General features: G+C 64.9%; 54 protein-coding genes (2 of these 54 cut by a window edge). 20 read left to right on the top strand and 34 right to left on the bottom strand.

Features of this window, described 5'->3' with window-relative positions:
- The 3 genes from ACN0SE_RS01600 to ACN0SE_RS01590 all read right to left on the bottom strand — a co-directional run.
- A protein-coding gene (locus tag ACN0SE_RS01600) for a tripartite tricarboxylate transporter permease (protein WP_417522719.1) crosses the window boundary here: on the bottom strand, positions 1-67 show its 5' portion. It extends 1,532 nt beyond the left edge of the window; the window shows 67 of its 1,599 coding nt (coding positions 1-67); the start codon lies at positions 65-67; its stop codon lies beyond the left edge, outside the window.
- Positions 67-609: a hypothetical protein gene (locus tag ACN0SE_RS01595; protein WP_417522718.1), complete on the bottom strand. Its 543-nt coding sequence runs from the start codon at positions 607-609 to the stop codon at positions 67-69. Before ACN0SE_RS01595 ends, ACN0SE_RS01600 begins: the two co-directional genes overlap by 1 nt.
- A 64-nt stretch (positions 610-673) precedes the next feature.
- Positions 674-1,522, bottom strand: a complete 849-nt coding sequence (locus ACN0SE_RS01590) for a tripartite tricarboxylate transporter substrate-binding protein (protein WP_417522717.1) — start codon at positions 1,520-1,522, stop codon at positions 674-676.
- A gap of 227 nt (positions 1,523-1,749) precedes the next feature.
- On the opposite strand from ACN0SE_RS01590, the gene ACN0SE_RS01585 reads away from it, so the two are divergent.
- From ACN0SE_RS01585 to ACN0SE_RS01575, 3 genes are read left to right on the top strand one after another with little or no spacing between them, the layout of a single operon-like run.
- A complete protein-coding gene (locus ACN0SE_RS01585; protein WP_417522716.1) occupies positions 1,750-2,250 on the top strand; it encodes a MarR family winged helix-turn-helix transcriptional regulator in 501 nt (166 codons plus the stop codon).
- A 2-nt stretch (positions 2,251-2,252) separates the two neighbouring features.
- Positions 2,253-3,698 carry a sulfatase-like hydrolase/transferase gene (locus ACN0SE_RS01580; protein ID WP_417522715.1) on the top strand — a complete coding sequence of 482 codons (1,446 nt, stop codon included), beginning with the start codon at positions 2,253-2,255 and terminating at the stop codon, positions 3,696-3,698.
- A 37-nt stretch (positions 3,699-3,735) separates the two neighbouring features.
- Positions 3,736-5,121, top strand: a complete 1,386-nt coding sequence (locus ACN0SE_RS01575) for an FAD-binding oxidoreductase (RefSeq protein ID WP_417522714.1) — start codon at positions 3,736-3,738, stop codon at positions 5,119-5,121.
- A gap of 153 nt (positions 5,122-5,274) precedes the next feature.
- Here the strand turns inward: ACN0SE_RS01575 and ACN0SE_RS01570 are convergent, their stop codons facing one another.
- The 7 genes from ACN0SE_RS01570 to ACN0SE_RS01540 all read right to left on the bottom strand — a co-directional run bounded on the left by ACN0SE_RS01570 (position 5,275) and on the right by ACN0SE_RS01540 (position 12,026).
- Positions 5,275-5,982, bottom strand: coding sequence for an alpha/beta fold hydrolase (locus ACN0SE_RS01570; protein WP_417522713.1), 708 nt, complete (start codon positions 5,980-5,982; stop codon positions 5,275-5,277).
- Positions 5,972-6,769, bottom strand: a complete 798-nt coding sequence (locus ACN0SE_RS01565) for an HpcH/HpaI aldolase family protein (protein WP_417522712.1) — start codon at positions 6,767-6,769, stop codon at positions 5,972-5,974. The genes ACN0SE_RS01570 and ACN0SE_RS01565 overlap by 11 nt, the downstream gene beginning before the upstream one ends.
- On the bottom strand, positions 6,769-7,896 hold the full coding sequence (locus ACN0SE_RS01560) for a hypothetical protein (RefSeq protein ID WP_417522711.1): 1,128 nt from the start codon (positions 7,894-7,896) through the stop codon (positions 6,769-6,771). The genes ACN0SE_RS01565 and ACN0SE_RS01560 overlap by 1 nt, the downstream gene beginning before the upstream one ends.
- Before the next feature lie 23 nt (positions 7,897-7,919).
- Positions 7,920-8,975, bottom strand: coding sequence for an ABC transporter ATP-binding protein (locus ACN0SE_RS01555; RefSeq protein WP_417522710.1), 1,056 nt, complete (start codon positions 8,973-8,975; stop codon positions 7,920-7,922).
- A gap of 13 nt (positions 8,976-8,988) precedes the next feature.
- Entirely contained in the window at positions 8,989-9,804 is an 816-nt protein-coding gene (locus ACN0SE_RS01550; RefSeq protein ID WP_417522709.1) for a carbohydrate ABC transporter permease, read from the bottom strand.
- On the bottom strand, positions 9,801-10,685 hold the full coding sequence (locus ACN0SE_RS01545; protein WP_417522708.1) for a carbohydrate ABC transporter permease: 885 nt from the start codon (positions 10,683-10,685) through the stop codon (positions 9,801-9,803). Before ACN0SE_RS01545 ends, ACN0SE_RS01550 begins: the two co-directional genes overlap by 4 nt.
- Before the next feature lie 66 nt (positions 10,686-10,751).
- Positions 10,752-12,026, bottom strand: a complete 1,275-nt coding sequence (locus ACN0SE_RS01540) for an ABC transporter substrate-binding protein (RefSeq protein ID WP_417522707.1) — start codon at positions 12,024-12,026, stop codon at positions 10,752-10,754.
- A 139-nt stretch (positions 12,027-12,165) separates the two neighbouring features.
- Between ACN0SE_RS01540 and ACN0SE_RS01535 the strand changes: the two genes are divergently transcribed.
- Positions 12,166-12,822: a GntR family transcriptional regulator gene (locus ACN0SE_RS01535; RefSeq protein WP_417522706.1), complete on the top strand. Its 657-nt coding sequence runs from the start codon at positions 12,166-12,168 to the stop codon at positions 12,820-12,822.
- Positions 12,823-12,894: 72 nt separating this feature from the next.
- On the opposite strand, the gene ACN0SE_RS01530 is transcribed toward ACN0SE_RS01535, so the two are convergent.
- A complete protein-coding gene (locus ACN0SE_RS01530) occupies positions 12,895-13,935 on the bottom strand; it encodes a LacI family DNA-binding transcriptional regulator (protein WP_417522705.1) in 1,041 nt (346 codons plus the stop codon).
- Positions 13,936-14,083: 148 nt separating this feature from the next.
- On the opposite strand from ACN0SE_RS01530, the gene dctP reads away from it, so the two are divergent.
- The 5 genes from dctP (at position 14,084) to ACN0SE_RS01505 (ending at position 18,467) form a co-directional block, all read left to right on the top strand.
- Positions 14,084-15,085: a TRAP transporter substrate-binding protein DctP gene (gene dctP, locus ACN0SE_RS01525; protein WP_417522704.1), complete on the top strand. Its 1,002-nt coding sequence runs from the start codon at positions 14,084-14,086 to the stop codon at positions 15,083-15,085.
- Positions 15,086-15,171: 86 nt separating this feature from the next.
- Positions 15,172-15,720: a TRAP transporter small permease gene (locus ACN0SE_RS01520; protein WP_417522703.1), complete on the top strand. Its 549-nt coding sequence runs from the start codon at positions 15,172-15,174 to the stop codon at positions 15,718-15,720.
- A gap of 9 nt (positions 15,721-15,729) precedes the next feature.
- Positions 15,730-17,040, top strand: a complete 1,311-nt coding sequence (locus tag ACN0SE_RS01515; protein ID WP_417522702.1) for a TRAP transporter large permease — start codon at positions 15,730-15,732, stop codon at positions 17,038-17,040.
- A gap of 15 nt (positions 17,041-17,055) precedes the next feature.
- Positions 17,056-17,946, top strand: coding sequence for an SMP-30/gluconolactonase/LRE family protein (locus ACN0SE_RS01510; RefSeq protein ID WP_417522701.1), 891 nt, complete (start codon positions 17,056-17,058; stop codon positions 17,944-17,946).
- Positions 17,947-17,957: 11 nt separating this feature from the next.
- The gene (locus ACN0SE_RS01505) at positions 17,958-18,467 is read left to right on the top strand and encodes an OsmC family protein (protein ID WP_417522700.1); all 510 of its coding nucleotides are present in this window, start codon (positions 17,958-17,960) and stop codon (positions 18,465-18,467) included.
- A gap of 224 nt (positions 18,468-18,691) precedes the next feature.
- Here ACN0SE_RS01505 and ACN0SE_RS01500 read toward each other — a convergent pair whose 3' ends face one another.
- From ACN0SE_RS01500 to ACN0SE_RS01485, 4 genes are all read right to left on the bottom strand, one after another.
- Positions 18,692-20,224 (bottom strand): sulfatase, encoded by a 1,533-nt coding sequence (locus ACN0SE_RS01500; RefSeq protein WP_417522699.1) that lies wholly within the window; start codon positions 20,222-20,224, stop codon positions 18,692-18,694.
- A gap of 3 nt (positions 20,225-20,227) precedes the next feature.
- Positions 20,228-21,076: a carbohydrate ABC transporter permease gene (locus ACN0SE_RS01495; RefSeq protein ID WP_417522698.1), complete on the bottom strand. Its 849-nt coding sequence runs from the start codon at positions 21,074-21,076 to the stop codon at positions 20,228-20,230.
- Positions 21,073-21,993, bottom strand: coding sequence for a carbohydrate ABC transporter permease (locus ACN0SE_RS01490; RefSeq protein WP_417522697.1), 921 nt, complete (start codon positions 21,991-21,993; stop codon positions 21,073-21,075). The genes ACN0SE_RS01495 and ACN0SE_RS01490 overlap by 4 nt, the downstream gene beginning before the upstream one ends.
- A gap of 74 nt (positions 21,994-22,067) precedes the next feature.
- The gene (locus ACN0SE_RS01485; RefSeq protein WP_417522696.1) at positions 22,068-23,567 is read right to left on the bottom strand and encodes an ABC transporter substrate-binding protein; all 1,500 of its coding nucleotides are present in this window, start codon (positions 23,565-23,567) and stop codon (positions 22,068-22,070) included.
- 120 nt (positions 23,568-23,687) lie between these two features.
- Between ACN0SE_RS01485 and ACN0SE_RS01480 the strand changes: the two genes are divergently transcribed.
- Complete coding sequence (locus tag ACN0SE_RS01480; protein WP_417522695.1) at positions 23,688-24,620, top strand: LysR family transcriptional regulator; 933 nt, start codon at positions 23,688-23,690, stop codon at positions 24,618-24,620.
- 143 nt (positions 24,621-24,763) lie between these two features.
- Here ACN0SE_RS01480 and ACN0SE_RS01475 read toward each other — a convergent pair whose 3' ends face one another.
- The 14 genes from ACN0SE_RS01475 to ACN0SE_RS01410 form a co-directional block, all read right to left on the bottom strand.
- The gene (locus ACN0SE_RS01475) at positions 24,764-26,200 is read right to left on the bottom strand and encodes an aldehyde dehydrogenase family protein (RefSeq protein WP_417522694.1); all 1,437 of its coding nucleotides are present in this window, start codon (positions 26,198-26,200) and stop codon (positions 24,764-24,766) included.
- Positions 26,201-26,242: 42 nt separating this feature from the next.
- Positions 26,243-27,325, bottom strand: a complete 1,083-nt coding sequence (locus ACN0SE_RS01470) for an ABC transporter ATP-binding protein (RefSeq protein ID WP_417522693.1) — start codon at positions 27,323-27,325, stop codon at positions 26,243-26,245.
- Positions 27,326-27,336: 11 nt separating this feature from the next.
- The gene (locus tag ACN0SE_RS01465; protein WP_417522692.1) at positions 27,337-28,098 is read right to left on the bottom strand and encodes an SDR family NAD(P)-dependent oxidoreductase; all 762 of its coding nucleotides are present in this window, start codon (positions 28,096-28,098) and stop codon (positions 27,337-27,339) included.
- Positions 28,095-28,910 carry a carbohydrate ABC transporter permease gene (locus tag ACN0SE_RS01460; RefSeq protein WP_417522691.1) on the bottom strand — a complete coding sequence of 272 codons (816 nt, stop codon included), beginning with the start codon at positions 28,908-28,910 and terminating at the stop codon, positions 28,095-28,097. The genes ACN0SE_RS01465 and ACN0SE_RS01460 overlap by 4 nt, the downstream gene beginning before the upstream one ends.
- Complete coding sequence (locus ACN0SE_RS01455; protein WP_417522690.1) at positions 28,910-29,752, bottom strand: carbohydrate ABC transporter permease; 843 nt, start codon at positions 29,750-29,752, stop codon at positions 28,910-28,912. The genes ACN0SE_RS01460 and ACN0SE_RS01455 overlap by 1 nt, the downstream gene beginning before the upstream one ends.
- Before the next feature lie 83 nt (positions 29,753-29,835).
- A complete protein-coding gene (locus ACN0SE_RS01450; protein ID WP_417522689.1) occupies positions 29,836-31,068 on the bottom strand; it encodes an ABC transporter substrate-binding protein in 1,233 nt (410 codons plus the stop codon).
- A 254-nt stretch (positions 31,069-31,322) separates the two neighbouring features.
- A complete protein-coding gene (locus tag ACN0SE_RS01445; protein WP_417522688.1) occupies positions 31,323-32,825 on the bottom strand; it encodes a sugar ABC transporter ATP-binding protein in 1,503 nt (500 codons plus the stop codon).
- Entirely contained in the window at positions 32,822-33,802 is a 981-nt protein-coding gene (locus tag ACN0SE_RS01440; protein WP_417522687.1) for an ABC transporter permease, read from the bottom strand. The genes ACN0SE_RS01445 and ACN0SE_RS01440 overlap by 4 nt, the downstream gene beginning before the upstream one ends.
- Positions 33,803-33,859: 57 nt before the next feature.
- On the bottom strand, positions 33,860-34,894 hold the full coding sequence (locus tag ACN0SE_RS01435; RefSeq protein WP_417522686.1) for a sugar ABC transporter substrate-binding protein: 1,035 nt from the start codon (positions 34,892-34,894) through the stop codon (positions 33,860-33,862).
- 52 nt (positions 34,895-34,946) lie between these two features.
- Entirely contained in the window at positions 34,947-35,903 is a 957-nt protein-coding gene (locus tag ACN0SE_RS01430; RefSeq protein ID WP_417522685.1) for an ABC transporter permease, read from the bottom strand.
- A gap of 14 nt (positions 35,904-35,917) precedes the next feature.
- Positions 35,918-37,531, bottom strand: coding sequence for a GMC family oxidoreductase (locus ACN0SE_RS01425; RefSeq protein WP_417522684.1), 1,614 nt, complete (start codon positions 37,529-37,531; stop codon positions 35,918-35,920).
- Positions 37,532-37,665: 134 nt separating this feature from the next.
- Positions 37,666-38,700 (bottom strand): zinc-binding dehydrogenase, encoded by a 1,035-nt coding sequence (locus ACN0SE_RS01420; RefSeq protein ID WP_417522683.1) that lies wholly within the window; start codon positions 38,698-38,700, stop codon positions 37,666-37,668.
- Between the two features lie 10 nt (positions 38,701-38,710).
- A complete protein-coding gene (locus tag ACN0SE_RS01415; protein ID WP_417522682.1) occupies positions 38,711-39,427 on the bottom strand; it encodes an SDR family NAD(P)-dependent oxidoreductase in 717 nt (238 codons plus the stop codon).
- Positions 39,428-39,430: 3 nt separating this feature from the next.
- Complete coding sequence (locus ACN0SE_RS01410) at positions 39,431-40,543, bottom strand: extracellular solute-binding protein (RefSeq protein ID WP_417522681.1); 1,113 nt, start codon at positions 40,541-40,543, stop codon at positions 39,431-39,433.
- A gap of 164 nt (positions 40,544-40,707) precedes the next feature.
- Here ACN0SE_RS01410 and ACN0SE_RS01405 point away from each other — a divergent pair, with 164 nt between their 5' ends.
- The 8 genes from ACN0SE_RS01405 to ACN0SE_RS01370 all read left to right on the top strand — a co-directional run bounded on the left by ACN0SE_RS01405 (position 40,708) and on the right by ACN0SE_RS01370 (position 49,421).
- A complete protein-coding gene (locus ACN0SE_RS01405; RefSeq protein ID WP_417522680.1) occupies positions 40,708-41,703 on the top strand; it encodes a C4-dicarboxylate TRAP transporter substrate-binding protein in 996 nt (331 codons plus the stop codon).
- A gap of 55 nt (positions 41,704-41,758) precedes the next feature.
- Positions 41,759-42,250, top strand: coding sequence for a TRAP transporter small permease (locus ACN0SE_RS01400; protein WP_417522679.1), 492 nt, complete (start codon positions 41,759-41,761; stop codon positions 42,248-42,250).
- On the top strand, positions 42,247-43,527 hold the full coding sequence (locus ACN0SE_RS01395; RefSeq protein ID WP_417522678.1) for a TRAP transporter large permease: 1,281 nt from the start codon (positions 42,247-42,249) through the stop codon (positions 43,525-43,527). Before ACN0SE_RS01400 ends, ACN0SE_RS01395 begins: the two co-directional genes overlap by 4 nt.
- A gap of 10 nt (positions 43,528-43,537) precedes the next feature.
- Positions 43,538-44,296 carry an enoyl-CoA hydratase/isomerase family protein gene (locus ACN0SE_RS01390; RefSeq protein WP_417522677.1) on the top strand — a complete coding sequence of 253 codons (759 nt, stop codon included), beginning with the start codon at positions 43,538-43,540 and terminating at the stop codon, positions 44,294-44,296.
- A 2-nt stretch (positions 44,297-44,298) separates the two neighbouring features.
- Complete coding sequence (locus tag ACN0SE_RS01385) at positions 44,299-45,099, top strand: IclR family transcriptional regulator (RefSeq protein WP_417522676.1); 801 nt, start codon at positions 44,299-44,301, stop codon at positions 45,097-45,099.
- An 18-nt stretch (positions 45,100-45,117) separates the two neighbouring features.
- Complete coding sequence (locus ACN0SE_RS01380) at positions 45,118-46,275, top strand: CaiB/BaiF CoA transferase family protein (RefSeq protein WP_417522675.1); 1,158 nt, start codon at positions 45,118-45,120, stop codon at positions 46,273-46,275.
- A complete protein-coding gene (locus ACN0SE_RS01375; RefSeq protein WP_417522674.1) occupies positions 46,272-47,399 on the top strand; it encodes a CaiB/BaiF CoA transferase family protein in 1,128 nt (375 codons plus the stop codon). The genes ACN0SE_RS01380 and ACN0SE_RS01375 overlap by 4 nt, the downstream gene beginning before the upstream one ends.
- A gap of 90 nt (positions 47,400-47,489) precedes the next feature.
- On the top strand, positions 47,490-49,421 hold the full coding sequence (locus tag ACN0SE_RS01370) for an FAD-binding monooxygenase (protein WP_417522673.1): 1,932 nt from the start codon (positions 47,490-47,492) through the stop codon (positions 49,419-49,421).
- Positions 49,422-49,607: 186 nt separating this feature from the next.
- Here the strand turns inward: ACN0SE_RS01370 and ACN0SE_RS01365 are convergent, their stop codons facing one another.
- The 3 genes from ACN0SE_RS01365 to ACN0SE_RS01355 form a co-directional block, all read right to left on the bottom strand.
- Positions 49,608-50,468 (bottom strand): 3-keto-5-aminohexanoate cleavage protein, encoded by an 861-nt coding sequence (locus ACN0SE_RS01365; protein WP_417522672.1) that lies wholly within the window; start codon positions 50,466-50,468, stop codon positions 49,608-49,610.
- 238 nt (positions 50,469-50,706) lie between these two features.
- Positions 50,707-51,564, bottom strand: coding sequence for an alpha/beta fold hydrolase (locus ACN0SE_RS01360; RefSeq protein WP_417522671.1), 858 nt, complete (start codon positions 51,562-51,564; stop codon positions 50,707-50,709).
- The gene (locus ACN0SE_RS01355) at positions 51,561-51,962 is read right to left on the bottom strand and encodes a hypothetical protein (protein ID WP_417522670.1); all 402 of its coding nucleotides are present in this window, start codon (positions 51,960-51,962) and stop codon (positions 51,561-51,563) included. The genes ACN0SE_RS01360 and ACN0SE_RS01355 overlap by 4 nt, the downstream gene beginning before the upstream one ends.
- A 264-nt stretch (positions 51,963-52,226) precedes the next feature.
- On the opposite strand from ACN0SE_RS01355, the gene ACN0SE_RS01350 reads away from it, so the two are divergent.
- Positions 52,227-53,102, top strand: a complete 876-nt coding sequence (locus ACN0SE_RS01350; RefSeq protein WP_417522669.1) for a dioxygenase — start codon at positions 52,227-52,229, stop codon at positions 53,100-53,102.
- 104 nt (positions 53,103-53,206) lie between these two features.
- A complete protein-coding gene (locus ACN0SE_RS01345; protein ID WP_417522668.1) occupies positions 53,207-54,097 on the top strand; it encodes a LysR family transcriptional regulator in 891 nt (296 codons plus the stop codon).
- Between the two features lie 33 nt (positions 54,098-54,130).
- Here the strand turns inward: ACN0SE_RS01345 and ACN0SE_RS01340 are convergent, their stop codons facing one another.
- Together ACN0SE_RS01340 and ACN0SE_RS01335 are read right to left on the bottom strand one after the other, a co-directional pair.
- On the bottom strand, positions 54,131-54,829 hold the full coding sequence (locus ACN0SE_RS01340; protein ID WP_417522667.1) for an ABC transporter ATP-binding protein: 699 nt from the start codon (positions 54,827-54,829) through the stop codon (positions 54,131-54,133).
- On the bottom strand, positions 54,822-55,505 hold the 3' portion of the coding sequence (locus ACN0SE_RS01335; RefSeq protein WP_417522666.1) for an ABC transporter ATP-binding protein. It continues 60 nt past the right edge of the window; 684 of the gene's 744 nt are visible here — the last part of the coding sequence; its start codon lies off the right edge, out of view; its stop codon occupies positions 54,822-54,824. Before ACN0SE_RS01335 ends, ACN0SE_RS01340 begins: the two co-directional genes overlap by 8 nt.

Raw genomic sequence — 55,505 nt, 5'->3', positions numbered from 1 at the left:
CCTCCGGCCCCTGAAAGACCGCCAGCACCCCGAGCCAGATGTAGTCCATCACGCCGATATCGGTCATCACACGTCTCCGTTGGGCGGCAGCAGGATGTCGTCGAAAGGCAGATCGTAGAGCAGGATGATCCCCGCCACCGCCGCCACCGCGATCCAGAGCGCGCGCCAGCTTGGCCGCTCTTCCACGAAGGCGATCATCGAAAAGATCAGCGCCCCGCCGCCCAGCACGAAGCCGATGTATTTCCACGGTGTGGTATCGCGCAGCAGCCGGTAGTCGCCCCCTTCAGCCAGAAGCGCTGCGAGCGCCGGCCCGGCCCAGCGCATGACCGTCAGGCTGATAACGCCAATCCCGATCATGGCTCCGATGAAGCGCAGGTTGTCACGGCTGGGCCTTTCGCCCTCTCGGCCATCAAACAGCAGCAGCACACCGGCCAGCAGCACGAAGACCGCGGCCAGCATCGGGGCCAGGCTGTCGCCGACGGTGTAGCTTCCGCGCTTGCGCTCGACCAGCCAGGTCTCGGTATCGAGCGGGATCCAGACGAAGATCACCAGGATCGCAAGGGCAATGCTGCCCAGACCCAGTGCCTTGGTGGCAGTGAGGTTCCGCATGTCGGTCTCGCAGATGTTCGGGAAAAACGCGGGCGACAGGGAGCCGCCCGCCAGTCAGGGAGAGTTATTCCGAGGCCGCGGCGATCAGCGCACCGGAGGCATCGAAGTCCTCCTGCAGCGCCGTCTCGAGCGCTTCGCCCTGGATCACCACCGGACCGCCGAAGCCGCGGGTGATGAATTCATTGGCCTTGCCGCCTTCGTCGGTGACGATCTCGGCAATCGCCGCGGCGATGGCCTCGCGCGCGGCCGGGTCCATCTCGGGGGGACCGGCGAACAGGAAGGAGATCTCGTTGACGAATTCGACGCCGTAATCGGACAGCAGCGGCGCCTCGGGCGAGTTGGCAAGCGGCTCGCTGCGCGCCGAGGCCAGTTCGACCATGTCACCGGCGGCGACCGCCTTGGCCTGGATGCCGGCGCCAAAGCCCACGTCCATGTCGCCCGCGTTCAGCCCGTCCATCACGGCCTTGCCGCCGCGCACCGAGATGATGTTGAAATCGACCTCGTTGCGCAGCCCGATGACATAGGCCAGGTCGCCGAGGGCGCCGGTCATCACGCCAAAGCGGATGTCTTCGCCCGCCCTGGCAGCCTCGATCACGTCGCCCAGCGTCTTCCAGCCTTTGGAGGCCAGCGCCATGACGGCGATCTGGGTTCCGGCGGTGGTGGTGATCGGTGTCACGTCCGACGGCTGACCGGCCCTGGCCGCGGCCATGTTGTAGCCCAGCGTCTCGGAGACGATCATCGCGATGGCGGTGCCGTCGCCCGGCTGCTCCTTGAGCGCGTTCACCGCGTTGAGCCCGCCCTTGCCGGTCACCTGCTCGGGGATCACCTTCCAGCCGTGGCGCTGCTCGAGCTCTTCGGCGATCAGCCGGGCCTGGGTGTCGGCCCCGCCGCCTGCGGCGAAGGCAATCATCATCTTGATCGGCCCCGGCGGGGTCCAATCCTGCGCGTAAGTGGCCGTAGATACACAGAAACCTGTCAGTGCGGCCGCGGCGAGTGCGAGTGTTCTCTTCATGCCATCCTCCCTGAAGCATTCGGATCGTCCAGGGCACTTGTCGGTCAATAAGGTGGAAAAGTCAACAATCAAGTTGACATTTCCACCAAACTCGCAGAAGTTCGACCCCACAAGGAGGACGCAACACCATGACAAAGCGGGCAGACAACGCGATCGATCTGGGCCTTCACCTGCCCTTTCAGATCGCGCAGCTGCATTCGGCCCTCAGCGCGCAGGCAAAGGTGATCATTGGGCCCTATGGCGATCTGAACCTTGCGCAGTGGCGGATTGTCCGGGTGGTGGCGCTTGGCATCGCCAATACCTCGACCGCGGTGCGCAAGGCCGCAGGCATCGACAAAGGCCAGTTCTCCAAGATGCTCACCGTGCTCGAGAAGAAGGGCTACCTGATCCTCCACCCCTGGGAGGAGGACAAGCGCCAGAACGTCATCGAACTGACCAAGAAGGCGATCAAGGCACACGACCGTCTTGGCCCCCTGCTCGACGCCCGGCAAAAGCACCTGCTGGCCACCCTCACCGAAGAGGAGCAGGCCACCGTGCGCAAGGCGATCAAGGCGATCGCCGCCGCCGCCACCAAGACCGATTTCGATATTCCCGATCCCGTAGCAGACTCAGACCCGGAAGACCTCTGACCATGACAAAGACCCCGAACCTGCTGGTCATCCTGTCCGACCAGCACCAGGCCCGTGCCCTGTCCTGTGCCGGTCACCCGGTTGCGCAGACCCCGAACCTCGATGCGCTGGCCGCCCGTGGGACGCGCTTCACCAACGCCTACACCCCCTCGCCGATCTGCGTGCCGGCGCGCGCGGCCTTTGCCACCGGGCGCCATTGCCACGACATCCGCCTGTGGGACAATGCCATGCCCTATACCGGCACGCCGCGCGGCTGGGGCCATGCCCTGCAGGACAAGGGCGTACGCGTGGAATCCATCGGCAAGCTGCACTACCGCGATGCGGAGGATGACACCGGCTTCGATGTCCAGCATATTCCCATGCACGTGCATGACGGCGTCGGCATGGTCTGGGGCTCGATCCGCAAGGAAGACGAGCGCGTCTATCACAAGGAGGTACGCATGATGGGCGATTACGTCGGCCCCGGCGAAAGCCCCTACACCCGCTATGACCGCGCCGTCACCGACCGCACCTGCGACTGGCTGGCGGCAGCGTCGGAGGACGCGGAGCCGTGGTGCCTTTATGTCGGACTTGTGGCCCCGCATCATCCGCTGGTGGCGCCGCAGGAATTCTACGATCTCTACCCGCTGGAGCACTTGCCGGCAGACAAGCTGCACCCGCGCGACGGCTACCGGCAACACCCCTGGATCGAGAAGACCGCCTTTGCCATGGTTGGCGAAGACGGCTGGACCGACGATCACGAACGCCGGCAGGCCATCGCCGCCTACTACGGGCTGACCAGCTACATGGACCACAACGTCGGCCGCATCGTCGAGGCCCTGCGCGGCAGCGGCCAGTATGACGACACCACGATCATCTATTCCAGCGACCACGGCGAAAACCTCGGCGTGCGCGGGCTCTGGGGCAAGATGAACATGTACGAGGAGAGCGCCGCGATCCCGCTGATCGTGGCGCCCGCGCCAAGCTCTCGCGTAACGTCCCGGGCCACCTGTGCCACCACGGCCAGCCTGCTGGACATCTCCGAGACCATCCTCGCCCACTTCGATGCCGAGCTTCCCGGCACGCGCCCCGGGCGGTCGCTCTATGATATGGCCAAGGCGGCGGACGATCCCGAGCGCGCGGTGTTCAGCGAGTATCACGCCATCGGGTCCGTTTCGGGCGCCTTCATGCTGCGCAAGGGGCGCTGGAAACTGATCGAATACATGGGCTTTGACCCGGAACTCTTCGATCTGGAAAGTGATCCCGAGGAGGGGACGAACCTCGCGCAGGACCGCGATCATGCACAGACCCTGGCGATGATGCAGGCCGAGATGCGCCAGATATGCGATCCAGAGGCGGTCGACGCCCAGGCCTTTGCCGACCAGGCCGCGATGATCGCGCGCTACGGCGGTCCGCAGATCGCGGCGACGCTGGGCGCGCCCTCGGCCACGCCACCGCCGAAACACTGACCAGGCTACACTCACGACATCAACAGGGAGACACGACGTGGCTCAACCCGCGACCACCACAGCGATCACGGAACTGAAGGACCTGCTGGGCGACCGGCTTTCGACCGGGGCGTCGATCCGCGAGCTGCACGGCCGCGACGAGGCCTATTCCACCCCGGCCCTGCCCGATGCCGTGGCCTTTCCCGAAAGCACCGAAGAGGTTTCGGCGATCATGAAGATCTGCGCGGCGCACCGCGTGCCGGTGGTGCCCTTCGGCATCGGATCGTCGCTGGAGGGTCATGTCATCCCGATCCATGGCGGCATCAGCGTCGACACCAGCCGGATGAACAAGGTGCTGGAAATCCATGAAAGCGACCTCGACGCCGTGGTTCAGCCCGGCGTCACCCGCACCCGGCTGAACGACGAGCTGCGCGCTACGGGCCTGATGTTCACCGTCGATCCCGGCGCCGACGCCACGCTGGGCGGCATGGCCGCGACCCGCGCCTCCGGCACCAATACCGTGCGCTATGGCACCATGCGCGAGAACGTGCTGGCGCTGGAGGTGGTGCTGCCTGACGGCACGGTGATCGAGACCGGCTCTCGCGCGCGCAAATCCTCGACCGGCTATGACCTGACGCATCTCTTCGTGGGCTCGGAAGGCACGCTTGGCATCATCACCCGGCTGACCGTGCGCCTCTTCGGCCAGCCCGACACCATCCTCGCAGCCACCTGCGCCTTCGACACCGTCGACGACGCCGTGAACACGGTGATCATGGCGATCCAGATGGGCATTCCGATGGCGCGGATCGAGCTGCTCGACGAGGTACAGATGCAGGGCATGAACATCTACAACCCCGACATGGGCCTGCCGGAAAAACCGCATCTGTTCCTCGAGTTCCACGGCACCGAGGCGGGCGTCAAGGAACAGGTCGAGCTGTTCGAAGGCGTGGCGGGCGAATTCGGCGTCTCGGGCTTCGAATGGGCTACACGGGCCGAGGACCGCAACCGGCTCTGGACCGCGCGGCACAATGCCTATTACGCCGGGAAATCCCTGCGCAAGGGCTTCGAAGGCGTGGTCACCGACTGCTGCGTGCCGATCTCGGCGCTGGCCGATTGCATCGCGCAGACCAAGGCGCTGATCGCCGAGGCCGGGCTGGTGGCGCCGGTTGTGGGCCACGTGGGCGACGGAAATTTCCACCTGCTGATCCTGTTCGACCCGCAGGAGCCTGGCGAGCTTGCCAAGGCCCAGGCGCTGGCGGCGCAGGTCAACCACGTGGCGCTGTCCTTTGGCGGCACGGTGTCTGGCGAACATGGCGTCGGCACCGGCAAGAAGCCCTACATGCGCGACGAACACGGCGCGGCCTATGCGCTGATGGCGACGCTGAAACGCGCGATCGACCCGGACAACATCATGAACCCCGGCAAGCTGGTCGACAGCAACTGACCGCGCACCGGCGAAGCCCGGTCACACATCACGGTCCGGACGAATTCCCGCGAGATTAAACGCGATTTCCGGGCCGATGGTGCCGCTTTCAATGGTGAGGATCACGCATACCTTGACGTCGCCGCCAAGCCGGCGGAGCCCGTCGATGCCGCCTCAGGTCCGGTCACACCCTTTCACCAAATGGCGTGTCACCGCCGCGGCACAGGCGGCCGGATCCTCGATCAGCGCATAATGGCCAAGGCCGGCCAGAGGAAGAACCCGGCCCTGAGGCGCGACCGCGGCCGCCTCCTGCGCGAGGGCCAATGGCGTGACCGTATCCCTTGCGCCGGTGAAAAGATCGACCGGCGCACGCGCGCCCGCCAACGCCGGCAAAGCACCAGGGCGGGTCAGGGACAGCTCCGTCTGCGCAGGCATTGCTTCGGCAGTATCGTCCGCCATGGCCAGGATCATGCGCCTGGCCTTGTCTGGATCGGGCTCGCAGAGATCCGGCAACCGCGTCGCCAAGGCAGCAGCGCCGCCGTTCCGTCCAACCTCGCGGGCCAACTGCAGCCGGCCGTCCCGCCTGGCAGGATCGTCGGCGTGAGGGTTCAGCCCGAACAGGATGAAACGTCCCGCGGGCAGCCTGTCGGCCAGATGCGCCGCCACCAAAGCCCCGAGCGAAAAGCCGCAGACAATTGCGCCGGGCCGGCAGGCCACCTGCAACTCCGGCAGGTACGCCTCGACGGTGGGGCGGTCCATGGCGACGGGGTGGCGCAGGGCGGCGGCGACGCCGAGCGCGTCCAGAAATCCGCCAAACATCGCCCCTGTGCAGAGCGTCCCCGGCAAAAGCAGCCAGGGACGCTCCGTGAGTTCAATAGCCATGCGCCGCCTTGGCCGCAGGCACGGCCGACGCGCCCTTGCCCAGCACCACACCGACCGCGCCGGCCATGCTGCGGGTCAGATGGCCGAAGTCGTTGCCCGGCGTGACCAGCGCGCAGCCCTGCTCGTGGCGCGCCCTGGCATCCTCGGCATCAGAACAGAAGATGCCGACCGGCACATTCCTGCGCCCCGCGGCCTCCAGCACCCTGGTGATCGCCGCCTCGGATTTCGGCCGCGGAAAGCCCACGTGACCGTCGATCGAGAAGGCCAGATCGTTGGGCCCGACATAAAGCATGTCGATGCCGTCGACGGCGAGGATCTCGTCGATCCGCTTGACGGCCTCGGCGGTCTCGATCATCGGGATTGCCATCACCGTCTCGTTGGCCATGGCGACATACTCCTTGCCGCCATAGAGCAATCCGCGCGACGGGCCGAAACTGCGGTTGCCATGCGGCGGGTAGCGGCAGGCGGCCACGAATGTGGCGGCCTCCTCGGGGGTCGAGATCATCGGGCAGATGATCCCGTAGGCCCCGGCGTCGAGCAGATGCATGATCTTGGCCGGATCGAGGTCGGGCACCCGCACCAGCGGAACTGCCGGGGTCGCCGAGAGCGCCTGCAGCATGTGCAGCGCCTCCTGAAAGCCCATCATCCCGTGTTGCAGATCGACCGTGACCGAATGCGCACCGGAATGCCCGATGCCCTCGGCGGAATAGCTCGACCCGATGGAGAGCCAGCCGTTGACCACGACCTCTCCTGCCGCGAGGCGGCGTCTGACAAGGTTCTCGCGCATCAGCCGGCCCGCTTGTAATCGGGCAGCAGCGCCGCATTGGCCACGTAGCCGCCGGCATCGAGCGCCTGGCCGGCCTCGCGCGCGGCTGCGATCACCTCGTCGCTGAACTGCGGCCGCTTGCGATGATCGCCGGAGACCACGACAAGCGCCTCGGCCGGGCTGTCACCCAGCGCCGCGATGCTGCGGACCACGCCGGCGGGGATGGAATAGGTGTCGCGCTCGTTCAGGTCGACGGTGACATCGGCGCCTTCGTTGAGGCTCAGCCGCAGCTTGCCGGAACGCAGGATTAGCACCATCTTGTCGTCGAGCGTGAAGGGGCTGACCTTCTGTCCCGCGCTCATGCGCAGCCATTCCACCGAAAAGCCGTGCGGATTGGTGATCGGCGCGGCGTGATCGCGGTTCTGGGTCAGGCCGAAGCCGATCACCGGGGCGATCTCGGTGCCGCAGCCGGGCAGGCGCGCATCGACAAAGGCGGGCCGGAAATCGCGGGCATCGGCGGTGACCACCCGCTTCATCATCTCCTCGCGCGACACCTTGCGCAACTCGGCAAAGGCGTCGTCGGGCATCGGTGGAATGCGCCCGCTTTCGTCCGGCACCGCGTCGCCGCGACTGGCGTCGATCAGCGTGTTGTCATTGGATATATAAAGGCCGTAATCGGCCGCCTCGCGGATGATCTCGGGGTGGAAGATCACGCCGCCGGTATTGTCACCGCCCAGCACGGTGAAGAGCCAGCCGTCATCCGGCCCGGCGTTGGTGAAGCCGCGGAAGATCCACGTCGGAACCGAGACGATGTCGCCTTCGCGGCCCAGAACCTCATTCTCGCCGTTCGGACCCCAGCGGAAGGTCCATTCGCCCTTCTGAACGATAAAGACCTCGGCGGTGAAATGGATATGCAGGTTGTTGGTGATGCCGTTTGGCATGGCGGCGGCACCGATGTTGAAGCCATGCGGTTCGGGCAGGTTGATGACCTGCTCGTCGGAGGAGGTCACGCCGGGGCCGATGATCGAATAGTTTTCCTTCAGGTGCGATCCCGGCTTTTTGCAGTCGATGAAGGCCACGGTGCAGGAGACATAGTCATCCCGGGTGATGTGACGCGCGTCGGCGTCGGATTGTGAGATCTGGGTCATTGGGCTTTCCTTCTTTCCGGGGCTCAAGCGGCGATGCGCTGGCCGGATTGCTTGTCAAACAGGTGAATGCGTGCGCCGGGTTTCGGCGTCAGCGCACAGGGCGCGTTGATTGGGGCCTCAAAATCGGCAGGGCCCCGGGCGCAGACCGACGTGGTCTTTTCGCGCAGGGTCACCAGCGTGGATTCGCCGGTCAGCTCCAGCGCATAGAGCGCGCCCCTGACCGGGGCGGCCCCTGCGTCGGTCAGCTCCAGGTCCTCGGGGCGGATGCCCAGAACCACGCCGTCGCGGTCGCCTGCGGCAACAGGCAGCGACACGCCCGGCGCCTCGAAGCGTCCGCCCGTCACCCGGCCCTCGATCAGGTTCATCGAGGGCGAACCGATGAAGCCCGCGACAAAGAGATCGACCGGCTCGGAATAGATCTTCTTGGGCGTGTCGAGTTGCACGATCCGGCCTTCGCGCATCACCGCGACGCGGCTGGCCAGCGTCATCGCCTCCATCTGGTCGTGGGTGACATAGACGGTGGTCACGCCCAGTTCGTGATGCAGGTGCTTGAGCTCGGCGCGCATGGTCACCCGCAGCTTGGCGTCGAGGTTCGACAGCGGCTCGTCCATCAGGAAGATCTTGGGCGTGCGCACGATGGCCCGCGCCAGGGCGACCCGCTGGCGCTGGCCGCCGGACAGTTCCGACGGACGGCGTTTCAGCAGGGCCTGCAGCTCGACCTTTTCGGCGGTTTCCTGGACCCGGGCCTCACGCGCCTTGCGGTCCATGCGGCGCAGCTTGAGCGGATAGCCGATGTTCTCGGCCACGGTCATATGCGGATAAAGCCCGTAGTTCTGGAACACCATGGCAATGTCGCGGTCCTTGGGCGGTTTGTCGTTCGCCCGCTCGCCGGCAATCAACAGGTCACCCGAAGAAATATCCTCGAGCCCGGCAATCATCCGCATCGTGGTGGTCTTGCCGCAGCCCGACGGCCCGAGCAGGACAAGGAACTCGCCCTCCTCGATGGTCAGGCTCTGTTTCGGCACGGCGAGGAACTCGCCATAGCGTTTTTCGACATCGACAAGCTGTACTTCGGCCATATCGCGGGCCCCCTTATTTGACCGCGCCGGCCGTCATGCCGCGCGTGAAATGTTTCTGGATGAGCAGCGCCATGATGAAGATGGGCACGGTGATCATGACCCCGGCCGCGCTCATCAATTCCCACAGGTCGCCCCGCTCGGTGCGGAAGCTGACGAGGCCCACCGGCAGGGTGACGGCATCACGGCGCGTCAGGATCAGCGCAAAGAGGAACTCGTTCCACGTCAGGATGAAGCAGAAGATCGACGAGGTGAGGATGCCGGGTGCGGCCATCGGCAGCACGATGTCCTTGATGACCCTGAGCCGCGAGGCGCCGTCGATCATCGCCGCTTCCTCGCTGTCGGTGGGGATCGCGTCGATGAAGCCCTTGATCATCCAGATCACGAAGGGCGTGACGATGGCGAGGTTGACCACGATCAGCGCGATCCGGGTGTCCAGAAGGCCCAGCGACCGGAACATCAGGAAGAACGGCAGCACGATGACAACGGCGGGAATGAACTGGGTCGAGAGGATCAGGAAGAACAGGAACTTCCGCCCCCTCACCCGGAACCGCGAGAAGGAGTAGGCCGCGAGCGAGGCACAGGGCACCGCGATCAGCACCGTGACCGTGGCCACGATGACCGAGTTCAGAACCATGTCTCCGAGGTTCCAGGGGTCCGAAAAGACGGTGACGAAGTTCGACAGCGTCGGGCTGAAATCCAGCGACAGGGAATAGGCGTCCCGCGGGCGTTTGAACGCGGTCAGGAACATCCAGGCGATCGGGAAAAGGACTATGGTGGAAATCAGGAGCAGCAGCGCGCGCTCGACCCACCAGAGGACGGATTTAGTCATGCCGTGGCCATCTTTCTTTCGCTGAGCAGCATCCGGACGTACCAGATCGAGATCAGCATCATGATTGCGGTGAGGATCCAGGCCAGTGCCGAGGCATAGCCCATGTCGTACCATTTGAAGCCGACGTTGAAGATGAAGAAGGCTAGCGTCTCGGTCGAGGTGCCGGGGCCGCCGCCGGTCAGGGTGACCACCTGATCGAACATCTTCAGGGCAAAGATCGTCTTGAGCACGGCGATCACCAAGAGCACGCCCTTCATCTGCGGCAGCACGATGCCGAAGATGATCCGCAGACTCGACGCGCCATCGATGCGCGCGGCTTCCTCGGTCTCACGCGGGACCGAAGCCAGCCCACCGAGACACATGAAGGTCATGTAGGGCGCCCAGTGCCAGACATCGGTCAGCACCAGAATGGCCATCGCAAGGTCGGGACTGGCCAGCCAGGGCACACCTTCCAGCGCCGGAAAGACCGCGCCGAGGCCCTTGGCGATGACACCGAATTCGGGGTTGAACATGAAGCGATAGCTGACCCCGATCAGCGCCGGGCTCATCGCAAAGGGCAGGATCAGAATGACACGGGTAAAGGTGTGCATCCGCCCCTTGCGCCGTAGCAGCAGCGCCAGCGCCATGGCCAGTACAAGCGTCAGGGCCACGCTGGTCACCACAAAGATCGTGGTGACCCAGAGCGAGTTCTGAAAGCCCGGCTCGGTGAAGGCGTGGCCGAAATTGTCGAGCCCGACGAAGTCTCCGGGGCGGCGTTGCTTGGTCAGGTCCCATTCGCGGAACGACGTGACCAGCGAATAGGCAAGCGGATAGAGCGTGGTGGCCAGCACAATCAGGAATGCCGGGACCAGCAGCAGGTAAGACAGGGACCGATCCTGCATGACGCACCTCTGTGAAATAGGAAAAGGTGGCGCGCGCGGGGAGCTGCGCGCGCCGGTCGCCCTGGATCAGCGGATACGCTTGATCTCTTCGGCGGCGTGGTTCAGCGCGGTCGCGGTGTCGGCTTCCTCGCCGCTGGCGAGACTGGAGATCGCGGTCTCGAGGATCTCGGAAACGCGCGGCCAGTTGTCACCGAACTCCATGCCTTCCGCGGTGGCCAGCGCCTCGGCGGCGGCCGAATGCATTCCGCCCCAACGGGCGTTGACCTCGTCGTCGCGCAGGTTGGAGAAGTGCACCGCCACGACCTCGCTCAGGCCTTCGTCGAGCAGAACCTCACGCTCGAGCGCGGGATCGGTCAGCCAGCTGAGGTATTCCACCGCGGCGCCCTTGTTCTCGGCGCCCTCGGTGACCGCAAAGATCCAGGTGTTGGTAAAGGTGGTCTTGGGCGCATCCCCCACCGACGGCAGCGAGGTAAAACCGATCTGCTCGGCGGTCAGCTTGGACTGCTCGGGATCGGCAAGCTGCGAGCGCACCCACCACCAGACCGGCAGCATGGCCGAATTGCCCTGCTTGAAGCTGTTGACCGCGTCCTGCTCGACAAACGTCGCCGACCCGGCGGGCGCGATCTTTTCCTCGGTCAGCAGGCTGACATATTGTTCGGTCGCGGCGATCCCGGCTTCGGAATTGAAGGCGGGCTCTCCGGCCTCGTCGAACAGCTTGCCACCGTGGCCCCAGAGCAGGTTGATCCAGACCATCAGGTTCTGACCGCTCAGCTTGCCATAGGGCAGCGCGATCCCGGATGCGTCGGTTGCCTCCTGGACCGCCTTGGCAGCGCTCACCACCTCGTCCCAGGTGTTCGGCACGGCGGCGCCAGCCTGTTCGAGCAGGTCCTTGCGATAGAACAGAAGCTGCACGTGGCCGCGCACCGGCAGGCCGACAAGTTCGCCGTTCACCCGGCCATGACGCAGGTGCGCCGGCGGGAAATCTTCGAGATCGACTGCCTTGGACGCCACTTCCTCGTCAATCGGCTGCACCAGCATCTGCAGCGACGGCACCCATTGATCCATGATCGAGACAACGTCGTAATCGCCGCCGGCGACCATCTCGGTGGTCAGCGCTTCCTTCATGTTCGGGAAGGGCACGTAGTCATAGACAACATCGATGCCGGTGGCCTCTTCAAAGGCGGCGAGCCGGGCTTCATGCGCCTCGAACTGGCTGGATTTGACCGCCAGCACATGCACGGTTTCGCCGTCATACGGCTTGCCTTCGGTGGCTTCCCAGGCAAATGCGCCCGAACCGACAAGCGCCGCAGCCATGGCGAGCGCGCTGGTGAGATGTTTCATGTGATCCTCCCGTTGAAACTGCGGCGACGTTAAGACGGGCGCCGATTCTGGTCAATGGGATTATCAATAATTTTATCGTTGAGATTATTTGCGCTGGCCGCTAAGCTCCGGAACAACCCATTCAGCAAGGCCGCCTTTCATGACGACGACACTGCAGACCGAACTGGAAAACGACATTATCTTCGGGGTCTACGCACCGGGTACGCGCATCACGGAAGACAGCGTCATGGAAAGCTATGGCGCCAAGCGTCATGCGGTCCGCCACGCCTTTGCCGAGCTTGAAAACCAGGGACTGCTGGTCCATCGCCCGCGCCGCGGCGTCGAAGTTGCGGATTACACCCCGGACGAGGTGGACACGCTTTACGACCTGCGGATCGTTCTCGAATCCGCCGCCGCGCGGAAGACCCCGCTGCCGGCGCCGGCCGAGGTGACCGCCTCGCTCGAAAGACTGGCCCGGGCCCATGCCGAGGCCGCCGAGAAGGGCGACTTCCGCGATGTCTACGAGCTGAACCAGCAGTTCCACGAACTTCAGTACAGCTGCTGCACCAATCCCCGGCTGGCCGAGCTCATTGCCCGCCACGCCCGGATGGCCCAGCCGATCCGGGTGGTGAAATATGATGACAAGGATCACATGAAGACGATCGTCGCGCAGCACCTGGCGATCATCGCGGCGATGCGCGGGACGGATACCGACGCCTATGAAACCAGCGTGCGCAATCACCTGCCCGCCTCGGCCGAGGCTTACCGCGCGCTCTACGAACGCCGATTTGCCGGTCGCAAGGCGGCGCGCCGGTGATCCTGCGACGGGCAGACGCGCCGCCTGACCGCATGGCAGCGCAGGGCTGTCCCCGCACCGAGCCGGCCCGGATCAGGCAGAGCCGCGCTCGATCAACCGGCAAGGTATCCAGATCTTTTCCTCGACGGTCTCTTCATCGACAAGAATGCGCGAGATCACGTCGGTTGCCCGTTTGGCCATGGAATGCACCGGCAGCCTGATCGTTGTCAGCTGGTTGCTTTCCCATTCCGCCATTGGAATGTCGTCAAAACCGACAACCCGCATATCCTCGGGAAATCGCAGACCCGCCCCGGCCCGCAACCTGTCCATCAGACCGATCGCAAACAGGTCGTTGGGGCACAGGACACCCTCGGGCAGCCCACCCCCTCCGGCCAGAAGCGCATTTGCGACGCGCGCGCCGTCGGCATAGGTATAGCCCCCCTCGAGGATCTTCGCAGGTTGAAGGCCCATGCGCTCCAACCCGGCAAGATGCCCGGCAAAGCGCGCCGCGCTGGTCCAGTGACCGGCCGGGCCCTTGGCCACTGCAACCGAGGTGCACCCGCGTTCAGCAAGATGCCTGGCGGCCAGCGCTCCCCCCTGGGTCAGATCGGCGCAGACAGAGGCAGTGATCTCGTCGTCGTCGATCCTGTTGAGCAGCAGAACCTGCAGCCCGGCCTTGTGCAGATCTCCGATCAATCCCGGCGGAATGTTCATCGACGTCAGGATGACGACACCGACCTGGTATTGCCGGAAAGTGGCGATCAGCTTGTCCGCATCCGAGTCGACACCGATCTGCCCCGAAATCGGAATAAAGTTTTTCTCCTGCAATGCCATGGAGATGGACTGATGAAGCACGGCATGTATCGGGTTTTTCAGCTCGCCCATCAGGATGCTGACGATCTGCGACCGGCGCGAGGTCAGCGCCTGCGCCAGGGCGTTGGGCTGATAGCCGAGATCGGCGGCGGCCTTGAGGATTCGCTGTCGCGTCTGTTCCTGCACGGAATGCCCGCGCGAGAAGGTCCGCGACACGGTTGCCCGCGATACGCCGGCCTTTCGTGCAACATCATCTGCGGTAACTCGTCCATCTGACATCGGCAGTTCTTTTCCCTTGTTTGCAAGGACAATGGCGCACATCAGCCTGCTTGTCCAGCGTTATGAATGAACGCGCGTTCATGCCAAATTTCATCTTTTTAATAAGCAATACTTGACTCCATACTCCCTTTTGCCGCAATCATCATGAACGCGCGATCATTTGCGACACCGTTTTCTGGGAGGAGACCACATGAAACATCACACGCTCCAGGCGCTTGGCGCCGCCGCCCTTGCCGTCATGGCGACAGGCAGCCAGGCGCAGGAAATATCCTGGGACCTTGCGCTCTTTGGCAGCCCGGCGTTCCGCGTCGCCGGCGAAAGCTTTGCCGACTACGTCAACGAGAACAGCGGTGGCAAGATGGAGATCACCGTCCACAACGGCACCCTCTCGCCAACCCGCGAGGTTCTCGACAACGTGTCGATCGGGGCCTTCGAACTGGGCTACGTGATCTCCAGCTACCACCCCGGCAAGAACCCGCTGCTCTCGGTGCTCGACCTGCCCTTCCTGCCGATTGCCACGATGGAAGATCGCCTCGACGTGGCAGAGATGATCTACGACAACCCCCACGTGCAGAAGGAATTCGCCCGGTGGGGCGTGATGCCGATGATGACCGTGGTGCAGCCGAACTACGAGATCATGGGCAAGGGCACGCCGCCCGACACGCTCGAGGCCTTTGACGGCATGCGCCTCAAGGCGACCAGCGGCATTGGCAATGCCCTGGCGGTCTATGGCGCCAGCCTCGTCAACGTCAGTGGGCCCGAGCAGTACAACGCCCTGCAGACCGGCGTGATCGACGCGGTCGCGGCAACGCCCTCGGGGCACGGCGGCTACAAGCTCTACGAACTGTCGGACTGGTACACCACCGGCATGGCGGCCGGCTCGGCCCATGTGACCCTGGTCGGCAATGCCGCTGCCTATGACGCCCTGCCCGACGACATGAAGGCGCTGCTCGAGGACGCCAAGGCCCATGCCAGCGCGGCCACGATCGCCGCACAGAACGACGCCGCCTCGTATTACACCCCCGAGCTCGAAAAGCGCGGCCTGAAACATGTGAAGGTCACCGACGAGATGATCGAGGCGTTGCGCAAGGACGCGGCCCAGCCGGTCTGGGATGCCTATGTCGCCGATCTCGAAGGCAAGGGTCTTCCGGGGCGCGAGATGCTCGATCTCGTGCTGAACGCCGGAAACTGACCCGCCCCCGGGCGGGGGCGTCCTCCCGTCGCTTCCGCCCACCTTTTCCCTGACAGTCGCACCCGGCCGGGTGCGCCGGAGGTTTCATGCTCGACAAGCTGGACAAGGCCCTGATGCGGATCGAATACGCGACCGCCTGGATCGCGGGCCTGACGATATTCGTGATCATGCTGCTGGTGACCGCCGAGGTGCTGATGCGGCGGCTGTTCAATGCGCCGATTGCGGGGCAGATCGACTTCATCTCGATGTCGATGGTGACCTTCAGCCTGCTGTGCATCTCGCATTGCTACCGGCAGGCCGGGCACATCCGCATGGACATGTTGCAAAAGGCCTTTCACGGCCGCGCGCAATGGCTGACCCATCTGTTCGCCACCTTGATCGGCCTGTTCGTCGTGCTGGCCATCCTGCCGGGCACCTGGACGCATTTCGCCCGCGCCTGGACTTTTGGTGACACCACCATCGGAGTCGGCCTGCCCACCTGGCCGTCGAAACTGGCCGCACCGGTGGGCCTCGGCATCCTCGCCCTGCGGCTGACGCTCGAGCTCTGGGTCTTCGGCCGTCTCCTGCGAGACCCCGATCTCGCGCCGATCGGCGTGCCGCAGCCGCCCAATCCTCTCGAAGACATGGACGCGTAAGGACACATGATGGATCCCTCGACAATCGGCGCCCTGGGCTTTCTGGCACTCGTCGTCATGGTGATGACCGGTGTGCACATCGTCTTTGCCACCGCGATTACCGGCTTTCTGGGCATCGTCGTGCTCAAGGGCTGGCCGGTGGCGGTTAACATCGCCGGCATCATCCCGCATTCGGCCGGCTCGAACTACCTGTTCAGCGTCTTGCCGATGTTCATCCTGATCGGCTTCTTTGCCTCGTCCTCGGGCATGGTGCAGGGCGCCTATCGCGCCGCCAAGGCGTGGATCGGCTGGATGCCCGGCGGGCTTGCCGTCTCGACCGTGCTGGCCGCCGGGGCGTTCGGCGCGGTCTCGGGCGCCAGCCAGGCCACGGCGGCGGTCTTTGCCCGGGTCGCCATCCCGGAGCTCCTGAAGCTGAAGTATTCTCCCTCGGTCTCGGCGGCGGCCGTGGCCGCGGCGGGCACCCTGGCCTCGCTGATCCCGCCCTCGGCCGCGCTGGTGGTCTATGGTGCCATCGTCGACGAAAGCATCGGCCGGCTGCTGCTGGCAGGCTTTATCCCGGGGGTATTCTCGGCCCTGCTCTATGCCGGCTTCATCCTGCTGCGGTTTGCCGCCAATCCCGACCTCGGCCGCCCGATCACCGGCATCAGCTGGTCCGAGCGCGGCGCGTCGCTGATCGACGTGATGCCGATCATCCTTGTCATGCTGATGATCCTGGGCGGCATGTCCACCGGCTGGACCACACCGACCGAGGCCGGTGCCACCGGGGCGGCCATCGTGTTTGTCTACGCCCTGCTGCGCCGCAAGCTGAACTTCGGCGCACTGCAGTCGTCGCTGGTCGAGACCGCCAAGCTGACGGTTATGATCTTTTCGACCTTCTGGGGCGTGTTCATCTTTGCCCGCTTCCTCGCCTTTACCCGGCTGCCGACCGAAATCGCGGAATGGCTGGTCGCCCTGCCCTATCCGCCGACGGTGATCCTGATCGCGGTGCTCGCCGGCTATGCCTTTCTGGGCATGTTCCTCAGCGCCTCGGGGATGATGCTGTTGACGCTGCCGGTGATCTTTCCGGCCATCGTCGAGTTGGGGATCGACCCGATCCTGTTCGGCATCCTGGTCATCAAGATGGTCGAGATCGGATTTATCACGCCGCCCGTCGGTCTCAACGTATATGTCGTGGCCGGCGTCCGGCCCGACATCCCGATCAACGGCATCTTTCGCGCGATCTGGCCCTTTGTGCTGATCGACATCCTGACCGTGGCGCTGCTGATCCTCTTTCCGTCCATCACCCTGTTCCTGCCCAACCTCGTTCTCGGGGCGGGCTGACCCATGGAGACCCCGATGCCCTTCGACATCCGTTCCGACGCCTTTACCACTGCCATCCCGGCCGACAGCCGGCTCGAAGAGATCGCCGGCGACTTCGGTTTTACCGAAGGCCCGATCTGGCACCCGACGGAAAACTGGCTGATCTTCTCCGACATCCAGAAAAGCCGCCAGTACAAGTGGCGCCCCTCCGCCGATCTCGAGGTGTTTCGCACGCCGTCCAATCAGGCCAATGGCAACTTCTTCGATCGTCAGGGCCGGGTGATCTCCTGCGAACATGCCTCGTCGCAGCTGGTCCGGCATGAGCATGACGGCAAGCACGTGGTGCCGATCGCCACCCACTACGACGGCAAGGAGCTCAACAGCCCGAATGATGTGGTCTGCGACAGCCAGGGCCGGATCTGGTTCACCGATCCCAGCTTCGGCCGCATTCGCGAAGAGCTCGGGGTCCTGCGCGAGCAGGAGCTGCCCTACCAGGGCGTCTATCGGCTCGACCCGGACGGCACCCTCGCTTTGGTGGCCGATGATTTCCAGCAGCCCAACGGGCTTTGCCTATCGACCGACGAAAGCCGGCTCTTCGTCAATGACAGCTGGGGCGGGCATATCCGGGTGCTGGATGTGACCGACGACGGCGCGCTGAGCAATTCGCGCGTCTGGGCCGAGGTCACCGGCGACGGCGAGGGCGTGCCCGACGGCATGAAGACCACCACCGAGGGCCACATCCTCTGCAACGGGCCCGGCGGCGTCCATCTGTTCGATGCCGAGGCAGAGTGCCTCGGCGTGATCCTGACACCGCAGAAATCCACAAATTTCTGCTTCGGCGGGCCGGAGCTGCGCACGCTCTTCATCACCGCCTCCACCTCTGTCTACCGCATAGAGACCGGGCTGACCGGTCTGGCCATGTTCTGAAAGGACCGCACATGAGCAACGAATTCGACATCCCGCCCAGCATCGAAAACACCAAGACTGCAACGCTGATCCATCCCAAGGTCTCGGCCCGGATGAAGGGCGAGCTGCTGGTCGCCGTCAGCAGCCGGGGCCACCGCTGGATCATCGACGAGCCCGAGCACAAGGGTGCCACCGACCTCGGGCCGACGCCGCTGGAATCGCTGCTCGGTGCGCTGGTGGGATGCGAGAGCGTCGTGCTGAAACTGGTGTCCAAGGCCATCGGCTTCAGCTTCACCGACCTCACCATCGAGTGCACCGGCACCGCCGACATGCGCGGCGCGCGCGGGGTAAAGGGGGTACGGCCCTATTTCACCTCGGTCGACATGGTGATCGAGCTCGAGACCGACGAAAGCGAGAAGCGGCTCGAGCTTCTGCGGCGCAACGTCGAACAGCGCTGCCCGGTGATGAACCTGTTCGAAGGTGCCGATGTCGAGATGAACGTGGTCTGGAAGACCCGGACCGCCCGGCAAGGGGCAGCCTGACGGGTCACGGTTCGGTCACAAGTGTCCGCGTCGACCCGGCCCGAAAGGCCCGTCGACGCGGAAGGAGGCGCATCGCGGCTTCAAGGATGGGGGCCTTTGCCGTGACGGGCGGCCCTTGTCCGAGGCCCGAGGTGGCCCCGCCTTTGCGGATGGAATATCGGCGCTGTCATGTCTTCTGGTCACGCTGCCGCACGGACTCACCATTACGCTCGGCCAAGCAAGGGTCAGGCCTGCGCCACCCGCGGCGATTTCAGCGGCTCGGCCGCCTGGATCGCCTGTACCATCTTCTGCAACAGCGTCGCCCGCAGCCGCGTGGAGCCGGGATCGGTCCAGAGGTTGTTGATCTCGCCCGGATCCCTCTCGAGATCGAAGATCTCGCCATGGTCCTCGGTGCGATAGACCGAGATCTTGAACCGTTCGCCGATATAGCTGGTCACATGCGGTGCCAGCGGGTTGTGGCGGTTCTCGCAGAGCGCGTGATCGCGGGGCGGCGGGGCCTGGTCCTGCCAATGGGCCAGCTGCGACAGGCCCTGCATCGGCGGCGCAGCGACGCCGGCGGCCTCGAGCATCGTCGGGGCGAGATCGAGCAGCGTCTGGATCGAGCGGCTCTCGGCCCCCGCCCGCACCTTGCCGGGCCAGCGCACCACGAAGGGGATGCGCAGCATGTCCTCGTAGTGGAACGGCCCCTTGGCCACCAGGCCGTGCTGGCCCAGGAAATGGCCGTGATCGGTGGTAAAGACGATCAGCGTGGTCTCGGTCATCCCGAGCGCATCGAGCCGGTCGAGGATGCGGCCGATCTCGCGGTCCATGAAGCTCATCATGCCGTAGTAGACCGCCATGTCCTTCTTCAGCGCCGCGCGCGGGTAGAGATGGCTGTCGCAGCCATGCGCCTCGTGCGGCTGGTGCCAATCGGCGAAATCCGGTGCCTCCTGCTGGGTCTTTGCAAAATGCGGCGCGTTCAGAGCGTGTTCGCCGGGGGTGACGGCGCCGGGCTCCATGTCCTCGGGGTCGTACATCGAGGCCCAGGGTTCGGGCACGGTATAAGGCGGATGCGGGTCGGGAAAGCTGGTCCAGAGGAAGAAGGGATCACCGCGGTCCGCGGCATCGTCGATGAAGGCCAGCGTGCGCTCGGCGATCCAGGGCGTATAGTGCATGTCCTCCGGCAGCGCCCAGCTGCGTGTCTCTCGCGCCCAGTACGGCGCCCCCTCGGCGCGCTTCGGGGCGAGCGGTGCGTCGTCGCCCGGCAGGGGCTGGAAATAGTCGCGCCAGTTGGCCAGGCCGCGGTCTTCCATCCAGGCGGCGTAATGCTGGCCGACATGCGCCTCGTCAGCGTGGTTGCGCACCAGTTCGATGTGATCGAAGCCATAGAACGGCCCGTTGAACCCGCGCCAGAAGTCGATGTCGCGCAGGATCGGCTGTTTCTCCAGGCTGTCACCTGCCAGCGGCTGGAAATGCGCCTTGCCGATCAGCCCGGTGCGATAGCCCTGACCGCTCAGAAGGCCCGGCAACGTCGGCAGGCTCTCGTCGAGCTTGCAACCGATGGTCCAGGCGCCGTGCTGCGACGGGTAGAGCCCGGTCAGGATCGAAGCCCGCGAGGGTGTGCAGGTCGGTGCCGGGCAATAGGCCCGGTCGAACCGCGTGCCCCCGGCGCAGAGCCGGTCGATGTTGGGGGTCTTCAGCCCCGGCGTGACACAGCCCATGGCGCTGTAATGCTGCTGGTCGGTGGTGATCAGAAGGATGTTGGGGCGCTGGGTCATGGGTCAGCCTTTTACCGCGCCTGCCAGGCCATTGATGAAATAGCGCTGCAGCAGGATGAACAGGAGAACAACGGGAATGATCGAAATGGTTGCCGCGGCCGCCATGCCGGTCCAGTCGATGGTCTGCTCGCCCTTGAAGGCATAGATGCCGACCGAGAGCGTGCGGATCGCGGGATTGGCCAGGGTGATCACCAGCGGCAGGAGAAAGTCGTTCCAGGCGTTCAGCACCTGCATGATCACCACGGTCACCACCATCGGCCTGGCCAGCGGCAGCATCACGTACCAGAAGATCTGCCATTGGGTGACGCCTTCGACGCGGGCGGCCTCTTCCAGCTCTTTCGGCAGCTGGCTGAAGTAGCCGGCAAAGAGCACCACGAAGATCACGATGGCATTGCCGGAGGTGGCCAGCGTCAGGCCCACCAGGCTGGTCGAGAGCCCCAGCGCCGAGAGCAGCTCGAACACCGGGATGATGGTGAAGCCCTGCGGCACGAAGACGGTCGAGACGGTGGCTACAAACAGCAGCGTGCGGCCGGGAAAGCTGAAGCGCCCAAGGATATAGCCCATCAGCGAGGTGGCAAAGGTCACGAGGATCACCGAACCCACGGTGACAAACAGCGTGTTGAAGAAATACCGTCCCATGTTGGCCTCGGTCCAGGCGCGGGCATAGTTCTCCCAGGCCCAGCTTTCGGGGATCAGGCCGGGGTTGCCGAAGATCTCGGTGTTGGATTTCAGCGAGGTCGCCAGCATCCAGACAAAGGGATAGATCCAGATCAGGCAGAGCACGGTCATCGCCAGAGAGATCAGCGCGATGCGGCGGCTGGGGGCGTGATCGCCAAAGATCAGACGTTTCATGCCATGCCCTCCGCCCGGCGCCGTGCCATCCGCGTGGCCAACGATTGCAATATGGTGAGCCCGAGGATCATCAGGCCGAAGAGAACCCCCGCCGCCGCGGCATAGCCCAGCCTCGGGATGGTGCCGTCGTCGCTGGCAAAGGCGGTGCGGTAGATGAAGATCTCCATCACCTCCGAGCCGAAGAACGGCCCGCCATTGGTCATCGACATGATCAGCGGAAAGACATTGAGCGCCGAAACCATGGTGATCAGGGTGATCGCCACCGCAAAGGGCATGATGATCGGCAGCACCACCAGCACCACCAGCCGCAGCCCCTTGCAGTTGTCGAGCTTGGCAGCGTCATAGACGTCCTCCGGCACGGTCTGCAGCGCGGCCAGCCAGTAGATCAGCGTGATCCCCAGCCACTTCCAGACATAGACCCCGATCACCGACGGCATGACGGTATCCGACGAGCCGAGGAAATCGATCGGCCGCGAGATCAGGCCGATGTCGAGCAGCAGCCCGTTGATCGGGCCGTTGAACGGGCTGAGCAGGAAGGTCCAGACGATGCCGATCACCGCCACCGGCGTGACCACCGGCAGAAAGACCATTGTGCGAAACAGGTTCGACAGCTTGAGCAGCTGGTTGTTCAGCACCATCGCCAGCATCAGCGACAGCACCAGTTGCGCCGGCACGGTGCCGAGCAGGAAGTAGATCGAGCGGCCGAAGGCATTCCAGAAGATCGGATCGCGGAACAGATCGACGAAATTCCGCAGGCCGACGAACTTGATGTCGGCGTTGAAGCCCGACCAGTCCTGCATCGCATAGAACACCGCGGCAAAGATCGGGTAGAAGACGAACATCCCCGACAGGATCAGCCCTGGCACGAGCATCAGATAGGCGAAGCGGTGTCGGTGAAGTGTGTGTATCAGGCGCATTGTCAGCTCTTGTCCGGGCAAAAGGAGGGGGCCGCCCGATCGGCAGCGACCCCCGGGGGAGAGAGCGGAAAGGCTCAGTAGTCGGCAGCGGCGAAATCGACGTCCGGGTCCCAGTTGGGGAACACCAGGTCGGCGCGGTCGACCTGCGCGCCCTCGGCGCGGGCCTTGTCGAAGGCGGCGTCGAGCGCCGCATCATAGCGGTCCTTCAGCGCCTTCATCTCCTTGGCGACGCCGGTCATCTCGCCCGAGACGAGGCCCTGCACGGTGCGGGCAAAGCCGATGTCGGGCGCGGTGAAGGTGCTGATCACCCGGGCCAGATCGGCATTGCGCACGATCGGGTTGGGACCGACGCGAATGGCATCTTTGAAGTGATTGAGGATGCTGCGCGACCGGGGCGAAAAGTCGGCCTTGGCAATCGCCTCCGGCATGATCGGCGGATCGCCGGCGCCGACGATGGTGCCCCAGTCTACCTGGCCTTCGAGGGTGCCGAGATGGCGGAAGATCTCGCCGGCGACCGCGCCGTTCTGCGAGCCTGCCCAGAGGCACATGGTGTTGGGCACCGCGCCCGCCTGGCTGATCGTCAGCTTGCCGGTGGGGCCATCGTCCGGCACCGGGCCGGAGGCCACGCCGAAATCGAACTGCGGATGCTCGCTTTCCCATCCGGGGATGTTCCAGGGTCCCTGCAGGATCATGCCGGCGGCGCCCTGCGGCACATAGGCCCGCGCCTGCGGCGCATTCAGGTTCATCAGTCCGGGGAAGAAGCTGCCGTCGTCGTTCATCGCGATCAGCAACTCGACGGCGGCGATATATTCATCGCTGTCAAAGACATATTCGCCGGTGCGCAGATCGATATCGGAATCCAGCGGGCTGTCGCCGCCGGCGCTGGCGCCGGCCATCCGGCCCATGTTGCGCACCGCATCCTGCCAGCGATTGAGCTGCGAGCCGCCGAGGATGAAGCCGAAGTAACGGCCCTTGCCGGCCTCGGTGATCTTGCGCGCGGCCTCGCGGAATTCGCTCTGGGTCAGCGGCTTGTCTTTAGGGTCGTAACCGGCCGCCTCCATGTAGGCCTTGTTGTAAAGCAGATGGGTGGAATAGCGCTTGTTCGAGGTGAAGGGCAGGCCGTAGGTCTTGCCGTCAAAGACGTTGATCCCAGGCAGGAACGCCCCGGTCGGGAAGCCGGCTTTCCAAGCCTCGATGTCGGGGATGTAATCGTCAAAGGACTGCAGCCAGCCCTGCGCCACCACATCCGCCAGCGAGGTATTGCGCGGCAGCACAAAGACGTCCGGCGCGGTCTCGTTGCGGACGCCCAGCGGGATCACGCGGGCGATCTCGTTCCAGGGCAGCGGGTCGTAGACCACCTTGATGTCACGCGCGGCGGCGTAATCGGCAAAGAACTTCTTGAAGAACACCGCCTTCTGGTCACCACTGTCGATCCAGCGGAATGTCGATCCGGCGGCAATGTCGTTGAGCGGTGCCGGCACCGTCTGTGCGCCGACGCCACTGGCCAGAAGCGCCGCACCGGCGCTGGATCCGAGAATGAAATTGCGGCGGCTCAGCCCCCGGGACATGGTCATGATCAGGTCTCCTCCCTTGTGCGGGGCGTCTCCTCTGCCCGCTGGTCAAGGTGACATTAACTTGACGCCAACCTGTAAAAAAGTTGATATTTCTATCAGTTCAATCAGGTTTTTTAATCGATGCTCAGCAACACCCACCTGCTTCAACGCTTCCTCAGCGTGGTCGATCACGGCACCCTGCATGCCGCGGCCGAGGCCGTGGGCGTGACCCAGCCGGCCCTGACCCGCAGTCTCAGGCTGCTGGGCGAGAGTGTCGGCGGCACGCTGTTCGAAAAGCGCGGGCGGACCCTGGTGCTGACGCCGCTGGGGCGGCTTCTGACCGAACAGGCGCGCCACCTGATGCGGGAACAGCAACTGGCCGAGGCCGAGCTGCTGGCCTTTCGCAAGGGCGAGCATGGCAACCTGCGGATCGGGGCGGCCTCGATCTGGATGCTGGACCTGCTGCCCAAGGTGATTGCGCGGCTGCACCAGCGCTACCCGGCCCTGCAGTTCACCCTGTCCTCAATGAACTATGCCGAAGGCGCGCGGGGGTTGCAGGACGGTCGCCTCGATGCGTTTTTCGGGGGTTTCCAGAGGATGGAGCCCCTGCCCTCCTACCTCGTCCGCCGCCCGCTCTTCGTCGCCCGACTGGTGGTCATCGCGCGCAGCGGACACCCGATCTTCGACCAACCGGTGGCCGACAGTGACGCGCTGGCGCACTACTCCTGGCTGTCGTTCCAGAGCGACGCGGCCTATCTCGACAACATCCGCGAGGTCCTGCGCGAAGCCAGCGGCCAGTCGCTGCGCGTCACCGCGCATTGCGATTCCATGTCGACGACGCTGAAACTGCTGAGCGAAGGCGACTACCTCGCCTTTCTGCCGAGCAACTTCCTGACCCGCCCGCGGGACCGCGGCCTGCAGATCGTTCAGACCGAATTGCCCGAGGTCAAGTTCAACTCCGGGCCGATCTACCGGCGGTTCCTGCAACAGAACGCAGCCTTCAGATACCTGCTGGACAGCGCCGCCGAAGAAGTCGAATCGTTCATGGAGTCCCCGGACACGTCATCGGCTTGACGACCCGTGTCGGCTGCGGTTGCCTGGCAAGGGCGTCTGCGCGACAGGCTCTATCGGCGGAGGAACCCCGTCAGCGCCGCGCGCAGCTCCGCCACGGAGGTGCAGTCCAGACGCCAGGGATCGCCCGCCATGGATTTCTTCAATCAATACTTCATGTAGACCGTGCGTTTCTGCAAGAACCCTTCGATCCCGTGCAGGCCGTCCTCGCCGCCGAGACCCGAGCGCTTGTGGCCGTTGTGATAGCCTTGCACGTATCCCGAGATCCCTTTGTTGAGGAAGATCGTGCCGGTCTCCAGTTCGTGGATGGCGCGCATGTAGCTGCCGGTGTCGCGGGTCCAGAGATAGGCCGAGAGGCCGTCGGGACGGGCATTGGTGATGCGGATGGCGTCGTCGAGATCCTTGATCCGGACGACGGGCATGACGGGGCCGAAGATCTCTTCGGTCACCGCGGGGGTATCGGGCTGCGCGTCCAGCAGGATCGTCGGCTCGTACCAGTTGCCGCGGGCAAAATCGCCGCTGCCGCGCTTGCCGCCAAGCGCAACCTTTGCGCCGGACGCAACCGACTGCGCCACCAGGTCCTCGATCCGGTCGAGCGCTCCTTCGGTAGAAATCGGACCCATGCCGGCGTTCTTCATCGGATCGCCCAGTTTCACCTGACCGGCTCGGGCCATCAGTTTCTCGGTGAAGGCCTCGGCGATGCTGTCCTCGACCAGCACGCTCTCGTTGCAGATGCAGACCTGGCCGGCATTGGCATAGCGGGCAATGACCGCTGCCTCCGCCGCCGCATCGAGGTCGGCGTCCTTCAGGACGATGAACGGCGCGTTGCCGCCCAGCTCCAGCGAGAGCGCGGCGAGGTTCTGCGCCGCCGCCGCGGCGATGGCTTGCCCGGCGCGGGTCGAGCCGGTGACGCTGACCAGCCGCGTGGCGGGGTTCGACACCAGCGCCGCACCCAGCTCCGCGCCGCCGCCGGTAACGCAGCCCACCACCCCGGCGGGCAGTCCCGCGTCACGCACCAGCCGACAGAATTCGCTGCCGGTCACCGGCGTCGCTTCATGCGGCTTCAGAACCATCACGTTGCCGGTCACCAGCGCCGGGCCGAGCTTGCGCCCGATCAACGCCAGCGGATAGTTGTAGGCACAGATGCCGAGCGTGGTGCCATAGGGCACGCGGTAGATGTAGAGTTGCTCGTCGGCGGCGTCCGAGGGCAGGATCTCGCCCTGGATGCGGCGGGCGGCCTCGGCGGCATAGGTCATGTAGCGGATGGTGTCGTCCACCTCGGCGCCGGCCTCGGCCAGCGGCTTGCCCTGCTCCATGACCAGAAGCCGGGCGAAGTGATCGCGTTCGGCCTTCAGTGCTTCGGCAATGGCATGGACATACTCCGCTCGCTTGACCGAGGGCAGCCGCGCCCAGTCGCGCCGCGCCGATTCCGCCGCCTCGATGGCGCGGGCGGCATCCTCGCGGCTGCATTCCGGCACCTCGGCCCAGACCTCACCGGTGGCCGGATTGCGCACCGGGCGGCGTTCACCGCTGGCGGCGTCGGTGAACTCATTGGCGATGAAAGCCTGGTAGTACGTCGTCATGGCGGCGTCCTTTCTTGCGGAACTTGAATGGCGTAGGAGGTGTCAGCGCAGGCGCAACCCGCTTTCGGGGTCGAACAGCTGGGCTGTTTCGCTGGCAAAGCGCGTCCGGGTGAGGCTGCCGTCGGGCTGGCTGCGACCGCGGTGCTCGATGCAGAAGGGCTCCTCCGAGCCCGGCAGGCTTGCGTAGGCATAGGACACGCCACCGAGGCTTTCGACCACATCCACCGCGACCTGCATGTCCGTGTCGCCCTGCGGTCCGAAATCCTGGGGCCTGAGACCCACCTGCACCTTGTGGCCCGGGTCGAGCGGGGTGCGGACCGGCACGTCCAGCACTGCGTCGGACAGATCGGGCAGGCGAACCCGTACCCCACGAGCTCCGGGTCCTTCGACGATCCCGGAGACCACGTTCATCCTGGGCGAGCCGATGAACTGCGCCACGAACAGGTTGTCGGGGTCGGCATAGAGATCGAGCGGTGATCCCACCTGCTCGACCCGGCCGGCGCGCAGCACCACGATCTTGTCGGCCAGGGTCATTGCCTCGACCTGATCATGCGTGACATAGATCATGGTCGCGCCGAGGGCCTTGTGCAGTCGCGCGATTTCCAGCCGCATCTGGACCCGCAGCTCGGCGTCGAGGTTCGACAGCGGCTCGTCGAACAGGAAGACCTCCGGCTCACGCACGATCGCCCGACCGATCGCCACCCGCTGCCGCTGGCCACCGGACAGCGCCTTGGGCTTGCGGTCCAGGTAGTCGTCGAGTTTCAGGGTCTCTGCCGCGGCAGAGACCTTGGCCTCGGCCTGGTCTTTGGCCATGCCTGACATCTTCAGGCCAAAGGCCATGTTCTCGCGCACCGACATGTGAGGATAAAGCGCGTAGGTCTGAAAAACCATGGCCACGCCGCGCTTGGCGGCGTCCAGATGGGTCACGTCGCGCGCGCCGATGCGGATGGTGCCGTCGCTTGTCTCTTCCAGCCCGGCGACCATGCGCAGCAGCGTGGACTTGCCGCAGCCGGACGGCCCGACGAAGACGCAGAACTCGCCTTGCGCGATGGCGAGGTCGACCCCGTGGATGACTTGTACTTCGCCGTAACGCTTGACGACATTGCTCAGGTTGACTTCGCTCATCTTCCTCTCCTTCAGGCGCCGACGTTGCAAAGCCGTGCCATGGTGCCCTTGTCGGCAATGATCTCGGTACCGGTCAGCGCGGCCGAGGCGTCCGACAGCAGGAACAGCGCCGCGCGCGCGACCTCATCCACCGAAGCCGTCGCACCGTCGGCGTGCCAACTGTCGAACAGGGCCTTGGTGGCGGGGGTCTCGGCCGCCTGCGTGACGGTTTCGGTCAGGGTCAGCCCCGGCGACAGGGTGTTCACGCGAATGCCGTGCGGCCCGAGGCTCCAGGCCAGGGCGCGCCCCATCGCTTGGATGGCGCCCTTGGTGCCGGCATAGCCTTCGTAGCCGTGATCGCTGGCACCGGCGTGGACCGAGGCGACATTGACCAGCGCGCCGGGGCGCCCGTCGGCGACCATGATCCGCGCTGCCGCCTGGCAGCCGATGAGCACCGAGCGCTGGTTGGTTGCCCAGAGCCGGTCCCACATGGCGATCTCCGCTTCCAGAAAGGGCGCAGTCAGGGTCAGGCCGGCATTGTTGACCAACCCGTCAAGTCGTCCGGTCTCGTCCCGCGCCCGCCCGAGGCTGGCGGCAAAGGCCTCGGCGTCGGTCACATCGGCGGCCAGCGCCAGAGCGCCGGTCGCCGCGATCCTGTCGATCCCGTCGGGGGACACGTCGAGCCCGACCGCCTGCGCGCCCTCGGCCAGAACGGCCCGCAGGATGCCGTACCCGATGCCCGATCCGGCGCCGGTCACGACAATGGTGCGGCCCTGCAGTTGCCCGCCGCTCATTTCACCGCCCCCGCGGTGACGCCCGAGACGATGCGGCGCTGGAAGATGACAAAGAGCAGAAGAAGCGGCAGCGATCCCAGCACCGCCGCCGGAAACAGCATGTCGGGCTGGATGTTCTGGTTGCCGACGAAGCGATAGACCGAGATGGTCACGGTGAACTTGTCCTGGTCGGTCAGCAGCAGCAGCGGATAGGTGAAATCGTTCCACACCATCAGCATGACAAACAGTGACAGCGTCGCCGTCGCCGGCCCCAGAAGCGGCCGCACCACGTGCCAGAACGTCTGCCAGTCGCTGCAATTGTCGAGCTTGGCGGCCTCGAGCAGATCGCGCGGAATGGCGCCGATGAACCCGACGTAGAAGAACACCGCCAGCGGCAGGTTCAGCGCTGTGAAGGCCAGGATGATGCCGAGATAGCTGTCCAGGAGCCCGAGATCGCGAAAGATCACGTAGATCGGCGTGACGGTGACGAAGTTCGGCGTCGCCAGCCCCAGCGCCACCAGCATGATGAACCCGCGCGCGAACCAGCTGCGGTTGCGGGCAAGCGGAAAGGCCGCCATCGAGCCCAGCAGCGCGGTCAGCACGGTCACCGAGATGGTGATGCCGATGGAATTGATGACCGAGCGCAGGTAATTCATGCCGCCGAAGGCCTGGGCGTAATTTTCCCACGCCAGCCTTTCTGGCAGGCCGAGCGGCGCCTGTGCGATTTCGGTCGCGGTGCGGAACGACATGGTGATCATGTAGACCAGCGGCAGCAGCATGATCAGCACGAGGGCAAGCACCGCAACATTGGCAGCCTGGCGTTTCAGGTTCATCATGTGTCCTCCCGTCGGCGCAGGTACCAGTTCTGCAACAGCGCCACCGCGATCACGATCACCAGCATCACGATCGACAGCGCCGAGGCGAAACCGAAGCGGTACTTGCCGAACAATTGCTCGATGATCTCCAGGCTGAGCGTGCGCGTTGCCCCGTCCGGCCCGCCACGCGTCATGATGAACGGCAGTTCGAAGGTCTTCAGCGTGCCGATGGTCGACAGCATGATGTTGATCGTGAAGGAGGGCGCCAGAAGCGGCACTTCCAGCCGCCGGAACCGCTGCCACGACGAGGCGCCGTCGAGCCGCCCGGCCTCATCGATGTCGGCGGGAATATTGGCGTATCCGGCCAGAAAGATCGCCGTCGTGTAGCCGGTGAACATCCAGATATGCGCGATGGCGATGGCATAAAGCGCGGTATCGGGATCGCCCAGCCAGCCGCGCGCCAGCCCCTCCATCCCGGCCCCGCGCAACAGCGCGTTGAGCCCTCCGGAAAAGGGCGAATAGATGAACTGCCAGACGTAGCCCACCACCACGAAGGACATCATCGCCGGGGTGAACAGCGCCGCGCGCGAGAAGTTTCGCACCGCCGGCATGCGGTGCAAGAGCGCCGCAAAGGCCAGCCCGGCCAGCGTCTGCACCGTCACCACGACCAGAGTGAACTTTATCGTGACCCAGAGCGCCTCGGGGTAGCGGTCGCGGCTGACGATGCGTTCGTAATTGTCCAGCCCGATGTTCTCCGGCACTCCCAGGCCGGTGAAATTGGTAAAGCTCATCTGGACCGTCAGACCGATCGGGTAGACGAAAAACAGGCCCAGCACGATCAGAGCAGGCAGCGTGAACAAGACTGTAGACCGACGAGAGGTCATCGCGTTTTCTCCGACTGTTGCGGCGGGCCGGACCATCGGCCCGGCCAACGTCCTGGCGCTCAGAAATCGTCTTCGACGGCCTCGTCCCAACGCTCCAGCAGGTCTTCATTCGAGATCGACGTATCCAGCAGGAAGCCGGTCAGGCTGTCCCAGATCTCGCCTTCCAGAGATTTCGGCCAGTGCAGCAGCGCAAACGGATAGTGGATCACGCCGCCCGCCTCTCGCGCGCGGGAATAGGGTGCGGCCAGTTCGGGCGTGCCGCTGGCGCCGTCGTCAAAGGGCGAATAGGCCGACTCGGCGTCCAGTATGACCTGCAGGTTTTCCGGCTTGGCGAACCACTCGACAAAGGTCCGTGCCGCCTCCTGGTTCTTGCTCTGCGCCGCGACGGACCAGCCGATGCCGAAGAGATCCAGCGCCACGCCACTGTCCTGCGGCGAGGGGATGGGGGCGAAGACGAAGTCCAGGCCTTCGACCTCGCTGAACGCCCGGATGTTCCAGGCGCCCTGAGGCATCATCGCAAAGTTTCCACCGGAGAATTCGTTGAGCGCGGTGCTCCATGGATTGAGCCCGGCCTGTTCCTGCGGATCGAAGCAGCGGGCCGCCTGCAGATCGCGGATCAGGTCGACGCCCTGGTTGAAAGAGGTGTTCTCGGCAAAGGTCGCATCGCCCGATCCGAGGTCCTCTGCCGCATCTTCGGAGCCTTCCAGCCCGTTGGCGATCAGAAACAGCGGCGCCGAGAACCCGCCGGTGAAGATCAGCGGCTTGATGCCTGCGTCGGCCAGCGCACCACAGGCGGTCTTCAACGCGTCGATGGTGGTGGGCGGCGTGTCGATCCCGACCTCGCGCAAGAGGCCCATGTTGACAAAATTCCCCATGCCGATGATTTCCAGAGGCATGATATAGGCGGCGTCGCCCGTGGTCAGCGCGCCGCGCAGATCGTCGCCGATGCGGCCGAACCATTCGCTGTCGGTGCCGAGGTCAGCCAGCAGCCCCGCCCCGCCCCAGACCTTGATCAGCGGCATGTCGGTCATCATCACGTCCGGCGGATCACCGCCCTGCAGGCGCGGCGGAATGACGGTGTCGGTGTCGAGGCGACCGATATAGCTGAGCTCGACATTGATGTCGGGGTGTTCGGCTTCGAATTTCTCGATCAGCTCCGGCAGGCCGGCGGGCTCTGCTTCGTTGCCCTTCCAGGCGGTGACATCGAGCGTGATGGTCTGTGCCAGCGCCGGGCCGGCCAGAATGGCCGCAAGGGCTGCCGAGCCGGTCAGCGATTTCAAATGACGGTACATCAGGTTTTCTCCTCCTAGATCAGCCAGGCGCATGCCGGCGACGTCTGCCGAGACTGCAAACGGCCACGGCGATTCCCACTTCCAGCGTACTACTAAATGTTCAAAATCGTCGACTATTTTTTCATAAATCAGTGACGATTGACCTACAATAACCGGCTTTTCAGCGTTTTTCCGCCGACAGCACCGGACTTCGGGGTGGGAAATGTCGTGTGACAGCCGGCGTCCGGGGCGCCGTTCGAGGCGCCCCGGAGGTGTCAGTGCGGCTGCCCGGCCCCGGCCATGTCGGCCAGCATCCGGTCCTTGTCGAAACCGGGATAGGCGTATTCGGAAACCGTTTCGCCCTGATACATCGTCAGCACCCGGTCGGCCAACATGATGACCTCGTCGATCTCGTACGACAGGATCAGGATGCCGACGCCGCGTCCGGCGAGGTCTTCGATGATGCGGTAGATATCGGCCTTGGCATGGACGTCGATGCCGCGGGTGGGCTCCAGAAGGATCAGCAGTTTCAGGTCGGGGTCGAGCCAGCGCGAGAAGCAGATCTTCTGCTTGTTGCCACCCGAGAGAAAGCGGATCTCCTGCTCCGGCGAGGATGTCTTGGTCGAGGTGTCGCGGATCGCCTTGTCAACCAGCGCCTCGATCCGGCGTCCGTCGATCAGCCCGGCCTTCACCGATTTCTCGAGGTAGGGCAGCGCGATGTTGTCACGCACGGACAAGGGCGGCAGGATGCCGTTCTTGTCGCGGTTCTCGGTCACCAGTCCCATGCCGTCGGCCACCGCCTGTGCCGGACCACGCCCGGGTTTCAGCGGCTGGCCGAGGTAGGAGACGGTGCCCTGATAGGCGCTGTCCAGCCCGAAGATCGCCTTGGCCAGTTCCGGCGCCCCGCAGCCGCGCAACCCGGTCATCACGACGATCTCGCCCTCGTGAACGGTGAAGGAAATGTTTTCATATGCCCCGGGATGGCTGAGGTTTTCGACCGCCAGGAGCGTCTTGCCGGTGATCTGCTTGTGCGGCTTGACGAAGTGATCCAGCTCGGTCCCCGTCATCGACTGGATGACGCGATCCTCGCTCGTTTCGCGCGTGCGTTCGGACAGCACGATCACACCGTCGCGCATCACCGTGACGTGTTCGGCGATGCTGAAGATCTCCGGCATATGGTGCGAGATATAAATGATGGCGATGCCCTCGGCCTTCATCCTGCGAATGAAGTCGAAGAGCATCTCTTTGTCTTCTTCCGACAGCGCCGAGGTCGGCTCGTCCATCACGATCAGCCAGGCGTCGGACATGAGCGCGCGGATGATCTCGACGATCTGCTTCTCGCCAGAGTTCAGATCGGCCACCTTGGCCGTGGGGTCGAGCTTCAGCCCGAACCGGTCGAGCTGCGCCCGAACCTGCCGCGCCATTTCGCGCTTGTCGATGAAGGGCGTGGCCCCGCGACGCAACTCACGGCCGAGGAAGATGTTGCCCGCCACCGTCAGCTCGTTGATCAGCGACAGCTCCTGGTGGATCATCGCGATGCCATGCCGGCCTGCGTCGGCGGGTGCCGCGATCTCGACTGGCGAGCCGTCGATCTCGATCGCGCCCTCGTCCCTCTGGTAGACGCCGCCGAGGATCTTCATCAGCGTGGATTTGCCGGCACCGTTCAGGCCGACCAAGGCATGCACCTCGCCCGCGTGGCAGGTGAAGTTGACCTCATCCAGAGCGCGGGTGGCGAAGAAGCTCTTGCCGATGCCCTTCATGTCCAGTTGCCGGGTCATTGCGCGTTCCTCCGCTGCACCAGCGTGTCGAGCAGCACCACGCCCAAAAGGATCATCCCCTTGATGAGGCTCTGCAGATAGGGGTTGGTGCCGGTCAGCACGAGGCCGTTGATGATGATGCCATAAAGCAGGACGCCGAGGATCGTGCCCAAGAGCCTGCCGCGTCCGCCGAACAGCGAGGTGCCGCCGAGGATCACGGCGGTGATCGCGTCAAACTCGAGGTAGAGACCGGCCCAGGGCTGGCCCGAGGAGACGCGTCCGACGGTGATGATCGCTGACAAACCTGCCAGGGCACCCGACAGCACGTAGACCCAGACCAGCGTGCGTTCGGGACGGCGGCCCAGCACGAAGGCGGTGTTGATGTTCGATCCGGCGGCATAGACATCACGGCCGAAGGTCGTCTTGTAGAGCAGCACCGAAAGGGCCACGAAAACTAGCGCCACGAAGGGAATGACAACCGGCATGTTGCCCCAGCTCACCCCGCCCAGCCAGAGAAAGGCGGCGTTGGAGACATTGATCGAATTCGCATCATAGATCACCAATGCCAGCCCGCGGGCCAGTGCGTAGGTGGCCAGCGTCACCATGAAGGGCGACAGCCTGAGCCGGCCGATGAAGACGCCGTTGACCGCGCCGATCGCCATGCCCGAGGCCACGGCGGCCGCAAATCCGAGAGGGGCCGATCCGGTGGCGGTCAGCGTCACCACGCCGACGCCGCCCGAGAGCGCCACGTTGGAGCCGACCGACAGGTCGATGCCGCCGGTCAGCATGATGAAGGTCATGCCCATCGACAGCAGGAACAGCACCGCGATCGAGCGCAGCAGGATGCCCATGTTGGCCAGCGAATAGAAATTGTCGTTGGCGATGCCGAAGCCCACCGAGGCGATCACGATCAGCCCGATGAGAAACAGGTAGCGCTGTGCCAGGCTGTCGAACCTGAAACCCGGCCGTGGCGGCGTCGCGGCGGTGGCAGTGGTCATGATCTATCCTTCCCGAAAGGGGGGGGCGGCGCCGGCCGGGCCGCCCCGGTCGTGTCGTTACTTCACCGAGTCCGGACCGAACTCGAGAAAGCCCTTGGCGGCCACGTCGAGTGCCTGATCGACGTAATAGACCTGCACGTCCTCGGGGAAGCCGTTCTCGAGCGCCAGCTTGTGGTTCTCTTCGCTCATCACCAGCGGGGTGAAGAAGTCATAGACCTTGTCCGGCGTCTCGCCCTTGTGGATGCGATAGGCCATCTGCACGAAGTTCCAGCCCTCGCGGGTGCCGGACAGCAGGATGTCGGCCTTGACCGGGCCGTCCTGCATCTGTTGCAGGATCGGGATGTCGCCGTCATAGCCGAAGAAATCCAGCTCCTTGCCCGAGTTGGTGGCAATGGCGATCGAGGGATACATGTAGGCATCGGTCACGCCGGAAATGGCGTCGAGATCCGGGTATTGCGTCAGCCAGTTCTCGGCAATCGACTGCGCCTTGACGGTGTCCCAGTCGGCGGGCTGTTCAGCCACCACCTCGACGTTGTCGCAGGTCTTGATGCCGTTCATGATGCCTTCGCGCCGCGCCTCGCCCGAGGGGTTGCCCGCCTGCCCCAGCATCACCGCCACCTTGTAGGGCTCGCCGCCCGACAGCGCGCACATGGCCATGCCCTGATTGGTGCCGTTCTCGACATCGCCCAGCGTGAAGCTGTAGTCGGCGCTTTCCATCGGCGAATGCACGGCAATCCAGGTGATGCCCGCCTCCTGCGCCTTGGCCACCAGCGGCTCGAAGGCATCGACGTTGATGGCGTTGACGAACATCACGTCAGGTTTTTCGTTGATCGTGACCTCGGTCTGCTGGATCATCTTTTCCAGCGAGCCTTCGGCCGAGAGCCAGCGGCCGGTGATCTCGATATCCTCGAAAGCCTCGTCATAGGCCTCGATGGCGTCCTCGAAGCCCGAGAGCCAGGCAACGTGGTAGGGCGCGACATGGCCATCATTGATGAACACGATGTCGAGCTTGCCCTCGTCGGCGGTGGCTGCGCTTGCGCCGAATGCAGCGGCCAGCGCCAATGTGCTTGCGAATGTCTTCCGGAAAGTCATGAGTTGGTCTCCTCCATGTTGATAACTCATTGGTCTTGGTAAATTCGTTGAATCAGTGTGCTTCGACCTGCCGCGACTGCCACAGCACCCAGTTGGCCCCCAGCGCCGCCAGAATGACCGCCCCCTTGAAGACCTGGTGCCAGACGTCTTCGACGTTCAGCAGGTTGAGCGCGTTGTTGATGACGCCGATGAAGAGCAGGCCCCAGAAGGCGCCGCCGATGGTGCCGCGTCCGCCCAGGATCAGCGTGCCGCCGATGATGATCGCGGCGATCCCGTCCAGCAGCAGCCCGTTGCCGTCGAGCCCCGGTTGCACGAAGCCCATGCGCGACGACAGGACGATCCCCGCCAGCCCGCTGCAGAGTGCCGAGAACATGAAGACCCCGATCTTGACGCGGTCGACATTGATGCCGGCCAGCCGCGCGTTTTCCTCGGAATTTCCGATGGCAATCACGTAGGCGCCCCAGCGGGTGTGATTGTAGACCACGTAGGCCAGCACGAAGAGCGCCACGAGAAACAGGAAGGACCAGTAGAGCCCCGCGACCTTGCCAGCGCCGACAAAGCGGAAGAAATCGCCCATCAGGAAGATCTGCTGGCCGCGCGGGATGATCAGGCCGGACAGGCCTTGAGCCGAGAACAGCATCGCCAGCGTCACGATGAAGGCGGGCAGTTTCAGCTTTGCCACCAGCACCCCGTTGAGGAAACCCAACGCCAGTGAAAAAGCGATCACCGCCACGATCCCCAGCGCGACGCCCCCGGTCAGGCCGAAGAACACCCCGAGCACGATGGCGAAGAGCACCGATCCCATGCCCATCGACAGGTCGATATTGCCCGAGACCACGACGAAGAACTGGCCCAGCGCAATCAGCCCGATGGGCACGATCTGGCGCGAGATGGCCGACATGTTGTCGAGGCTCAAAAAGCGCGGGCTGATCAGATAGAACAGCACGCAAAGGGCAAGGGTGACGAAAATGATATTGTTTTCGCGCAGCAGTCGTCCGAAATCGGGCATGTCGGTGATCCTTTTCAAATCCGGCCCAGCACCATCTCGGCGCAGCGGTCGCCCAGCACCATGGCCGGAGCATTGGTATTTCCGGCGGGAATGTCGGGCACCGCGGACATGTCGCAGACGCGCAGCCCTTCGATGCCGCGCACCCGCATCCGGGCGTCCAGCACCGCCATCGGGTCGCCATCGGCGCCCATCCTCGCGGTCCCGGCGGGGTGGAAGTTGGTTTTCACGACGCGGCGGCAGTGCTCGCGCAGCGCCTCGTCCGAGTAATCTGTGGGGGCCACCACCGCGTCGATGCGGTCGGCCAGTGGCTTCTGGTTCATGGTCTCGCGGAAATATCGCAGGCCTGTCACCATCTCGTCCAGGTCGCGGTCGTCGGACAGGAAGTTCGGGTTGACCAGCGGCTTGTCGGCGGGGTCGGCCGAGGCCAGCGTCACGTCGCCTCTCGAACGCGGTTTCAGGAGCACGATCTGGATCGCGACGCCGTAATCCTCGGGGATGGTCCTGGCCTGTTCGTCGTTGAGGTACATCACCGGGATGCAATAGGCCTCATGTGTGGGCAGCGCCTCGGGGTCGGTGGGGTTGACGAAACAGGCGGCCTCGAGCCCGGTGGTGGTGATACGCCCGCGCCCGAAGAGTTTGAACTCCATGCCATTGCGCAGCATGTTCCAGCCGCTGTCCTGCTTGTAATAGCCGTATTTTCCATTGGCCCGCGCCACGATGGACACATCGGGGTGGTCCTGCAGGTTCTGGCCGACGCCGGGCAGGTCCTCCGCGACCGCGATACCATGGGCGCGAAGGTGATCCGCAGGGCCGAGGCCCGACAGCATCAGGATCTGCGGCGTGATCAGCGCGCCGGCCGAAAGGATGATGTCACCCTCGGCACGGGCGGTCTTTTCTGCACCGGATGTGTCACGATAGACCACGCCCACCGCACGGCCATTTTCGATCAGCACCCGCTGCACCGCGCTTTGCAGGCGGATCGTCAGGTTCGGATGCCTGCGGATCGGGTCGAGAAAGGCATAGGCCGCCGAGACCCGCTGACCGCTGTCATAGGTGAACTGGAAGAACCCGGCACCGCGCTGGGTCTTGCCGTTGAAATCGGGGTTGAAGGGTTCGCCCTGTGCCTGCAACGCCTGCACGAACCAGCGCGCCATGTCGTCGATGTGGCCGGGATCCGAGACCGTCAGCGGCCCGTCGCAGCCGTGCAGATCGTCATTGAACTTGCGGTTGCCCTCAAGCCGTTTGAAATGCGGCAACAGCGCCTCCCAGGCCCAGCTTGGCGCATCGTTGTTGCCGCGCAGCAGTTCGTGCCAACCGTCGTAATCCTGCGGACGGCCGCGCACGTAGGCCTGGCCGTTGACGGTAGAGCCGCCGCCAAGAACATTGCCCTGCGGGATCACGGTTGTCCGCCCCCCCAGTTGCGACTGCGGGATCGAGGTGTGGGTGCGAAAGAACTTCGACCCGTTCTTGAGCAGCTTGAACACGCCCGGCGGCATGTCGAGCAGCGGATGCCGGTGGTGATGCCCGCCCTCGAGCAGCAGCACTTTCGCGCCGCCCTCGATCAGCCGCGCAGCGGCCACGCTGCCGGCCGAGCCGCCTCCGATGATGATGTGGTCGAACGGTTCCACTGTCTTCCTCCCCGGCGGTCTCCCCCCACCGTCGTCAGTTTGGTACGACCAAATCTATCCACAAGTCAAACGATATGATGCTTTAAGCTGATAATTGTGGATACAATCGGATTTTTGACTGAATCCTCAAAACATCATGTCGTACCAAATACCGTCAGAATGATCTTGCCGAATGCCTTGCCAGCCGCCATGCAGGCCAGCGCCTCGCCCGCCTGAACCAGCGGATATTCAGCAGCGGTCAGCGCGTCGAAGTTGACAGAACCGGCCTCGATCAGCTGCACCGCTTCCTCGAATTCGCGGTTGAACTGAAATGACCCGACGATCTCGATCTCCTTGAGCATCACCAGATGCAGCATCACCTGCGCCTCGCGCAGCTGGATGTTCGACAGGATCGACACGCGGCCCTTCTGCCGCACCGCCTTGAGCGCGGTGTTGAAGGCGGGGATGGCGCCGGAGGCCTCGATCACCACGTCGAAACGCTTCTCGATCTCGGCGTCCGTCACCTTGTCGGCGACAAGCCCCTCGGCGGCCCCGGCCTGCAAGGCGACCTCCACCGCACCGGGCCTGAGGTCGAGTGCCGTCACATTGGCGCCGCGCGCCGCTGCCCCGGCGATCGCCAGCAGCCCCATCGGCCCGCAGCCGGTCACCAGCACCTTCTGCCCGGCCTCGACACCGCCCTTGTTCAGCGCATGCAGCGCGCAGGCCATCGGCTCGGCAAAGGTCAGATGGCGCGGGTTCACGCCGTCTTTCACCGGCCGGCAGCAGCGCGCCGGGTGGTCGATGATTTCGCGGAAGAACCCGTCCAGATGCGGCACGGTGGTGGCCGAGCCGGGAAACTTCTTGGCGGTGCAGAGGTTTTCCTCGCCGCGCCGGCAGGCGTCGCAGACCTGGCAATTCATGATCGGGTTCAGCGCGACAAGCTGGCCCTTCTTCAGGTCCGATCCGTTCGGCTCCTCGACCCAGGCGCAGGCTTCGTGGCCCAGCGTCACAGGGTTCTGCAACTGGAAGCCCGCGTTTGCGAAATGCGCATAGTAATGCAGGTCGGTGCCGCACAGGCTGGCCACGGCAAGGCGCAGGCGGGCGTGGCCCTCGGGCACCGTGTCTGGCGGGGTCTGGCGGTTTGTGGTCACCTCCTGGGCGGCGGTCAGGCGGGTCTGGATATGGCTCATGGTCTGTCCTTCAGAATCCGATGGCATAGCCGCCGTCCACGGGCAGGTTCACGCCATTGACGTAAGCCGCGCGGTCGGAGGCGAGGTAGAAGATGGCGTCGGCCACATCCTCGGGCTGGCCGAATCTGTGGCTCGGGATGCGGCCCTCGATCTTGTCGCGGCGCGCCGGGTCCTTCTCCAGCACCGCGCGGGTCATGTCGGTATCGATGAAGCCGGGGCTGACCGCGTTGCAGCGGATGCCGAACTGCGCCGCGTCGACGGCGACCGAGCGGGTGAGCCCGACCACTGCGGTCTTGGCGGTCACGTAGGCGGCAGCCGAGGGCAGCGCCATGATGCCGCCCATGGACGAGACATTGACGATGGCGCCGCCGGTGTCGCGATGCAGGCTGACGTAGCGCCCGCAGGCGGCGAACATGGCGCGCACGTTGATGTCGAGCACCCGGTCCAGCGCCTCTGGCGGCACCTCCCAGATCGGTTTCTTGAAGTGCACGCCGGCGTTGTTGACGAGCGCGGCAATCGGGCCGGCCTGCGCATGGATCGCCGCCAGCCAGTCGGCCTCGCGGTCGGCGGCAATGTCGCATTCGTGAAACGTCGCCCCCTGCCCCAGCGTGTCGAACTCGGCGCGACTGCGGGCCACGACGTGAACCTCGAAGCCTGCCTCGAGAAAGCGGCGCGACTGGCTGAGGCCGAGGCCCTTGTTTCCTCCGGTGATAACGGCAATCGGCATGTGTCAGGCCTCGCAGAGATGATGTTGGTAAAGCTGGTCGATCCGGGCGAGGAAGGTCTCCTCGGGGATCGCCTTGCGGAAGAAATCCGGCATGATGGCGCAGACCTCGTCGACGAAATCGAGGAACCAGATGTCGCGCGGGCGGGTCCAGGCGTTGTCGATGGTGTGAAAGCCGCCCTTGAAGAAGCCCGCGACCTCCGGGTTCTTCGCCTGCTCCAGCCAGGTGTGGCGGTTGGCGGGCTGGCCGTTGTTGGCCAGGTAGACGCCCGACTGCACCTCTTGCGAGGTGACCCAGGCGGCGAAACGGGTGGCCTCCTCGGGGTGGCGGGTCTTGGCAGAGACGCCGATCCCCGCCCCCCCGAGGATGCCGCGCGGGCGGGAGTGACCCGTGCTGACCGGCAGGTCGAAATAGGCCACCTGATGCGGGCGGAACCCCGGGCGGGCGTAGTTGACGTAGCCGAAAAGGCAGGGCGACAGGGCGAAATCGTCGCCGGTGGTCAGCACCTCCAGCACCCGGATGGGGTTCATGTCGACCTGTTCGTCGGGTCCGAGATTGTAGAGCGCGCGCAGGATTTTCAGCGCGTAGACCCCGTTGTCCCCGGAAACGAAGCGTTCGGGGCTGGCGGGCATTCGGTCGCCCCCGCGGCCCGCCACCAGCGTCATCAGCATGTCGAAGGCATCGACCGGCAGAAGCGGCGTCAGCGGGCGGAACTTCGCGGCATCCGCGGCGAGGAAGTCCTCCCATTGCTGCGGCAGGGGCGGGGCCAGATCAGGCCGGTAACAGGCCATCTGACAGGCGGCATCGATGGCATAGGCCCAGCAACTGCCGTTCCAGACATAGCTTTCCGCCGATCCGCCCAGCGAGGCCTCCGGATCGGTGGGCAGGGGCAAAGGCAGCAATGCGCCGGCCTCGGCGATCTGGCCGACATGCGGGTGATCCAGAACGATGAAATCGTAGGTTTCTGCCATCTCGGCAATCGGCGCATCGGCAAAGGCCTGAAGCGAACGCTTGTCCCAGGCGATCTCGACGCCGGTCTCGGCGGCAAACACCTCAGACGCGGCAACCACCGGATCGTAGCCCCGCGGGTGATCCCAGGTCATGCCCTTCAGTTTCATGCGCTTGTTCCTCCCGATTCTCGCGGCTGGGGTCATCCTTGCCGTAGCACGCTCTTGTTTTCAAGTATCAAAATAACTTTTGTATTTGCAAGTTGCCGTGCTATGGAAGGTGCGGACCTGACGGGCAATCGCCCGCCAGACACCGAATCGGAGGAGAAAACCCCATGACATTTCAGATTGTTGGCCGTACAAGCCGCCTGATCGCCGCCGCCAGCCTCGCGCTGGCCCCGCTTGCCGCGACCGCGCAGGATTACACGTTCCGCCTCGCCCACGTGACGTCGGACCAGGAGCCGATCCAGCAGGCGATGGAAGAGTTCGTGAAGAACGTGGAAGAGCGCACCGAGGGCGCCGTGGCGATCCAGATCTTCGCCAACGCGCAGCTCGGCTCGAACCCGGAAGTGTTTGAACAGGTGCGCGCAGGCGCGCCGATCATCACCATTTCCGAACCTGCCTACCTGTCGGATTTCGTGCCCGATTTCGGCGTGCTGGGCGGGCCCTACCTGATGGAGGATCCGCGCGATCTGCAGAAGATCGCCGACAGCGCGCTCTTCACCGAGTTGCAGGACCGCGCCCGCAACGAGGCGGGGCTCGAGGTGCTGTCGCTCAACTGGCTGTTCGGCTCGCGCCACATGCTGGCCGACAAGCCGATCTCCAGCCCCGACGACATCGCCGGCATGACCTTTCGCACACCGCCAAACGTGATGTGGGTCGAGACGTTCAATGCCATGGGCGCGCGGCCCACGCAGGTGGCATGGGGCGAGGTCTATTCCGCGCTCTCCGCCGGTGTCGTGGACGGGGCCGAGGCGCCCCTGCCCTCGATCTATGGCGCAAAGCTGCACGAGGCCAAGAAGACCATCTCGCTGACCGGCCACTTCAAGGGCTTCACCGGGCTGATGATGAACGCCGATCTCTTCGCCGGGCTGCCCGCAGAGATCCAGACCGTGCTGAGCGAAGAAGCCAACAAGGCCGGGGTCTTCATGACCAACCTGATGGTGGATTCGCAGGAGGAATGGATTTCCAAGCTGGAAGCCGAGGGCGTGACCTTCAACCGCGAGGTCGACGTGGCCGCCTTCCAGGAGGCGACGGCCGAGGTCTTCACCAAGTTCCCGGACTGGTCCGAAGGTCTCTACGACCGCGTCCGCGAGATCCTCGACAACTGACCCATCCATGGTCCGGGCGCGCCTCATGCCCGGACCCCCATCGGGAGGAGAGACCATGCAAATCGTCGCCAAATGGGCCAGACGGGCCGAAAACCTGGTGTCCTTCACCGCGCTGGCGGTGCTGACCGGTTCGGTGCTCTGGGGCGTTCTGACGCGCTACGTGACCGAGCGTCCGGCGGTCTGGACGACAGAGCTGTCGGGTATCCTGTTCACCTGGGTGGTGTTCATCGGCGCGATGACCGCACATCAGGAGGGGCGGCACATCCGCGTCACGCTGCTGGTCGATCTTCTGCCCCGCCCGGCGCGGCGCGCGGTGCTGAAACTGGCCGAAGTCGCCGTTCTGGCCTTTCTGGTCTACGCGGCATGGCTGAGTTTCCTGATGATGCAGAAGGGCGCGACGCGGCCTTCGCCGGTGCTCGATATCCCGTTTTCCTGGGTCTATCTCGCCACGCTGATCTCCTTTGTCGGCATGTCGCTCACCTCCGCCCTGCGGCTCTTGGGCCTGATGGAGCCGCCACTGGTGGATACCCTGGAGGAGGTGCTGTGACCCTCGCCCCCGTTGTCATCCTGCTGACCGGCATCGCGATCGGCATCCCCGTCGCCTTTGCCATCGGCATGGCCGGTCTGGCCTTCTTCCTGATTTCCGGCGCCATGCCGCCGGAACTCTTCATCCAGCGCATCGTCGCCGTTACCCATTCCTTCCCGCTGCTCGCCGTGCCGCTTTTCGTCATGACCGGCGTGGTGATGAACTTCGCGGGCATCACGTCCCGCATGATGGCCTTTGCCGAGGCGATGACCGGCCATTGGAAAGGCGGGCTGGCGCAGGTCAACGTGCTGCTCTCGACGCTTCTCGGGGGTGTCTCCGGCTCAGCCAATGCCGATGCGGCGATGCAGTCCAAGGTGCTGGTGCCGGAAATGACCCGGCGCGGCTACGACCCGGCGTTCTCCACCGCCGTGACCGCGTCCTCTTCGATCATCTCGGTGATCATTCCGCCGGGCATCGGGCTGATCCTCTACGGCTTCATGGGCGATGTTTCCATCGGCCGGCTGTTTCTCGCGGGCATCCTGCCGGGCGTGCTGATCTGCGCCGCGATGATGGGCGCCGTTGCGCTCCGCGCTCGCCAGCTCGACCTGCAACCGGCTTTTGACGCGCCCATGCCCTGGGCCGGGCGCGGCCGGGCCTTTCGCAACGCCCTGCTCGCCCTGCTGGTGCCGGTGGGCATCGTACTGGGCATCCGGCTGGGCTTTTTCACGCCCACCGAGGCCGGTGCCATGGCGGTGCTGTTCGCGGTGATCGTCGGCATCCTGCATGGCGATCTGAAGCTCGCCCACATCCGCCCGATCCTCGAACAGACGATGCAGGCGACCGCCGTGATCCTGCTGATCATCTGCGCCGCCAGCGCCTTCGGCTTTTACATGACATGGGAGCGTATTCCGGCGCAGGTGGCCGAGGCGATGCTGGCGCTGACCCAGAACCCGCTGCTGCTTCTGCTGCTGATCAACCTGCTTCTGGTGGTCGCCGGCATGTTCATCGAAGGCTCCGCCGCGCTGATCCTGCTGACCCCGATCCTGGTGCCGGTGATCACCAAGGTCGGCATCGACCCGGTGCATTTCGGCGTGGTCATGGTCTTCAACCTCACCGTCGCGGGTGTCACGCCGCCGCTCGGCACGCTGATGTTCACCACCTGCTCGATCACCGGGGTGCGCATCGCCGACTTCATCCGCGCCAGCGCGCCGTTCTATCTGGTGCTCTTCGGCATGCTCTTCGTGCTCACCTATGTTCCGCAGCTCTCGCTCTGGCTGCCCAACCTGCAATTCGACTGAGGCTTCCCAGATGACCCAGGACACCGACGGCAGCGTCGACTTCACCCTTGACGGCAACGTGGCCGAGATCACCCTGAACCGCCCCGCCAAGCACAATGCCCTGACGCCGCAGATGTACCGCCAGATCGGCGCCTGCTGTGCCGAGGCGAACGAGACCGCGGCGGCGCATGTCGTGATCTTCCGCGGCGCGGGCGAACGGGCGTTCTGCGCCGGCTCGGACATCAAGGCGCTGGAGGGCTACGAAGATTTCTGGGCGTGGCGCAATCGGTACGATTATATCCCGCCGATCCTGGGTTTGCGCAAACCGGCGATCGCGGCGGTCAAGGGCTGGGCGCTTGGCGGCGGGCTCGAGATCGCGCTGGCCTGCGACCTGCGGGTCGTGGCGCGCTCTGCCGTCTTCTCCGCGCCGGAGGTGCAGCTTGGCTGGAACGGCGCTGGCGGTGCGGCGCGGCACCTGACCCGGATGTGCGGCTACGGCCAGGCGATGAAACTGCTGCTGACCGGCGATCGCTTCGACGCCGAAGAAGCGGCGCGGATCGGCATGGTCGAATACCTCACCGAGCCGGGCGAGGAACTGGAGAAGGCCCGCGCGGTCGCGGCCCAGATCGCCGGCAACGCCCCCCATGCGACCGAGGCCGTCAAGGCGGCGGTGCGCGGCGCCATGGATCTGAGCCTCGAACAGGGGCTGCGCAATGAAAACGAACTCATGTCCCTCTGTTTTGCCAAGGCCGAACAGGCCAAGATGCGCGCGGCACAATCAGGGGAGTGACCATGAACAAGCGCGCGACAGATGAGGGCAAGAAGGCAAAATCCGCCGTTCCGGCGGTGGAAAAGGCGCTCGACGTCCTGGAATTGCTGACCGAGCAGCCGAACGGGCTGACGATGAACGAGATCGTCGATGCCCTGGGCCGCACCATGGGCGAGATCTACCGCGTCGTCGTCTACCTGACCGAACGCGGCTACCTGCAGCAGGACGCAGGCACCAGCCGCTACTCGGTCACGCTCAAGCTCTTCGAACTGTCGCACCGATACGATCCGACCGAACGACTGATCCACGCCGCCCTGCCGCTTCTGGAGCGGATCGCTGCACAGACCAGCCAGTCCTGCCATCTGGGCGTTCTGAACCGCGAAAACGTGCTGGTGCTGACCTCGGTGCAAAGCCCCCTGCCTGCCGGATATTCGGTGCGCACCGGGTCGCTGTTCCCGGTCGCCCAGACCAGCTCCGGCCACGTGATCCTCGCGTTTTCGCCCGAGGACGTGCAGGAGCGCCACCTCGCCCGCCAGCCCGCAGGCGACCGCGACGCACTGAAAGAGCGGCTGGCCCGCATCCGTCAGAACGGCTTTGAAGACACGCCCAGCATGATGATCGCGGGTGTGCGCAACCTCTGTGTGCCGGTGTTTGACACCAGGGGCGTCGTGGCCGCCATCACCTCGGGCTTCATCGGCCAGGTGGGCCATGCGGCCACCGCCGAGGAAACCCTCGCCACCATCCGCATCACGGCGCTGGAGCTGTCGCAATCGCTGGGCTTCCGCCCCGAGACAAGCCCCCACGCCGCGGCCCTCATCACCTGACGACAAGGAGAGACCCCCATGACCCCCGACCTGCCGCTTGCCGGGCTTCGCGTCCTCGACTTCGCGCAATTCCTCGCCGGGCCCGTGGCGGCCCTGCGGCTGGCCGACCTCGGCGCCGAGGTGATCAAGATCGAACGGCCCCAATGCGGCGATCTCTGCCGGTCCATGGTCGTCAACGACCAGCGGATGGGCGACGACAGCCTCGTGTTCCACACCTTCAATCGCGGCAAGAAGAGCGTTGCCGCCGATCTGAAGAACCCCGACGACCTGGCGCGGGTGAAGGCGCTGATCGGCACCGCCGACGTCATGATCCACAACTTTCGCCCTGGCGTGATGGAGCGGATCGGGCTGGGCTATGACGCGGTCAAGGCGCTGAACCCGCGATTGGTCTACGGCGCGGTCTCGGGCTATGGCGCTGACGGCCCGTGGAAGGACAAGCCCGGGCAGGACCTGCTGGTACAATCGCTGTCCGGCATCGCCTGGCTCAACGGCAACGATGGCGACGGGCCGGTGCCCACCGGCTTTGCCATGCTCGACGTCGCCACGGCGGGCCTGCTGGTGCAGGGCATCCTTGCCTGCCTCGTGCGGCGCGGCACCACCGGCAAGGGCGGGCTGGTGGACGTCGACCTGATGTCGACGGCCATCGACATGACCTTTGAACAATTCACCTGTTTCCTCAACGATCCCGAGGGCCAGCCGCGCCGCCACGCGCAGGGCAATGCCAACCCCTACCAGCCGGCCCCCTACGGCATCTATGAGACCTCCGATGGCCACATGGCGCTGGCCATGGCGCCATTGGCCAGGGTGGCCGAGCTGCTCGATTGCCCCGAGATTGCCGAGTTCGGACAGGATCAGGCCTTTGCGCAGCTGGACGCGATCAAGGCGGTGGTCGCCCGCGTGCTGGCGGGCAAGCCGACACGGCACTGGCTCGATGTCCTGGAGCCCGCCGGGTTGTGGTGCGCCGAGGTGCTCGATTGGCCCGGCTTTGCCGCGACCGAGGGCTTTGCCGCGCTCGACCCAGTGCAGGAGATCCGTGCCGGGACGGAGGCGGCAAAAACCACCCGTTGCCCGATCCGGATCGACGGCTCGGCGCTGCGCAACCCGACCGCCGGGCCGACGCTGGGGGCCGATACCGAGGCTGTGCTGGGCGCGCTCGACGCGACCGCCGGGGCATGAAACCGCTGGACGGCGTGACCGTGGTGGATTTCAGCCAGTTCCTGGCCGGTCCCTACGCCTCGCTCCGCCTGCTCGACTTGGGGGCACGGGTCATCAAGGTGGAAAACCCCGACCGCGGCGACCTCTGTCGGCACCACTATGTCTCCGACACGCGGGTGGAGGGCGAATCCACCCTGTTTCACGCCATCAACCGCGGCAAGGAAAGTATCACACTCGATCTGAAGACCGAGGCAGGACGGGCGGCCGCAAGGACACTGGTGCAGGCGGCGGACGTGGTGATCCAGAACTTTCGCCCCGGCGTGATCGAGCGATTGGGGCTGGGCTACGAGGCCGCCGCGCAGCTCAGGCCCGGGCTGGTCTACGGCTCGATCTCGGGCTACGGCGAAACCGGCGACTGGGCCGGGATGCCCGGCCAGGATCTGCTGGCGCAGGCGCGCAGCGGGCTGATGTGGCTCAGCGGCAATGCCGACCAAGGACCGGTGCCCGTCGGCCTGCCGATTGCAGACATCGCCGCCGGGGCCTGTCTGGCGCAGGGGCTTCTGGCGGCGCTCTACCGGCAAGCCAGGACCGGCGCGGGAACCCATGTACAGACCAGCCTGCTGGAAGCGCTGATCGACCTGCAGTTCGAGTTCCTGACCACCTGGATGAGCAATGGCCGCACCCCGCCGCAGCGCATGACCGAAGGCTCCGCCCATGGCTACCTCGCGGCGCCCTACGGGGTCTATAGCGCAAGGACCGGGCATCTGGCGCTGGCGATGACCCCGATGCCGGCGCTGGCCGACGTGCTTGGCCAGCCCGACCTCGCCGCGCTGGACGGGTTCCGCGACCGCGAGGCCATCCGCGCGCGGCTGCAAGAGATCTTCGCCGCCCGCGACGCCGCCTATTGGGAAGCCCGGCTCGCGCCGCAGGGCATCTGGTGCGCCCGCGTCCGTGGCTGGGACGACATGCTGGCCCAGGGCGGCCCGGAGGTGCAGGACATGCTGAAGCCCGGCGGAACCCTGGCACAGGTGGCGGCACCGATCCGGCTGGACGGGCGCCGCCCCGACCCGCGTCCGCGCGGCCCGGCACTCGACGAACATGGCGCGGCGCTGGCCCGAGAAATGGGGTTCGCGCCCCCGGCGTGACCGAAAAGGTATTCATGCATACCTACTCCGAAGCGCGACAGTCGGCATAGATACTGTAGTCTGAGGCAACACGGAATTCGGAAGAGCGCGATGCAGTATTATGTGGACGGATTCAGACCCGGGGATCCGGACATCAAGGCCCCCGCCCCCGGCCACGAACACCCGCATGGCGGTGTGGTCCCGCAGACCGTCGACGTGCTCATAGCCGGCTGCGGTCCGGCCGGGCTGTGCCTTGCGGCGCAACTGGCGGGCTTTCCCGAGATCACGACAATGATCGTCGAGCCGAAACAGGGCCCGATGGAAAAGGGGCAGGCGGACGGTGTGAATGTCCGGTCGATGGAGATGTTCCAGGCTTTCGGCTTTGCCGAGACCGTCAAGCGCGAGGCCTACTGGGTGAACCAGACGTCCTTCTGGAGGCCCGATCCCGCGAACACCGACCACATCACCCGTGTCGGGATCGCGCAGGACGTGGCGGATGACCAATCCGAGATGCCGCACACCATCGTCAACCAGGCGCGCATTCACCAGCTGTTCCTTGACGTGATGAAGAAGTCACCGACCCGGCTGGAGCCGCACTACGGGCTGAGGGTCGTGGACCTCGAGGTCGACACGAGCACCGACGACCACCCGGTGACCGTCACGCTGGAGCACGTCAGGGAAGACGGCAGCGCGGGCGACAGGGTGAGCGTCCGGGCGAATTACGTCGTCGGCTGCGACGGCGCGCGCAGCAATGTGCGCAAGGCGATCGGCGGCAGGTTGCACGGCGACGCCGCCCATCAGGCCTGGGGCGTGATGGACATTCTCGCGAATTCGGATTTCCCGGACCTGCGCCGCAAATGCCTGATCCAGTCGGCCAGCGAAGGCAACGTGCTGATCATCCCGCGGGAAGGCGGCTATCTGTTCCGGATGTACGTCGAGCTGGACAAGCTCAACCCCGACGAACGCGTCGCGAACCGGAACCTGACATCAGAGCATATCATCGCCGCCGCCAACCGGATCATGCGGCCCTACACCATCGACGTGAAAGAGGTAGTCTGGTGGTCGATCTACGAGATCGGCCACCGCCTGACGGACAAGTTCGACGATGTCCCCGAAGGCGAGACGGCGACGCGCACCCCGAGGGTGTTCACCGCCGGGGACGCCTGCCACACGCACAGCCCGAAAGCGGGTCAGGGGATGAACGTGTCGATGGGCGATACCTTCAACCTTGGCTGGAAGCTGGCGCATGTGCTGACCGGCCGCTCGGATGCCAGCCTGCTGCACAGCTACTCGGCCGAGCGGCTTGAAGAGGCAAGACGTCTGGTCGAAACCGACCACAAATGGGCCCGGATCATGAGCGCGCCTCCGGGCCAATCCGAGCTTGACGGCACCGACATGCCGCGTTTTCAGAAGCAGTTCATCGACAACCTGGAATTCACCGGCGGTCTTGCCGTGCAGTATGAGCCGTCCCGCATCATTGCCGCGCCCACATACCAGCAGCTTGCCACCGGGCAGATCCTCGGCAAGCGGTTCCATTCGGCCCCGGTGCTGCGGGTGGCTGACGCCAAGCCGCTGCACCTTGGTCACGTGGCCGAGGCCGACGGCCGCTGGCGGCTCTACGCCTTTGCCGGACAGGACGACGCGGGAACCGGGGGTGGCGCCATCCATCGGCTTTGCGCCTGGCTGGAGAACGATCCTGCCTCGCCCGTGCGGCGGTTCACCCGAAGCGACGAAGACATCGACGCCCTTTTCGATCTGCGCGCCATATTCCAGCAGGACTTCAAATCGCTGAACCATGAAGACATGCCCGCGCTGCTGCGCCCGGCGAAGGGAAGCTACGGGTTGCGCGACTTCGAAAAGGTGTTCTGTGTCGATCACAAGCTGGGCGACGACATCTACGAGATGCGCGGGATCGACCGGACGGACGGCTGCCTGATTGTCGTGCGCCCCGATCAATATGTCGCACACATCCTGCCGCTGGAGGCTTTCACCGAGCTGGCGGCGTTCTTTGACGGGATATTCGAGCCGCAGGGCGAGGCGTAAACCACACAGCGTCGATCTGCCCAGCGCTCAGGCCCGGCGGCGACCCGGTCCGCGGGTGCGGGCTTCCCGCCAGATGATCCAATGGTCGCGCCGTTCCTAGGTGACGGCGCGACCCTCGTCTGACAGGGGACTGAGACCCCGATGGCCCTCCCCGGATGGCCGTAGCCACTGGCGGCCAAACCGCCTTTATGCGGCGACGCCCTCTTCCTGTCCGGCAGGCATCCGCAGCCCCAGAATGCGGCGCGCCTCCTGCCACGAGGCGACGGGGCGGTCGAACCGGTCACAGATTTCCGCGGCGCGACTGACCAGCGCCGCATTCGAGGGGGCCAGCCTGTCGCGGTCCAGCCGGACGTTATCCTCGAGCCCGGTCCGCGCATGGCCCCCCGCGGCGATGGCCCATTCGTTCAGCGTGAGCTGGTGGGGCCCGATGCCTGCGGCACACCACGGCGCATCCGCGCCAAACAGGCGCTTGACCGTATGAATGTAGTAGTCGAACACCTCCCGATCGACCGGCATCGCATTCTTCACGCCCATGACGAACTGCACATAGGGGGTGCCGGCGAGCTGGCCCTTGTCGGACATGTCCTTTGCTTTCAGAATGTGGCTCAGGTCAAAGGCCTCGATCTCCGGCTTGACGCCGTAGGTCAGCATCTCCGAGGCAAGCCAATCCACCAGCTCCGGCGGGTTTTCATACACGCGGGTCGGGAAATTGTTGGAGCCGACGGACAGCGACGCCATGTCGGGCTTCAGAGACAGCATGCCCCCACGCGTCTGGCCTGCGCCAGAGCGACCGCCGGTCGAGAGCTGGACGATCATGCCGGGGCAGTGCTTTTCAATGCCTTCCTTCAGGGCCGCGAACCTGTCGGGGTCGGACGTCGGGGTTTCGTCGTCGTTGCGCACATGTGCGTGGACGATGGAGGCCCCCGCCTCGAAGGCTTCATGCGTGGACTCGACCTGCTCCGATACGGTGATCGGAACAGCGGGATTGTTGGCTTTCGTGGGCAGACTGCCGGTGATTGCCACACAGATAATACAGGGATTGGACATGGTCTTTTTCCGTTTGACGGGCTGACTGGATGTCAGCCTTCGAGGCTCGGGTTTCGCTCAAGGCTGTGCAGCCGGGCGCGCCGGGGGCTGTGTTTTGCTCAGGCTCTTAAGCGCCTGCCGCTCTTCGTCGGTGAAGAACATCCAGGCGGTCTCCGCCTGCTTGTGTTTCCTGCAGCCGGGGCATGGGGTATCGGCGTTCTTGCACATGGCTCCTCCTCCGCGTGCTTGGGGTGATCGGTCAGGCGGCTTTCGCAGCCTCCACCGGCATCTTTTCCAGCGCCTCGACGAAGTAGGGTCGGAAGCCCTCGGGGTGTTCGCTCATCGGGAAATGCCCGAGCTCGTCCATCACCGCCAACGTCGCCCCGGGGATGGCGCTTGCGGTGCGCGCGGCATCTTCCGGCGTGCAGGTCAGGTCATAGGCCCCGACGATGAGATGTACTGGCGTCCGCTCGGTATTGATCGTCGGCAGACGCGCAATCAGGCTGTCGTCCCTGGTGTAGAAGCTCAGATCGCCGCGAAACACGCCGGGGCCGCTCTGCATGAACATCCAGAGCGTGTTCCAACGCTCGGCAGATGGGGCGTAGGGCGAGATATTGGCCGAGACCAGCGCCGCGCCCATTTCGCCGCCATGGGCGTCGGGGCGGTGGAACCAGTCGATGTCGTACCATGCGGGCTGAAAGTCCGAGGCCTCGATGGCGATGAAGCCGCTGAACCTGTCGGGATGCAACGCGGCCAGTTGCAGGGCGATGCGCCCGCCCATCGAACAGCCGGCCAGCACCGGGCGACCCAGCCCCAGACCCTCGCTCACGGCCAGCACCGTCTCGATATAGGCCTCGGTGGTCAGCAGGTATTCCTCGGTCTCGAAGCCTTCGGGCGGCAGGGATTTGCCGTGCCAGGGCATGTCAAAGGCGATCAGGCGGTTCGACGCGGTGATCTCGGCATCATTCATCAGATGGCGCCACTGCCGGGTGTCGGCGCCTGCGGTATGCAGGCAGAGGACAGGGCGCCCCTGCCCGGCTTCCTCGAAATAGATGCGCCGCGGCGCGCCCTCGACGGTGACGGTCAGGTAACGGCCGGTGATGGGTTCGATGCTCATGCTGCCAGCTCCTCTGTCGCGCGGGCGAGGCCCAGGACCTCCTTGAAGAAACGCAGGTTCTTGACCAGGCAAAGGATGTCGCCGTCGATCCGCCCTGCGCCGATCTTCACCAAGCCAAAGATGTCGTGAAAGCCGGGCTCGGGCCGCGGCTGCCAGAATTTCTCCAGCGCCTCGGCCGAGGTCCGCAGCGCAAAGCGCCAGGGCGTCTTGCGGCTGGGGCCCGGAATGACCGAGGTGATGCGGCCCTGTTCGAAGGTCAGGTAGACTTCTGCCCCGTCTATCTCGATCAGCACCGTTTCGGAAAACAATCGACCGAGGCGCACCAGATGCGGCGTCGCCTCGAGGCGGGTCTGTATCTGCGTGAAGGTATCGATCACCTTGGCCTCCATTGTGGTCATGTGTGAGGCAAGTGGTGCCATGGGCGCGGGCCTCAGAGCCATGCCGGCAGGGGTATGGGCCGATACTCTGCCCTGTCGGGTCGGCGTCGTCCCCTGCGGATCGACCGGGAACCCGTGTGGCGGGATCGCCGGGCCATCGCCGGTATCACTCCATACCGTGGCGGGCATTGGGCCCGGCGGCCATTTGGAGGATGTCTGAAGCACGACGGGCGGCCGACGGCCTCTCGTCACCGGACATCAGACCTTCAGGAGGAGAACCACCCCATGGGCATCGTCAACCAAGACAACATCACCGACGTCGTGATCGACAGCCTCGGCAAACACGGCGAGATCACCGACCGCCAGCGCGTACTCGCGACCGGCCTGGTCAAGCACCTGCATGCTTTCGTCAAGGACGTGAAGCTGCAGCATGACGAGTTTCTCTTCGTCTGCGACTACCTCGCCCGCGCCGGCAAGCTGTGCGACGACAACCGCCAGGAATTCATCCTGCTGGGCGATATCCTCGGCGTCGAGGTTCTGGTCGACATGATGACCAACCCGGTCGACGGCAACGAGAGTGAATCGACGGTTCTCGGGCCGTTCTACCGCGAAAACCCCCCGGTGCTGCCCAAGGGCGCCTCGATCATCCAGAAGCACTACGACAACGAAGAGACCGCCTATTTCGAGGGCTGCATCAAGGACGAAAACGGCAAGGGCATCGCCGGCGTGACGATCGACGTCTGGGAAGATGCGCCCAACGGCATCTACGAAAACCTCGACCCCGATCAGCCGGAATACAACCTGCGCGGCCGGTTCGAGACCGACGAAAACGGCCAGTATGCCTTTGTCGCGGTGCGCCCCGTGCCCTACCCGATCCCGGATGATGAAACCGCCGGCGAGTTGCTGCGCTTCATGGGGCACCACCCGAACCGCCCCGGCCACATGCACTTCATCATCTCGAAAGAAGGCTACCGTCCGTTGATCAGCCAAATCTACGACGCCGACAGCGCCTGGCTGGAAGACGACAGCGTCTTCGCGGTGAAGCAGAGCCTGATCGGCACCTTCAAACCCGCACCCGCGGAGCTGGGCACCGACCTGCACTTCGAGTTCGACTTCGTGCTCAAGACCGCGGCCGAAGCCGAGGCCATCGCCGCCGAGTGAATTCACCAAACCTCCCTGCAGACTGGCCCCCGATCGCTCGGGGGCTTTTTTATTGGTGGGCTGCGGTGGATCGCATATCGTCCTGCATTGGGAGAGAGACAAACGTGAACTTCAAGCAACTGACCTATTTCATCGCCGTGGCCGAAGAACTGCATTTCGGCCGCGCGGCCGAGCGTCTGGACATGGCGCAGCCGCCGCTCAGCCGGCAGATCAAGCAGCTGGAAGAGGAACTGGGCGCGATCCTGTTCAACCGCGGCCGCAGCGCCATCACCATGACCCAAGCCGGTCAGCGGCTGCTGGAACGCGGAAAATCGATCCTCGCCCAGCTCGAGGATACGCAGCTCGAGGTGCGGCGCTTGGGCCAGGGCGCCGAAGGCCGGTTGCGCGTGGGTTTCGTGGGCTCGGCCACCTTCGGCATCCTGCCCAATATCATCCGGTCCTATCGCACGACTTACCCCGAGGTAAATCTCAGCCTGATCCCGATGAACAACGCCGATCTGCACCGGGCGTTGGTGTCACGCGAACTGGACGTGGCCTTTGCCAGACCGACGCTCAAGGACCCGGAATTCCTGTCGAAACACCTTGTCGAGGAAAGGCTCATTCTGGCGCTGCCCGACATCATCGACACCGGATCGCGCACGGTGGCCAAGCTGGAACGGTTGCAGACCCATCACCTGATCCTCTACCCCGAGCGGCCACGGCCGAGCTATGCCGACATGGTGATCAAGGCGGTCGAGGATGCAGGTTTCACGGCACCGCTGCGCATCTGGTGCATGGACCTGCAGATGGCGCTCAGTCTCGTGGCCGTGGGCGAAGGGGTCTGTATCGTGCCCGAGTCGGTGGCGACCGCGCCGCGCAAGGGCATGAAGTTCCTCAAGATCGAGCCCGAGATTGCCCGCACCGAACTGGCGGTGAATTACCGGGTCGACGAACAGGGCGTGCACGTCAGGCACTTCGTCAACATCGCCCAGAAGGTGGCCCGCAAGCTGTTCTGAAAGGGCACCCTGAGACCGGGCGCCCCCCTGTCCTCAGACCCCCAGCCAGCGGTGCTGCGCGTCTTCGTCGGCCTTGATCTCGTCGGCGCTGCCGGTCCAGACGATCTGGCCCTTGCCGACAACCACGACATCATCGGCCAGCGAGGTCGCAAAACCGAAGTTCTGCTCGACGATGATCATCGACAGCCCCGCCGCCTTGAGCTCTTGCAGCTTGTCGTGGATCAGCTTGACGATGATCGGCGCAAGGCCTTCGGTCGGCTCATCGAGGATCAGCAGCTTCGGGTTCATCAGCAGGCCCCGGGCGATGGCCAGCATCTGCTGTTCGCCGCCCGACAACTGCGTGCCGCCGTTCTCCAGCCGTTCGCCAAGGCGCGGAAAGAGATCGAGCACCCGCTCCATCGTCCAGTCCGCGCCGGCGCCCCCGAACCGGCGGGCCGCGATCTCGAGGTTTTCGCGCACCGACAGCGACGGAAAGATATCCCGCGTCTCCGGCACATAGGCGATCCCGCTCCTGGCAATGTCAAACGGCTGCCCCGCGATCGGTTTGCCATCGAACAGGATTTCGCCGGACTTGAGCGGCAACAGGCCCATGATGGTCTTCAGCGTCGTGGACTTGCCCGCACCATTGCGACCGAGGATGGCCATCACCCGACCGGTCTGCGCGGCGAGAGAGACCCCGTAGAGCACCTGCGTCTCGCCATACCCGGATTCGATTGCGTTCAGTTCAAGCATCTTCCCAGCTCCCCAGATAGATTTCCTTGAGCAGGCTCGACCCGCGGGCCTCCTCCGGCAGGCCGTCAAAAACCACCTCGCCATAGTTCAGCACGGTGATCGTGTCGGCCACGTCAAAGGCCAGGTCCATGTCATGCTCGATGATCAAGAGCGTCAGATCGCGCGGCAGGTTGTTCAGCAGGTCGTGAAAGCCCTTGGCCATTTCCGGCCCGACACCGCTTGTCGGCTCGTCCATCAGCAGGACCAGCGGCCGGGTGGCCAACGCGACACCGACCTCGAGCTGGCGGCGCACGCCGTAGCTGATCTCGGAGACCTTGGCATGAAGGAAGGACGTCAGGTTCACCTGCGCCGCCACCTCTTCGACGATCTCGCGCACCTCGGGCTTGGCCAGGCTGTCCGACCAGAGCCGGGTGGCGTTGCCGGTATGGACGGCGGACGCCAGCCCGAGGTTTTCCGCCACCGTCAACCCGTCGAACAGCGTGTTCTTCTGATAGCTGCGCGACAGGCCGCGACGGGCGCGTGTGGCGACCGGCAAGGCGGTGACGTCTTCGCCTGCCAGGTGGATCGAGCCGCTGTTGGGCGTCAACTCGCCCACCAGCTGGTTGAAGAGCGTCGTCTTGCCCGCCCCGTTCGGCCCAAGGATGACACGGCGTTCGCCGCGCTCCAGTTTCAGCGA

It is taken from the genome of Marinovum sp., from assembly GCF_048263515.1.
Taxonomy (GTDB): Bacteria; Pseudomonadota; Alphaproteobacteria; order Rhodobacterales; family Rhodobacteraceae; genus Marinovum.
Note: the sequence above shows the minus strand (reverse complement) of the source record. Positions and strands in the feature narration are given on the sequence as shown.

What these genes read in the sequence shown, in the direction of transcription:
- ACN0SE_RS01535 (WP_417522706.1), top strand. Translation starts at nt 12,166, where the DNA reads ATGACGACGACACTGCAGACCGAACTGGAAAACGACATTATCTTCGGG.
- ACN0SE_RS01480 (WP_417522695.1), top strand. Translation starts at nt 23,688, where the DNA reads ATGCTCAGCAACACCCACCTGCTTCAACGCTTCCTCAGCGTGGTCGAT.
- ACN0SE_RS01405 (WP_417522680.1), top strand. Translation starts at nt 40,708, where the DNA reads ATGACATTTCAGATTGTTGGCCGTACAAGCCGCCTGATCGCCGCCGCC.
- ACN0SE_RS01370 (WP_417522673.1), top strand. Translation starts at nt 47,490, where the DNA reads ATGCAGTATTATGTGGACGGATTCAGACCCGGGGATCCGGACATCAAG.
- ACN0SE_RS01375 (WP_417522674.1), top strand. Translation starts at nt 46,272, where the DNA reads ATGAAACCGCTGGACGGCGTGACCGTGGTGGATTTCAGCCAGTTCCTG.
- ACN0SE_RS01465 (WP_417522692.1), bottom strand. Translation starts at nt 28,098, where the DNA reads ATGAGCGGCGGGCAACTGCAGGGCCGCACCATTGTCGTGACCGGCGCC.
- ACN0SE_RS01545 (WP_417522708.1), bottom strand. Translation starts at nt 10,685, where the DNA reads ATGCAGGATCGGTCCCTGTCTTACCTGCTGCTGGTCCCGGCATTCCTG.
- ACN0SE_RS01340 (WP_417522667.1), bottom strand. Translation starts at nt 54,829, where the DNA reads ATGCTTGAACTGAACGCAATCGAATCCGGGTATGGCGAGACGCAGGTG.
- ACN0SE_RS01470 (WP_417522693.1), bottom strand. Translation starts at nt 27,325, where the DNA reads ATGAGCGAAGTCAACCTGAGCAATGTCGTCAAGCGTTACGGCGAAGTA.
- ACN0SE_RS01385 (WP_417522676.1), top strand. Translation starts at nt 44,299, where the DNA reads ATGAACAAGCGCGCGACAGATGAGGGCAAGAAGGCAAAATCCGCCGTT.
- ACN0SE_RS01415 (WP_417522682.1), bottom strand. Translation starts at nt 39,427, where the DNA reads ATGCCGATTGCCGTTATCACCGGAGGAAACAAGGGCCTCGGCCTCAGC.
- ACN0SE_RS01430 (WP_417522685.1), bottom strand. Translation starts at nt 35,903, where the DNA reads ATGCCCGATTTCGGACGACTGCTGCGCGAAAACAATATCATTTTCGTC.
- ACN0SE_RS01595 (WP_417522718.1), bottom strand. Translation starts at nt 609, where the DNA reads ATGCGGAACCTCACTGCCACCAAGGCACTGGGTCTGGGCAGCATTGCC.
- ACN0SE_RS01380 (WP_417522675.1), top strand. Translation starts at nt 45,118, where the DNA reads ATGACCCCCGACCTGCCGCTTGCCGGGCTTCGCGTCCTCGACTTCGCG.
- ACN0SE_RS01355 (WP_417522670.1), bottom strand. Translation starts at nt 51,962, where the DNA reads ATGACCACAATGGAGGCCAAGGTGATCGATACCTTCACGCAGATACAG.
- ACN0SE_RS01350 (WP_417522669.1), top strand. Translation starts at nt 52,227, where the DNA reads ATGGGCATCGTCAACCAAGACAACATCACCGACGTCGTGATCGACAGC.
- ACN0SE_RS01400 (WP_417522679.1), top strand. Translation starts at nt 41,759, where the DNA reads ATGCAAATCGTCGCCAAATGGGCCAGACGGGCCGAAAACCTGGTGTCC.
- ACN0SE_RS01445 (WP_417522688.1), bottom strand. Translation starts at nt 32,825, where the DNA reads ATGACCCGGCAACTGGACATGAAGGGCATCGGCAAGAGCTTCTTCGCC.
- ACN0SE_RS01510 (WP_417522701.1), top strand. Translation starts at nt 17,056, where the DNA reads ATGCCCTTCGACATCCGTTCCGACGCCTTTACCACTGCCATCCCGGCC.
- ACN0SE_RS01475 (WP_417522694.1), bottom strand. Translation starts at nt 26,200, where the DNA reads ATGACGACGTACTACCAGGCTTTCATCGCCAATGAGTTCACCGACGCC.
- ACN0SE_RS01520 (WP_417522703.1), top strand. Translation starts at nt 15,172, where the DNA reads ATGCTCGACAAGCTGGACAAGGCCCTGATGCGGATCGAATACGCGACC.
- ACN0SE_RS01590 (WP_417522717.1), bottom strand. Translation starts at nt 1,522, where the DNA reads ATGATGATTGCCTTCGCCGCAGGCGGCGGGGCCGACACCCAGGCCCGG.
- ACN0SE_RS01555 (WP_417522710.1), bottom strand. Translation starts at nt 8,975, where the DNA reads ATGGCCGAAGTACAGCTTGTCGATGTCGAAAAACGCTATGGCGAGTTC.
- ACN0SE_RS01360 (WP_417522671.1), bottom strand. Translation starts at nt 51,564, where the DNA reads ATGAGCATCGAACCCATCACCGGCCGTTACCTGACCGTCACCGTCGAG.
- ACN0SE_RS01440 (WP_417522687.1), bottom strand. Translation starts at nt 33,802, where the DNA reads ATGACCACTGCCACCGCCGCGACGCCGCCACGGCCGGGTTTCAGGTTC.
- ACN0SE_RS01485 (WP_417522696.1), bottom strand. Translation starts at nt 23,567, where the DNA reads ATGACCATGTCCCGGGGGCTGAGCCGCCGCAATTTCATTCTCGGATCC.
- ACN0SE_RS01500 (WP_417522699.1), bottom strand. Translation starts at nt 20,224, where the DNA reads ATGACCCAGCGCCCCAACATCCTTCTGATCACCACCGACCAGCAGCAT.
- ACN0SE_RS01585 (WP_417522716.1), top strand. Translation starts at nt 1,750, where the DNA reads ATGACAAAGCGGGCAGACAACGCGATCGATCTGGGCCTTCACCTGCCC.
- ACN0SE_RS01530 (WP_417522705.1), bottom strand. Translation starts at nt 13,935, where the DNA reads ATGTGCGCCATTGTCCTTGCAAACAAGGGAAAAGAACTGCCGATGTCA.
- ACN0SE_RS01565 (WP_417522712.1), bottom strand. Translation starts at nt 6,769, where the DNA reads ATGCGCGAGAACCTTGTCAGACGCCGCCTCGCGGCAGGAGAGGTCGTG.
- ACN0SE_RS01540 (WP_417522707.1), bottom strand. Translation starts at nt 12,026, where the DNA reads ATGAAACATCTCACCAGCGCGCTCGCCATGGCTGCGGCGCTTGTCGGT.
- ACN0SE_RS01515 (WP_417522702.1), top strand. Translation starts at nt 15,730, where the DNA reads ATGGATCCCTCGACAATCGGCGCCCTGGGCTTTCTGGCACTCGTCGTC.
- ACN0SE_RS01495 (WP_417522698.1), bottom strand. Translation starts at nt 21,076, where the DNA reads ATGAAACGTCTGATCTTTGGCGATCACGCCCCCAGCCGCCGCATCGCG.
- dctP (WP_417522704.1), top strand. Translation starts at nt 14,084, where the DNA reads ATGAAACATCACACGCTCCAGGCGCTTGGCGCCGCCGCCCTTGCCGTC.
- ACN0SE_RS01460 (WP_417522691.1), bottom strand. Translation starts at nt 28,910, where the DNA reads ATGAACCTGAAACGCCAGGCTGCCAATGTTGCGGTGCTTGCCCTCGTG.
- ACN0SE_RS01390 (WP_417522677.1), top strand. Translation starts at nt 43,538, where the DNA reads ATGACCCAGGACACCGACGGCAGCGTCGACTTCACCCTTGACGGCAAC.
- ACN0SE_RS01505 (WP_417522700.1), top strand. Translation starts at nt 17,958, where the DNA reads ATGAGCAACGAATTCGACATCCCGCCCAGCATCGAAAACACCAAGACT.
- ACN0SE_RS01420 (WP_417522683.1), bottom strand. Translation starts at nt 38,700, where the DNA reads ATGAGCCATATCCAGACCCGCCTGACCGCCGCCCAGGAGGTGACCACA.
- ACN0SE_RS01450 (WP_417522689.1), bottom strand. Translation starts at nt 31,068, where the DNA reads ATGTACCGTCATTTGAAATCGCTGACCGGCTCGGCAGCCCTTGCGGCC.
- ACN0SE_RS01580 (WP_417522715.1), top strand. Translation starts at nt 2,253, where the DNA reads ATGACAAAGACCCCGAACCTGCTGGTCATCCTGTCCGACCAGCACCAG.
- ACN0SE_RS01365 (WP_417522672.1), bottom strand. Translation starts at nt 50,468, where the DNA reads ATGTCCAATCCCTGTATTATCTGTGTGGCAATCACCGGCAGTCTGCCC.
- ACN0SE_RS01550 (WP_417522709.1), bottom strand. Translation starts at nt 9,804, where the DNA reads ATGACTAAATCCGTCCTCTGGTGGGTCGAGCGCGCGCTGCTGCTCCTG.
- ACN0SE_RS01490 (WP_417522697.1), bottom strand. Translation starts at nt 21,993, where the DNA reads ATGCGCCTGATACACACACTTCACCGACACCGCTTCGCCTATCTGATG.
- ACN0SE_RS01570 (WP_417522713.1), bottom strand. Translation starts at nt 5,982, where the DNA reads ATGGCTATTGAACTCACGGAGCGTCCCTGGCTGCTTTTGCCGGGGACG.
- ACN0SE_RS01560 (WP_417522711.1), bottom strand. Translation starts at nt 7,896, where the DNA reads ATGACCCAGATCTCACAATCCGACGCCGACGCGCGTCACATCACCCGG.
- ACN0SE_RS01435 (WP_417522686.1), bottom strand. Translation starts at nt 34,894, where the DNA reads ATGACTTTCCGGAAGACATTCGCAAGCACATTGGCGCTGGCCGCTGCA.
- ACN0SE_RS01410 (WP_417522681.1), bottom strand. Translation starts at nt 40,543, where the DNA reads ATGAAACTGAAGGGCATGACCTGGGATCACCCGCGGGGCTACGATCCG.